Origin of the sequence: Methyloversatilis sp. (assembly GCF_030698125.1) — a bacterium.
In the GTDB taxonomy this organism is placed as follows: Bacteria; Pseudomonadota; Gammaproteobacteria; order Burkholderiales; family Rhodocyclaceae; genus Methyloversatilis.
Genome location: NZ_JAUYNV010000019.1, coordinates 115,344 through 170,908, shown reverse-complemented (window position 1 = coordinate 170,908; position 55,565 = coordinate 115,344). Strand labels below are relative to the sequence as shown.

Sequence of the window (55,565 nt, the reverse complement as noted above, 5' to 3'; positions counted from 1 at the left end):
AGCTGCCCGGCGTTGCCGCCGAGCGCGTACTGCTGGTCGGTCTGGGCAAGGAGAAGGAATTCGGCGCCCGCGAGTACCGCGACGCAGTGGCTTCGGCCGTGCGTGCGCTGCGCGACACGGGTGCTTCCGACGCGGTGTGCACGCTGGCCGACGAAGCACCGCGCAAGTCCGGCGGCGCGTGTGCGCTGCGCCTGGCGGCAAGCACCGTGCTTGACGTGCTGTACCGCTACGACACGCACGCCCGCCACAAGAAGGATGAATCGCGTGCGCTGGCAAAGATGGCCTTCACGCTGCCTAAGAAGTGCAGCGCCAGTGCGGCGGAAGAAGCGCTGGTGCAGGGTGCGGCCATCGGCCACGGCCTCGCCTTCACGAAAACCCTGGGCAACCTTCCGCCCAACGTCTGCACGCCGACCTATCTGGCCGAGCAGGCGCTGGAACTGGGCCGCAAGAGCGGCATCGCGGTGACCGTGCTGGAACGCGCCGACATGCAGAAACTGGGCATGGGTTCGTTGCTGTCGGTGTCAGCCGGTACCCGCCAGCCGCCGAAATTCATCGCCATGGAGTATCGCGCCGGCAAGAAGGCCGATGCGCCGGTGGTGCTGGTCGGCAAGGGCGTCACCTTCGACTCCGGCGGCATTTCGCTGAAGCCCGGCGAAGGCATGGACGAAATGAAATACGACATGTGTGGCGCCGCCAGCGTGCTCGGCACGCTGCAGGCCATCGCGGCGATGAAGCTGCCGATCAATGTGGTCGGTCTGATCCCGACGGTCGAAAACATGCCGGGCGGCGCGGCAACGCGGCCGGGCGACGTGGTCAAGTCGATGTCCGGCCAGACCATCGAAATCCTGAACACCGACGCCGAAGGCCGGCTCATCCTGTGCGATGCGCTGACCTACGCCGAACGCTTCGAGCCGGCCTGCGTGGTTGACATCGCGACGCTGACCGGCGCCTGCATCATCGCGCTCGGCCACGTGACCAGCGGCCTGATGGCGAACGACGACGCGCTGGCCGACGAATTGCTGGCCGCCGGCCAGAGTGCGCTCGACCGCGCCTGGCGGTTGCCGATCTGGGAGGACTACCAGGAGCAGCTGAAGAGCAACTTCGCCGACATGGGCAATATCGGCGGTCGCCCGGCCGGCTCCATCACCGCCGCCTGCTTCCTGTCCCGATTCACGAAGAAGTACAAGTGGGCGCATCTGGACATCGCCGGTACCGCCTGGAAGAGCGGCAAGGACAAGGGCGCGACCGGCCGGCCGGTGCCGCTTTTGGTGAATTTCCTGCTCGAACGCGCCGGCAAGCTCTGAGCCCATGCCCCGGGTCGACTTCCACCACGACGCGCCCGACAAGCTGCGCCACGCCTGCGAACTGGTCGCAGGCTGGCACGCTGCCGGGCGCCGGGTGTGGATCCATTGCGCCGATGACCTGCTCGCGGCGCGCGTCGATCAGATGTTGTGGACCTTCGAGCACCTCGCCTTCGTGCCGCATGTGCGCGACGGCCACCCGCTGGCCGACGCCAGTCCCGTGCGCATCGGTCGCGATCCCGCGCTGGCGCCGGCCGACGCGGTGCTGCTGAACCTGTCGGCCCAGGTGCCGGAAGGCTTCGAGCAGCGCGAGCACATCGTCGAAATCGTCGGCCGCGACGCCGAAGACCGCGAAGCCGCCCGTGCGCGCTTCGTGTTCTACCGGCAGCAAGGCTGTGACCTGCACACCCGACACGCCACGGCGGAGACCGCATGAGTGACGACCTGCTTGGCCGGGCGGACAGCCTGATGCGGCGCAGCCGCAGCTTCGTCGCCGGCCATGTCGCGCCGGCCCCGGTCGACGACGGCATTCCGCTGCTGACCGAAGCCATCGATCTCGACGCGCTGATCGCCGTCCCGGAACCGGAAGACCGTACGGCGGAAATCACCGCACAGGTCACGGCAGAGGTCACGGAGCGCGTGACTGCCGACGTGACCGCTGCAGTGACGGAGAGGGTGACCGCCGAGGTGACGGCACGGGTCTCTGCCGAGGTCACGGCTGCGGTGACGGCAGACGTGACGCGGCAGGTCACGCAGCAGGTGACGACGGAAGTCACCGAGCAGGTCACGCGCGACGTCACCGAGCGCGTCACACAGGAGGTCGCTGCGCAGACACGGCTGGATCTGCTGGACGAAGCCCGCCATACGGTCCGGGCGGAAGTCAGCGCTGAACTCCGGGACGCGCTGCAGCAGAACACCTCACATGCCCTGACGCAGCAGTTCGGCGATCTGGCGCCGCTGATCCAGAGTCTCATCGATGACTGGAGCCGCACCACCTTGCCGGCGCTGGTCGGGCTTGAACTGCGCGCCGCGCTCGAAGCCGCGATGGGTGCCGCAGTCGACAACGCCACGGCGCGCATCCGCGAGCAGGCGGTGCTCGACCTGCGCGACACCATCGCCGGCGAAATCGAGGCGCGCAGCGTGGCAGTGGTCACCGCCGCGCTGTCCCGCGACCCGTCGGAAGCACCGGACCAGCCTCTATAATCGACGGTTTGCTTTTACGCGAACCCGTCATGACGCTGGCCAAGAGCTTCGAACCGGCCGACATCGAGCGCCGCTGGTACCCCGAGTGGGAATCGCGCGGCTACTTCGCTGCCGGTCTGGACACAGACACCCCGAACAAGCCCAACTTCTGCATCCTGCTGCCGCCGCCCAACGTCACCGGCACGCTGCACATGGGTCACGGCTTCAACCAGACCCTGATGGATGCGCTGACGCGCTACCACCGCATGCGCGGCGACAACACGCTGTGGCAGCCGGGCACCGACCACGCGGGCATCGCGACCCAGATCGTCGTCGAGCGCCAGCTCGACGCCCAGGGCATTTCGCGCCACGACCTCGGCCGCGAGGCCTTCGTCAAAAAGGTGTGGGAGTGGAAGGAATTCTCCGGCTCGACCATCACGCGCCAGATGCGCCGTCTGGGCACCTCGCCCGACTGGACGCGCGAACGCTTCACGATGGACGAAGGCCTGTCGAAGATCGTCACCGAAACCTTCGTCCGCCTGCATGAAGAAGGCCTGATCTACCGCGGCAAGCGCCTCGTGAACTGGGACCCGGTTCTGGGCACGGCCGTGTCGGACCTCGAAGTGGTGCAGGAGGAAGAAGCCGGCTCGCTGTGGCACATCCGCTATCCGCTGGCCGACGGTTCGGGGCATCTGACCGTCGCCACGACCCGTCCGGAAACCATGCTGGGCGACGTCGCCGTCATGGTCCATCCGGAAGACGAGCGCTACGCCGCGCTGATCGGCAAGACCGTGAAGCTGCCGCTGACCGACCGGGAAATTCCGGTCATCGCCGACGACTATGTCGACCGCGAATTCGGTACAGGCGTGGTCAAGGTGACACCGGCGCACGACTTCAACGACTACGCGGTCGGCCAGCGCCATGGTCTGCCGATGATTTCCATCCTCACGCTGGACGCGAAGATCAACGAGCACGCCCCCGCGAAGTATCAGGGCATGGACCGCTTCGCCGCGCGCAAGGCCATCGTCGCCGATCTCGAAGCGGTCGGTCTGCTCGACAAGACCGACAAGCACACGCTGAAGGTGCCGCGTGGTGACCGTACCAATGCGGTCATCGAGCCCATGCTGACCGACCAGTGGTTCGTCGCGATGAGCAAGCCGGGCGCCGACGGCAAGAGCATCACGCAGAAAGCGCTCGACGTGGTGGCCAGCGGCGAAATCCGCTTCCACCCGGAAAACTGGGTGAATACCTACAACCAGTGGCTCAACAACATCCAGGACTGGTGCATTTCGCGCCAGCTGTGGTGGGGCCACCAGATCCCGGCCTGGTACGACGAGAACGGCAACGTATTCGTCGCGCACTCGGAAGCCGAGGCCTACCAGAAGTACTTCGAGCTTCTGGCGCAGGCGAATCCGGACCTGAAGCGCCTCGCCGTCGCCACCGCGATGGCGCGCGAAATGTCCGGCGACACCTTGCCCGAGGTCGGCCGCAACTACGCCATCAAGGAAAACCTGCCGCTTCTGAAGCGCGACGAAGACGTACTCGACACCTGGTACTCGTCCGCGCTGTGGCCGTTCTCGACGCTGGACTGGACCCCCGACTGGGAGCCCGGCAATCCGGACAAGAACAATCCGGCGCTCGACCTCTACCTGCCGTCGTCTGTGCTGGTCACCGGCTTCGACATCATTTTCTTCTGGGTGGCGCGCATGGTCATGATGACCACGCACATCACCGGCCGCATTCCGTTCCGCGACGTCTATGTGCACGGCCTGATCCGCGACGCCGAAGGCCAGAAGATGTCGAAATCGAAGGGCAATGTGCTGGACCCGATCGACCTGATCGACGGCATCGCGCTCGACGACCTGGTGAAGAAGCGCACCACCGGCCTGATGAACCCGAAGCAGGCGGAACAGATCGAGAAACGCACGCGCCGCGAATTCCCGGACGGCATTCCGGCCTTCGGCACCGACGCGCTGCGCTTCACCTTCGCCTCGCTGGCCAGCCCGGGCCGCGACATCAAGTTCGACATGCAGCGCTGCGAGGGTTACCGCAACTTCTGCAACAAGCTGTGGAACGCGACCCGCTTCGTGCTGATGAACTGCGAAGGCCAGGACTGCGGGCTGGCGCCGTGCAATGAAGACTGCGGCCCTGAAGGCGCACTGCACTTCCAGGCGCCCGACCTGTGGGTCGTCAGCGAATTGCAGCGCGTCGAGGCCGAAGTTGAAAAGCAGTTCGGCGAGTACCGCTTCGACCTGGTGGCGCAGGCCATCTACCGTTTCGTGTGGGACGAGTACTGCGACTGGTATCTCGAACTGGCCAAGGTGCAGATCCAGAACGGCACGCCGGCGCAGCAGCGCGCCACGCGCCGCACCCTGCTGCGCGTGCTCGAAACCGTGCTGCGCCTGGCCCACCCGCTGATTCCGTTCATCACCGAAGAGCTGTGGCAGACGGTCGCGCCGCTGGCGGCGCGCAAGGAGGGGGACTCAATCCAGATCGTGCGCTATCCGCAGGCGGTGCCGAGCCGGATCGACGCGACAGCGGATGCCTGGGTGACCGAACTGAAGTCCATGGTCGACGCCTGCCGCAGCCTGCGCGGTGAGATGAGCGTGTCGCCAGCGCAGAAGGTACCGCTGCTGGCCTCCGGCAATGTCGAGGCGATCACGGGCTATGCGCCCTACCTCGCGGCCCTGGCCAGGCTGAGCGAAGTGCAGGCGGTCGGCGATGAACTGCCGGCCTCGCCGGCTCCGGTACAGGTGGTCGGCGACTTCCGCCTGCTGTTGAAGATCGAGATTGACGTGGCTGCCGAGCGCGAGCGGATCGGCAAGGAAATCGCACGGGTCACTGGCGAGATCGCCAAGTGTGAAGCCAAGCTGGGCAACGAAAGCTTCGTCGGCCGCGCACCGGCCAATGTGGTCGAACAGGAGCGCAAGCGCATGACCGATTTTGGTGATCTGCTTGGCAAACTGAAGGAACAGCTCGGCCGGCTGGGCTGACAGGCAGCGTCAGGGCGCACGGTGCATGCCGTGGCCCTGGCCGCCTTGTAACAGCAGGCACGTGCCCGCAGGCGATCCGGTCTCCGAAATGCGGCAGCGCCTGATTGATGCGCAGATCGCGGACAGGGTCCGCTCCTACGAAAGGCAGGCAGCACAGCGGTTTTCGCAGGAGCCGTCCCACGGTCGGCCCTGCATGGCCGACCGGCTCCACGGGCGGCGAGCCGTGCTCGCCGAAACCCCCGCTTCGCCCCCGAAGGCGATTCCCGTCTCCGAAATGCGGCAGCGCGTGATCAACGTACGCATCGCGGACAGGGTCCGCTCCTACGAAGGGCAGCACCGTCGCGGTTTTCGTAGGAGCCTGCCCTGCAGGCGATGCGGTCTTCTAAATGCGGCAGCGCATGATCGACGTGCAGATCGCGGACAGGGTCCGCTCCTACGAAGGGCAACAGCGTCTCGGTTTTCGCAGGAGCCGTCCCACGGTCGGCCCTGCATGGCCGACCGGCTCCACGGGCGACGAGCCGTGCTCGCCGAAACCTCCGTTCCGCCCCCGCAGGCGATTCCGGTCGCCGAGCTTAAGAAATGTCTTCGTCCGGCGGCACCTCGGGCGACGCATCGGGCACACGGTATTCCTCGTTCGCCCAGGCAACGAAATCGGAATTCTTGCAGCGCGGGCTGCAGAACGGCCGTGCCGGGTTCGACGGCGCGTAGACGGCGGGCTGGCCGCAGCGCGGACAGGTGACGATGCGACCGCCGGTGCCCGGAGTGCTCACAGATTGCAGAAGGTCAGTTCGAAGCCGACGTCGGTTTCGGTCACGCGCGGGCGGGCGTGGCCGCCGGGCGCGACGAAGCGGATATTGAGCGCGTACTTGTTGGCACTGATTTCCGGCGTGACCGCTTCTTCCATCGACACGCGCAGACGCAGCATCTGGGCCGACTTGCCGCCCATCATCTGCTGGAACGCGCCGCTGCCTGCAATGTGACGTTCCGGTCGGCCGCTGGCGCGCAGCAGGCGCAGCACGATGGTCAGCCCGTCGCGGATCGGCAGCATCGGCGTCAGCCAGCCGACCAGATCGGCCTGGCGCAGCGACGGATCGCGGTGACACCAGTAGTGATACGACGGCAGGTCGAATTCGCACAGACCGCCCGGGATCGCGGTGCGGCTCTTGATGCTCATGAGCCAGTCGTTCTCGCGCAGGTACTGGCCTATCTTGCCGGCCATCGACAGCAGCGCCGTACTGGCCTGTTCGATCTCGTACAGCGCGCCGGACAGGGCTTCTTCGGAAATATCGGGGTTATTGCGGAAGGACATCAGCGTCTGGCGCTGGCGCTCCAGTTCCTGCACCAGATCGACCTTCAGGTCGGCACGCGAAGCGACTTCGAGAATCTCGAACAGGCCGACCAGTGCAACGTGATGTTCATGCGCGCCTTCGGCACGCATGAAATGCTGCGTGCGTTCGAACAGGTCCTCCAGGCGCAGCAGCGTGCGGATGCGCTCGTTCAGAGGATATTCGTATGTAATCACAGGGGCTTGTCCGGGACTTGTTCAAGCAAATTCTCATGATTCTGACGGAAAAGCCCCTGAGTCACAACGCCGACGCGGGTTTTTCACGTTCCGCGAGCGCCATGTAGCGCGCATGGAGCACATCGACCTGTGGTGCGAGCGCCGCGCGCGCGCCCGCGTTGTCGATGACATCGTCGGCCACTGCAAGGCGGGCGTCGCGCGACGCCTGCGCGGCGATGATGCGGTCGATTTCGTCAGCCGGAAGGGCGCTGCGGGCGCGCACCCGGTCGCGCTGCAAGTCCACCGGGCAATCGACCACCAGCACCCGGTCACAGCGGGCCTTCCAGTCGCCCGATTCGATCAGTAACGGCACCGCCAGTACCACATAGGGCGCGGCGCTGGCGGCCACCGCGTCGCGCGCCCGGGTGCGGATCAACGGGTGCAGCAGGGCTTCAAGCCGGGAACGGGCCGCCGGTTCGGCGAACACGCGGGCACGCATGCGGGCACGATCCAGCGCGCCGTCGGTCGTGATGAAGGCATCGCCGAACGCCTCGCGCAGCGGCGCGATGGCGTCGCCGTGCGGGCCGGTGAGCTGGTGTGCGATGGCGTCGGTGTCGACCAGCGCGGCACCGCGCTGCACGAACAACTCGGCCACGGCCGACTTGCCGCTGCCGATGCCGCCGGTCAGCCCGACCACGAAGGTCATTGGCAGTCGGTCCGCTGGGTCGTTTCGTCGAGCGCCGGGAAACTGTCGAACAAGGCCGCGAGCTCCGGTCCGGCGCCGCGCACTTCGACCCGGTAGCGGCCGGCACGGCCCTCGCGCGGTGCGATGCGCGCGCTGCGCACGCCCTGCCCGTTCAATGTGGCCAGCAGTTCCGTCGCAGCCGCCTCGGTCTTGAACAGGCCGAGCGACACGGCCAGCTTCTGCGGATCGACCGGATCCGCCATGACGATCATTTCGCGTACGCCGAGCGCGCGCAGTTCAGCCTGTTTGCGCTCGGCGAGCTGACGCGTCTGCATGTCGGGAATGTGCACCCACCAGGCGGTGGTTTCGGTCTGTTCGACTTCCGACAGCTGCAGCGCAAGCTGCTGCGCGCCGATGCGTGCGGTCAGTGCATCGACCTGTTCGCGCGACAGGCCGTCCAACGCCCGGCACACCGCCGGCGCATCGGCGTCGGCCGCCACCACCGTTTCAACATCCGGTGCAGCCACGGCCTCAGCGATCGGCGCCTCGCCCCCGGACGGCAGGATGCGGATGCTGTCAGGCTTCATCTGGCTGGTTATGCGCAGCGGTTCGCTGCCGTCGCCCTTGCCGGCGATCAGGCCGGACACGAAGGGATAGAGCGCGACATTGACCAGCAGCAGCAGAAAAAAAGCGAGACGCATCGTCAATGTCCGTGGCGCGGCGCAATGCCGTCGAGAGGATGGTTCATCCGGAAAATGTCATTCGGGACACTTCAGTCCGGGCCTTCATTCACGCCGTCCCGTCCCGAACAGCATTTCATCACATCCGGGCCGTTGTCCGCAGCCGCCAGCCGGGCCAGCCCGTGCAGCACCAGATCGTCCACCCGCCGGTGGGCGCAGCGCAGTCGGGGCGCAATCGCGCTCGCCGCGCCGCCGGACAGCAGCACGGTCGCCTGCGGACCCAGCTGTTCGCGCACGCGTTCGATCAGTGCCGCCTGGGCATCGGTGCACGCGTTGTGGATGGCATCGTCGGTGTTGCGCGGCCAGTCGGCGGCATGACCGGCGGCGTGCGGCAGACCGGCGGTGTGACGCGCCAGCGATTCGAGCATCAGGCGCAGTCCGGGCAGGATGTAGCCGCCAATGAAGCGATCGTCGGCGTCGAGTGCATCGATGGTGGTGGCGGTGCCGGCGGTGGCGACGACGAGCGGCCCGGGCTGCAGCGCGCGTGCGCCGATCAGGGCGGCCCAGCGGTCGGCGCCCAGCTGGGCCGGCTGGTCGTACAGGTTCGCGATGCCGCAGGCCGTCGGCCCGGCGAACACGCGCTGTGCCACGCAGTCCGGCGGCAACGCGCGCCGGATGGCGGCGTCGACGGCGTCGCCCGCCACGCAGGTGTAGTGCGCAGCTGTCGCCGCCTGCCACGCATGCGCCAGCGCCGCCACCTCAAGCGTGGCTACATCGAGGGCAGATACCGCGCCCGGGCGGCCGTTGTCGCACCAGGCCCACTTGATGCGGCTGTTGCCGGCGTCGATCAGCAAGCGCATGTCAGGGCGCCGCACGCAGCGACACGTCACCGGCGAGCACACGCTCGACCCGGCCGTCGCAGTCGAGCCGCAGCGCGCCGTCGCGATCGGCCCCCAGACAGCGTCCGCACAGTTGCGTGCGGTCGCCGGTCACCGAGACCACCCGGCCGGCATGCAGGTTGTAGCGGTTCCAGTGATCGACGAAGGGCGCGAATCCCTGTGCCGCGAACTGCGGCAGCATGCGGGCCAGCGCGTCGGCCAGGGCTGCACCGACGTCCAGCCAGACTTCGCGATCAGGCGCATCGGGATAGAGCGCCGCCGGAGCATGGGCGTAGTCGCCTGCCGGCGGCAGCGCGAGATTGATGCCGATGCCGATGACGGCGGTCGTGTCGCCGGCCGGCGGCGATGACAGTTCGATCAGCACGCCCCCCAGCTTGCGGTCAGCCCGCATCAGGTCGTTCGGCCACTTGAGGGCGATGTCCGTGATGCCGCGCGCGAGCAGCGCGTCGGCCAGCACAACGCCGACCGCCAGGCTCAATCCGGACAGCGCGTCGGCACGCAGCGCAAAAGTGTGGCGCAGTGAAAAGGTGAGGCTGTCGCCCGGGCGGGCCGTCCATGCGCGACCCCGCCGCCCGCGGCCGGCCGTCTGTTCGAGCGCGAACAGCAAGCGGGTGTCGCGCCCCGTCTGATCGAGCAACACGCTGTTGGTGCTGGTGCAGGCGGCGCACACCTCGACTGTCCAGTCTTCGGGAACGGCGCGGGCGCGCTGGCGCAGCGCGTCGGCAAGGGCGGTGTCCGCAACGGCGGTTTCGGCGTGGGCAGTCATGCGGCGGATTGTAGCCGGGCGGCTGCATGCAGCCAGCCGCCGTCATGCAGGTCGGACTACTCGAGGTCCGTTTCGACTTCGCGCCCGCCTTCGATGTTCAGTTCCTGGATCTTGCGCGTGATCGTGTTGCGGCCGATGCCCAGCAACTGCGCGGATTCGATGCGCCGCCCGCCGGTGCTGGCGAGCGCACGCCGGATCAGCGTGCGTTCGAATTCCTGCATCAGATGGTCGAACAGCGCCGGCTGCTTGAGCGCGATCAGGCGATCGACTTCGGACGCCAGCGCCGCACCCCAGTCACCCGCGGCTTCGCGCGCCGGCTGGCTGCGCAGTTCGGCCGGCAGATCCTTCACGTCGACCACCTGCCCGGGCGCCATCACGGTCAGCCAGTGGCAGAGGTTTTCCAGCTGACGCACATTGCCCGGAAATTCCAGGCCCTGCAGGTAGCGGGTCGCCGGCTCGGACAGGCGCTTGGCATCGACGCCCAGTTCCTGCGCGCTCTTGGTCATGAAGTGCTGCGCCAGCAGCACGATGTCTTCGCGCCGCTCGCGCAGCGGCGGAATGCGCAGCCGGATCACGTTCAGCCGGTGAAACAGGTCTTCGCGGAACAGCCCCTGCTTCACCCGGTCTTCCAGATTCTGGTGGGTGGCGGCGATCACGCGCACGTTCGACTTGATCGGCGAATGCCCGCCGACCCGGTAGAAGTGGCCGTCGGACAGTACGCGCAGCAGGCGCGTCTGCAGCTCCGACGGCATGTCGCCGATTTCGTCGAGGAACAAGGTGCCACCGTCGGCCTGTTCGAAGCGGCCGCGGCGCATCGCGGTGGCGCCGGTGAAGGCGCCGCGCTCGTGGCCGAACAGCTCGGATTCGAGCAGGTCACGCGGGATGGCGGCGGTGTTGATCGCAATGAAAGGGGCGTCGCGGCGCGGACTGTGGCGGTGCAGCGCGCGCGCCACCAGTTCCTTGCCGGTGCCCGATTCGCCGTTGATGAGCACGGTGGCGTGGCTCTGCGCCAGGCGGCCGATGGCGCGGAACACGTCCTGCATCGACGCCGCCTTGCCGAGAATTTCCGGTGCCATGTCGGCTTCGGCCGGCGCGCTGGCCTGGTGCATGCTCTCTTCGATGGCCCGGCGCACCAGTTCGATCGCGTGATCGACATCGAACGGTTTGGGCAGGTATTCGAAGGCGCCGCCCTGGAAGGCGGCGACCGCGCTGTCCAGGTCAGAGTAGGCGGTCATGATGATGACCGGCAGGCTGGGGTGGCGCGCCTTGACCTTTTCCAGCAGCGACAGGCCGGATTCGCCCGGCATGCGGATGTCGGACACCAGCACCTGCGGCTGGCCGCCGGCATCGAGCGCGTCGAGCGCTTCCTGTGCGGTGGAAAAGGCGGAATACGGGATCGACTCGCGCGCCAGCGCCTTTTCGAGCACCCAGCGTATCGAGCGGTCATCATCGACTATCCAGACCGGATTCATGGTTTCTCCGAAGTGCCTTGCTTGAACGGCAGCAGTATTGTGAAAACGGTGTAGCCCGGCCGGCTCTGCACCTCGATGGTGCCGTGGTGTTGATGCACGAAGCTCTGCGCCAGCGTGAGCCCGAGTCCGGTGCCGTCGTCGCGGCCGGAAACGAGCGGATAGAAGATGCGGTCGACCAGGTCTTCCGGAATGCCCGGGCCGTTGTCGATCACTTGCAATTCGAGTGCCAGCTTGTGCCGGCGCTTCACCAGCGTCGCCTGCCGGTGGGCACGGGTGCGCAGCCGGATGCTGCCATGGCCCTTCATCGCCTGCGCGGCATTGCGCGCAATGTTCAGCACGACCTGGATCAGCTGTTCGCGATCGGCCGTCAGGTCCGGCAGGCTGGTGTCGTAGTCACGCTCGACCTCGACGTCCGGAAATTCCGAGGCGATCAGCAGGCGGACGCGCTCGAGCACTTCGTGGATGCTGACCGTGGTCACCTGCATCGCGCGATGCGAATGCAGCAGACGGTTCATCAGGTCCTGCAGCCGGTCCGATTCGTTGATGATGACCTGCGTGTATTCACGCAGTTCGGGCCGGTCAAGTTCGCGTTCCAGCAGCTGGGCGGCACCACGGATGCCGCCGAGCGGATTCTTGATTTCGTGCGCGAGGTTGCGGATCAGCTCGCGGTTGGCCTGTTGCTGCTGCAGCACCTGCTCTTCGCGCGCGATGCGCAACTGCTGGTCGATCGGGCGGAATTCCAGCAGGATGCGCGCGTCTTCCGTATGCACCGGCGACACCGTGCAGTCGAGCTGCAGCGATCCGCCGATCTGCCGGTCGACCGACAGGTTGTGACCGGTATAGCTCCAGTTGTTGGCGAGCGCATTGTCGAGTGCGCTATCGAGGCCGTGCATCGGGCCGATCAGCCGGTCGAAGTGCTTGCCGTGCAGTTTGGCGAGGCTGGCGGCGAACAGGTTTTCGGCCGCCGGATTCAGGTAGACGATGTGCCGCTCGGCATCGAGCAGCGCCACCGCGCTCGCAAGCAGTTCCAGCCCGCTGAAGCGTTCGGACCATTCGCGGGATGGGTGGCGGGACGACCTGCCGGGCTTGGATGCAGTCATGACCGCATTCCACGCAAGAAGCGCGCCAGTATTGCCTGCCGATCCATCGGCAGGCCGGTGCGCGCACTGCGCTCAGGGCAGCTTGGACAGCTCCTTGCGCAGCGCATCGACATTGCGTTCATGCAGAGCCACATTGTCCTTGAGCCCCTGTATCCGGTCGAGATACTTCTGATAGTTGCGCTCGTTGCCCAGACGCACCGCTTCACCTTCGGTCAGCGCCTTGCGCGCCTCTTCGAGACTGCCGGTTTCGGTCGCAAGCTCGGTCTCGAGGATGCGCCTGCGTTCGGAATCGCGCGCCTTCTGCTGGTCGTTGCTGACGCTCGGGAAACCACCGCCCGCATTGGCGGCCGGCTTGGGCGTGGCAGCGGCCGGACCAGGCACCGAACTGACCGGCATGTCGCTGGCCAGCACCTTGCATCCGCTGGCGCGCGACTTTTCGTTCGTGTAGGTCGTGTGGCCTTCAGCGTCGACGCACTTGTAGATTTCTGCCGTGGCGGGCGCTGCAACAAGCAGGCTTGCCACGGCAATCAGGATACGGTTCAGACCTTGTAGCATGTGGATCACCTGGGCGTTTCGGGTCGAAGCAGCGCGAGTGTAGGGCGCACACTTGCGCAGTGACAATGAAAAAGGACGGCTAAATGCCGTCCTTTTCCCTAACGCTTCACATGCCGCGCGGGCTGACGCCACGCCGGCATATGCTGACCGATGGCGATCAGAGGCTGTAATACATCTCGAATTCGACCGGGTGGGTCGTCATGCGGATGCGATTCACTTCGGTCATCTTCAGTTCGATGTAGGCCGCGATGAAGTCTTCCGAGAACACGCCGCCCTTGGTCAGGAAGGCATGGTCTGCGGCGAGCGCATCGAGGGCTTCGTCGAGGCTGGCACACACGGTCGGGATGAGCTTGTCCTCTTCCGGCGGCAGGTCGTACAGGTTCTTGTCGGCCGGCTCGCCCGGGTGGATCTTGTTCTGCACGCCATCCAGGCCCGCCATCATCAGCGCGGCGAAGCACAGGTAAGGATTGGCCAGCGGATCCGGGAAGCGCGTTTCGATGCGGCGTGCCTTGTCCGACGCGACGTGCGGAATGCGGATCGACGCCGAGCGGTTGCGCGCCGAATAGGCCAGCTTGACCGGGGCTTCGTAATGCGGCACCAGACGCTTGTACGAATTCGTACCCGGGTTGGTGATCGCATTCAGCGCCTTGGCGTGCTTGATGATGCCGCCGATGTAGTACAGCGCGAACTCGGACAGGCCGGCGTAGCCGTTGCCGGCGAACAGGTTCTTGCCGTCCTTCCAGATCGACTGGTGCACGTGCATGCCGGAACCGTTGTCGCCGACGATGGGCTTGGGCATGAAGGTGGCGGTCTTGCCGTAGCTGTGGGCGACGTTGTGCACGATGTACTTCAGCGTCTGCGTCCAGTCGGCGCGGCGCACCAGCGTGTTGAACCTGGTGCCGATTTCATTCTGGCCGGCGGTCGCGACTTCGTGGTGATGCACTTCGACCGGGATGCCGACGGCTTCCAGTGCCAGCACCATGGCAGCACGGATGTCATTGTGCGAATCGACCGGCGGGACCGGGAAGTAACCGCCCTTGACGCCCGGGCGGTGACCGGTGTTGCCGCTTTCGAACTTCTCGCCCGATGCCCAGGCAGCCTCTTCGGAGAAGATCTGCACGCGGCAGCCGGACATGTCGACCGTCCACTCGACGCTGTCGAAGATGAAGAATTCGGGTTCCGGGCCGAAGTAGGCGGTATCGCCCAGGCCGGACGACTTCAGGAAGGCTTCGGCGCGCTTGGCGATCGAGCGCGGATCGCGGTCGTAGCCCTTGCCATCCGACGGCTCGACGACGTCACAGCTGATGACCAGCGTGGTTTCGTCGAAGAACGGGTCGATGAAGGCGGTTTCCGGATCCGGCATCAGCAGCATGTCCGAAGCCTGGATACCCTTCCAGCCGGCAATCGACGAACCATCAAAAGCGTGGCCTTCGGTGAACTTGTCGGCGTCGAAGGCGCTGACCGGCACACCCACGTGCTGCTCCTTGCCACGGGTGTCGGTGAAACGGAAATCAACGAACTTGACTTCCTTCTCCTTGATGATGTCGAGTACCTTCTTCGCGGTCGTCATGATTTCTCCTACGATGGATGTATGGATGTTGCTCGGTCAGCTTTTAACGGGGTAATTCCTGTTTTGGGCGAGTCTTTGGCGCGCTGCAACCGTTCAGGCGCGGCGGCTGTCGCAGCGCTGACTAAAGCAGTTCGCGTGCCACGCACCGGATTTCGCCCCGGGATTGTGCCACAGGCCGCATTGTCGCCGCCCGGGCAGCCGAACGCCACCGAATACGCACCGACTTGATGCACAGGCATTTTCGTGCGCACCACTTCGGTGCGACGAGGTGTCGGGGGCGCCGAACGATATACTTCGACCACTTTTATTCGCCTGAACATCAGCCATGGCTACACTCGGACAGATACTCGGTCTCGCACGGGAACGTGCGCAGCAGCTCCAACTGCCTTACGCCGGTGCCGTGACGCCGGCCGAAGCCCACGAATTGCTCAGGCTCGCGCCCGGGGCACGCATCGTCGATGTGCGCACGGCGGCCGAATGGCAGTGGGTCGGCGAGGTGCCGGATTCGGTACAGATCGAATGGAACCAGTCATCCGGCCAGCGCAACCCGGATTTCCTCACCCAGCTCAAGCATCAGGTCGATCCCGAAGCACTGGTGATGTTCCTGTGCCGCAGCGGCGGACGTTCGCACGGCGCTGCGGCCGTCGCGGCCGAAGCGGGTTACAGCAACGCCTACAACATCCTCGAAGGATTCGAGGGAGACCTGGACGCCAACGGCCATCGCAACACCGCGGGTGGCTGGCGCAAGGCCGGCCTGCCATGGAGCCAGACCTGAAGGACACCCGATGCAAGTCGCCAACATCACCTTTGACCGTTTCAACGCGCTGGCCGACGACCAGGCGCAGTCGCGCATTCTTGCGGCGCGCGAAAAGCTCGGCCAGCGCGCGGTCATCCTCGGTCACCACTATCAGCGGGCAGATGTCTATCGCCACGCCGACCTGACCGGCGATTCGCTGAAGCTGGCGCGCCTCGCCAGCCAGACGGACGCGAAATTCATCGTGTTCTGCGGCGTGCACTTCATGGCCGAAGTGGCCGACATCATGTCGCGCCCGGAACAGATCGCCATCCTGCCCGACCTGGCCGCCGGCTGTTCGATGGCCGACATGGCCAGCCTGGCCAAGGTGGAACGCTGCTGGCGCGAACTGCGCGACATGACCGGCGACCCGGATGCGCTCATTACGCCGGTCACCTACATCAACTCGGCAGCCGACCTGAAGGCCTTCTGCGGCGAGCACGGCGGCATCGTGTGCACCTCGTCGAACGCCGCCAGCATTCTCGAGTGGTCGCTGGCACGCCGCGAAAAGGTGCTGTTCTTCCCCGACCAGCACCTCGGGCGCTGGACCGGCTACAAGATGGGCATTCCGCTCGACGACATGGTGGTGTGGGACCCGGATCTGGAAAACGGCGGCCTGACCCGCGAGCAGGTGGCAAAGGCGAAAATCCTGCTTTGGAAGGGTCACTGTTCGGTACACCAGATGTTCCAGCCGGCGCACATCCTGCGCTGGCGCAACCAGCATCCGGATGGCCTCGTCATTTCGCATCCGGAAAGCGCCCTCGAAGTGTGTCGCCAGTCGGATTACGTCGGTTCGACCGAATACATCCTGAAGACGGTGAAGGCCGGCGCGCCGGGCACGAAGTGGCTGGTGGGTACAGAGCTGAATCTGGTGAATCGCCTCGCCGAAGAGGTGAAGCACGAAGGCAAGACCGTGCAGTTCATGGCGCCCACCGTGTGCATGTGCTCGACCATGCAGCGCATCGATCCGCAGCATCTCGCCTGGTGTCTCGAGAATCTTGCCGAAGGCCAGGTGGTGAACCGGATCAGCGTGCCGGAACATGAAGCGGTGCCGGCCAAACTCGCGCTCGACCGCATGCTGGCCGCCTCGCCCTGAGGACGTCTGCCACATGGACTGGATGCAGCGCTGGGAACTGGCCAGTTACGTGGTGACCGCGCTGGGCCTGCCACTCGCCGTCATCACCTTCATCTACCAGCAGCGGCGCGAGCGCGACAACGAAGATGAAGAGGCGTACCAGATGCTGTCGGACGCCTACATCGACTTCCTGAAGATCGTGCTGGCCAATCCGGACCTGCCGCTGCGCGAGACCGCCGCGCCGCAGCACCTCAGCGACGAGCAGGAACGGCGCATGCACATCATCTACCAGATGCTCATTTCGCTGTTCGAGCGCGCCTACCTGGTCGCCTGGACCGACGAAACCGAAGGTCTGGCAGCGCGCCGCTGGGCGTCGTGGGACGACTACATGCGCGAGTGGCTGGCCTGCGACGCCTTCCGCAACCAGCTGATGACCCTGCTGCGCGGCGAAGACCCGGCGTTTGCGCGCCACATGATGAAGCTCGCCGAAGCCGGGCGCGGCCACCCGCTCGATCCATGACGACAGACCTCCGCATCTGCACCTGGAATATCCACAAGGGCTTTTCGCAGTTCAACCGCCGCATGGTGATCCACGAACTGCGCGACCGCTTGCGTTACCTGTCGTCGGATCTGGTGTTCCTGCAGGAGGTGCAGGGTCAGCACCACGGACACGCGCTGCGCCACGCCGACTGGCCGATCGAGCCGCAGTACGAGTTCCTGGCCGATGAAATGTGGCCGGCGACCGCCTATGGCCGCAACGCGGTGTACGACCACGGTCACCATGGCAACGCCATCCTGTCGCGCCACCCGATTTCACAGACCGACAACCACGACATGTCGGCACACCGCTTCGAACAGCGCGGCCTGCTGCATTGCGTGATCGAGCCGGTGCCCGGCCGGCGCGTGCATGCGCTGTGCGTGCATCTGGGCCTGACCGCACGCGGCCGGGCCCAGCAGTACGCCATGCTGGCCGAGCACGTATCTTCAACCATACCCGCCACCGAGGCGCTGATCGTGGCCGGCGACTTCAATGACTGGCACAACCGCGCCGAAGGTCAGTGGGCCGACGCACTCGGCCTACAGGAGGCGCACAGCCTGTTCCACGGCCATCCTGCGCGCAGCTATCCGGCGGCCTTTCCGATGCTGCGGCTCGATCGCATCTATGTGCGCGGCCTCGACGTGGGCGAGGTGAAGCTGCATGCCGGCCGCCCCTGGTCGCGCATTTCCGATCATGCGGCGCTGACCGCGCGATTGTCGCTGCCTGTAGCGTGACGACGCCGTGAGCCCGCAATGAGTCCGCGATGAGTCGATTCCTGCCCGGCAACGACATCCGCCTGCTGGTGTGCGGCGAACAGTACTTTCCAGCGCTGGAAGCGGCGATCGAGGGGGCACGCCAGGAAATCTTTCTGGAAACCTACATCTTTGCCAATGACCACATCGGCGAGCGCATCTCGGCGGCCCTGGCTCGGGCCGCGCAACGCGGCGTGCGCGTGCGCGTGCTGGTCGACGGCTTCGGCGCGAGCGAATTCGAAACCACGCACCGCGCAGCCCTGGAGGCCGCCGGCGCGCACACGCTCATCTTCCGCCCCGATATCAGCTGGGTCACCCTGCGCCGCAACCGGCTGCGCCGCATGCACCGCAAGCTGGCCGTCATCGACGCCAGCACCGGCTTTGCCGGCGGCATCAACATCATCGACGACATGCACACGCCCGGTCACACGCCACCGCGCTTCGACTTCGCGGTCCAGGTGCGCGGGCCGCTGGTGGCCCGCATGCATGCCGAATGCCAGAAACTGTGGGAACGCGTGGCGTGGGCGACGCTTCAGTTCCGACCGCGCCTGCCGCGTGTGCGTGAATATGCCAGCCGCCAGGCCGGACAGATCCGCGCCGCGCTGCTGGTGCGCGACAACCTGCGCCACCGGCGCGACATCGAGGACGCCTATCTCGAGGCGATCAACCGGGCGTGCAGCGACATCATCATCGCCAACGCCTACTTCCTGCCGGGCCGGCGCTTCCGTCAGGCGCTCGTGCGGGCTGCGGAACGCGGCGTGACGGTAACGCTCATCCTGCAGGGGCGGGTCGAGTACCTGCTGATGCACTACGCCTCGCAGGCGCTCTACGGTGCGCTGCTGTCGAAAGGCGTGCGCATCGTCGAGTACCGTCGCAGCTTCATGCACGCCAAGGCGGCCGTGGTGGACGACGACTGGGCCACGGTCGGCTCCAGTAACATCGATCCGTTCAGCCTGATGCTGGCGCGCGAAGCCAATGTGGTGGTGAGCGACGCGGGTTTCGCCGGGGAGTTGCGGCAGAAGTTGCTGCAGGCGGCCAACCATGGCGGCCGCGAACTGCGCCATCGACAGTGGAAAAACCGCCCGATCCACGAACGCGTGCTGCGCTGGATGGCCTACGGCGTCGTGCGCCTGATGATCGGTCTGGCCGGTGACCTGCTGGCGCGGCGCCGCGCCGGACGCGACACCCGGCACAACCTCTGATCGCAGGCGTCACTGCGCTTTCAGGCTGGTTTCAGCTTCGGCGCCTACACTGCAGGCATGACAACCCGACGCCTCCTGCTCTTCCTGGCCGTTCCGCTGCTCGCCCTCGGTGCACTCGCCGCCGGCGTGTTCTACATGCCGATGGGCTTCGCCGACGATGATCACATCCGGGCGCGCGAACTGAGCCAGCGCGGTGAAATCCTGTCACTGGAGAAAATTTCGGAGCTGGCGAAGGCGGTGCGCCCGGGCAAGCTGATCGACATCGACCTGGAGCGCAAGCGCGAGCTGTGGATCTATGAAGTCGAACTGCTCGACGATCAGGGTCGCGTGTGGGAAATGAAGCTCGACGCACGCAATGGCGAACTGCTGAAGCTGGAACAGGACGACTGACGTGAGACTGCTGCTCGCCGAAGACGACGAAGCGCTGGTCGCCGGACTCAAGCCGGCGCTGGAGCGGGCGGGCTACGCGGTCGATCTGGCGACCGACGGCGTGTTTGCGCAGTTGTGTGCCGACGCGATCGACTACGACCTCGTGCTGCTCGACCTCGGTCTGCCGCGGCGCAGCGGCGTCGAGGTGCTGCAGCACTGGCGCAGTTCGCACAAGTCGATGCCGGTGGTGGTGCTGACCGCGCGCGACACCTGGCAGGAAAAGGTCGCGGTGCTGACCGCCGGCGCCGACGACTATGTGTGCAAGCCCTTCCACACCGAAGAGCTGCTGGCGCGGCTGGCGGCGGTACTCAAGCGCAGCACACCCGACAAGCGCACACCCGGGCCACTGTCGGTCGCCGGCCTGTCGCTCGATGAGGGCGGGCAGAGCGCGACCCTGTGTGACGGCGTACGCATCGAACTGAGCCAGATCGAATTCCGCCTGCTGCGCTGCTTCATGCTGCATCCGGGCCGCGTGCTGTCGCAGCAGCGACTGAACGAACACCTCTATGACCACGCCACCGACCACGAAAGCAATGTGATCGAAGCGCACATCACGCGCCTGCGTCGCAAGATCGGCCGCGACTGGATACAGACACGGCGCGGCCAGGGCTATGTGTTCGACGCGCCCGCCGGATCATGAACGGCTCGCTGCACCGGCGTCTTGCCGTGGGCCTGGCGGTCAGCCTGGTGCTGCTGGCCGGCCTGCAGTGGCTGCTGGCCGGCATCGCGATCGAGCGGCTGCTGAAGGCGCAGCTCGCACAGCGACTGGAGCGCGACGCGGAAAACCTGCTCGCCGCACTCCACACCGGCGCCGACGGCCGACTGGCGCTCGACGCAACGCGCGTCGGCGGCGAATACCAGCGCCCGTTCTCGGGCCATTACTACCGCATCGTTGTCACGCAAGACGGTCAGACGCATGACATCACGTCGCGCTCGCTGTGGGACGGCGGACTTGCGCTGCCGCCGACCGTCGATGAGCGGCAACGCGAGACCGCGGCGCGCGGACCGCAGGGACAGTCGCTGTGGGTGGTGTCGGTGCAGTACGAGAAGCGCGCCCGGCGCGTCGTGATTGCGGTGGCCGAAGACCTTGCGCCGCTGCAGTCCGGGCTGCGTCAGTGGCATCTGCTGTACGGCCTGCTGTCGCTGGCGGTGGTGCTGCTCGTACTGGCCGTTCAGCGCTGGGTCGTGCAGCGCTCGCTGCGCCCGCTGGCCGAACTTCAAGGTCAGTTGCAGGCACTGGAACGCGGCGAACGTACAGAACTCGATGCCCCGGTGCCGGACGAAATTGCGCCGCTGGTGGCGCAGCTCAACAGCATGCTGGGCATGCTGTTGCGCCGTTCGCAACGCTCGCGCGAGGCACTCGGCAACCTGGCCCACGCCCTGAAGACGCGCCTGGCCGTACTCGTGCAAGCGACCGAGTCCCCCGAACTGGCGGCACACCCGGCGCTCATGCAGCGCCTCGTCGACAGCAACACACTGATGCGCCATGCCATCGAACGCGAGCTGCGGCGGGCCCGGCTGATGGGGGGTGCGCATCCGGCCCAGCGCAGCAGCGTCGCCGCGGTGATCGATCAGCTCGGGCGCACGCTGGGCATCCTGTACGCGGACAAGAAGCCGGATATCCGCATCGACGTGCCGTCCGGTCTGGCGCTGGCCATGGACCCGGAAGACCTGCTCGAACTGCTGGGCAACCTGATGGACAACGCCTGCGCCTGGTGCACCGGCGTGGTCGGCATTTCCATCCGGCACGCCGACGACATCGGCATCACGATCGAGGACGACGGCCCGGGATGCCCGGCCACACAGCTTGAAGCGCTGGCTGAACGCGGCTTTCGCGCCGACGAATCACGCCCCGGCCACGGTCTCGGTCTGGCCATCGTGCGCGATCTGGTCGACAGCTACGGCGGCACACTGGAATTCGGTCATTCGACCGCACTGGGCGGACTGCGCGTCACCGCACACCTGCCCGGCCATCTGGGGCACACCGTCCCGAACACCCGAGGAGACTGACATGAAGACACCTGCCATCCGCACGGCCCTGATCGCCGTGCTGACCGCGTGCGCCACCCTGCCCGCACTGGCCGACGATGACGACCTGCCGAAGATGCGTGCCATCGCGGCCGGCGCCAAGCTGATATCGCTCGAGGACGCGCAGGCGAAAGCACTCGCCGCCAAACCCGGCACCATCGTCGATGTCGACCTCGAACGCCGCTTCATGGGGCGTAATTACGACTATGAATTCGAAGTGATCGACGCCGAGGGCAAGGAGTGGGAGGTCAACATCAACGCCCGCGATGGCTCCGTGCGATCGGTGCGTCAGGACTGGTTCGACTAAGGCCGGGCGACACCCTGCACCGATGCGGCAAGTCTGCTGCACAATCAGGCCTGACCTTCCCGTACCGGACCGACCATGAGCACCGAACACGCCCTGCCCCACTGGATCAACAACGCGCGCGACGTGCTGCACAGCGAACGTCAGGCGGACGTGTTCGATCCGGCCCACGGACGGGTAGCGCGGCGCGTGCTGCTGGCGTCCGACAGCGACGTGTCGGCTGCGGTGGCCAGCGCTTCCGCCGCACAACCCGCCTGGGGCGCACTGCCGCCGCTGCGCCGTGCGCGCGTGCTGTTCCGCATGCAGGAACTGGTCGGACGCTACAGCACCGATCTTGCGCGGCTGATCACGCGCGAGCATGGCAAGACGCTGCCCGACGCCCAGGGCGAGGTGCAGCGCGGGCTTGAGGTGATCGAGTTCGCCTGCGGCATTCCGCAACTGCTCAAGGGCCAGTATTCGGACAACGTCGGCGGCGGCATCGCCAACTGGAGCCAGCGCATGCCGCTGGGTGTCACGGCCGGCATCACGCCGTTCAACTTCCCGTTCATGGTGCCGATGTGGATGGCCCCGGTGGCCATCGCCTGCGGCAACAGCTTCATCCTGAAGCCGTCGGAACGCGATCCGTCACCGTCACTGCTGACCGCCGAACTGTTCCGCGATGCGGGGCTGCCGGATGGCGTATTCAACGTCGTGCAGGGTGACCGCGAGGCGGTCGACGCGCTGCTGGTGCATCCGGACGTGCGTGCCGTGAGCTTCGTCGGCTCGACGCCGATCGCGCGCCACATCTACGAAACCGCGGCACGTCACGGCAAGCGTGCTCAGGCACTGGGTGGCGCGAAGAACCACATGGTGGTGATGCCGGACGCCGACATCGCCCAGGCGGCCGATGCGTTGATCGGCGCTGCCTACGGCTCGGCCGGCGAGCGCTGCATGGCGATATCGGTCGCGGTGGTGGTGGGCGACATCGCCGATGCGCTGGTCGAGGCGGTCAAGGTGCGCGCGCAGAAGCTCAATATCGGCGACGGCGAAAGCCCGGGCGCCGACATGGGGCCGGTGGTCACCGCCGCGCACCGCGAACGCATCGTGTCGCTGATCGACAGCGGCATCGCGGAAGGTGCGACGCTGGTGCTCGACGGGCGGCGACACACGGTGGCCGGCCGGGAGAACGGCTACTTCCTCGGCGCGACGCTGTTCGACCATGTAACGCCGGACATGCGCATCTGGCAGGAAGAAATCTTCGGCCCGGTGCTGTGCGTGGTGCGGGCGGCAAGCTTCGGCGAAGCCGTTGCGCTGGTGAACAGCCACGAATACGGCAATGGCGTGTCGCTTTACACGCGCGACGGGCGCACCGCACAGGAATTCGCGCAACGCATTGAAGCCGGCATGGTGGGCATCAACGTGCCGATTCCGGTGCCGATGGCCTGGCACTCGTTCGGCGGCTGGAAACAGAGCCTGTTCGGCGACCTGCACGCCTACGGCGAAGAAGGCGTGCGCTTCTACACGCGCTACAAAAGCATCATGCAGCGCTGGCCGGACAGCGGCTCGAAGGGGCCGGAGTTCGGCATGCCGGTCAACCAGTAGGCGGCGCGGCACCGCTCACTCGATGGTGAGCTGCGGCAGCCAGTGCGAACGTTCGTCGGCGATGGTCAGATCCTCGTCGCGCAGCGGCCGCTTGCGGCGTTCGAGCGGCACCGTGGTCGGCGCGATGAACGGATCCATGTCGACATCGTGCTGCCGCCCCTCGATGCGCTCGCCATCGATCTTCATGCGGTAGTACGCACCGTTGAACGGATTCACATGCAGCGCGGCGGGCAGCGTATGCATGAACATCAGCGCGTATTCAAGTGGCGTCAGATCGGCGCTGCTGACCAGTGGCGGCTCATTTTCGACCGGGAAATTGCACAGGCGCTGCTTCGGGCCGGTCAGGCAGCGGAACGGCCGCATCGCCAGAAAATACTCGCCGAGCTTTTCGTCCAGCACGATCCTGAAGCGCGACTTGCCGTCGGCTTGCGGCGTGAAGGTGACCTGACCGATGACGATCCGCTCGCCCTGTGCATTGCCCAGCGTGATGGTGCGCGCGCCCGACAGTACATCGGCGTGCGCTGCAGTGCTGACGAGCAGACTGCACAAGACTGCGTTCATCCATCTCTTCATGCTGCGCTCCCCGTGCGTTCGCTGTTTTACACCACGCCATTCATGGAACCTGAGCGATATGACCGGTCGAAGTAGCCGTACCTTACGCCTGAACGGGTCACGATACCGCCATGAACCGTCGTCGTTTCACATTCGCTGCCGGCGCGGCGCTGCTGGCCCCCGGACGAGTACACCCGGACGCACCGGACCCGGCACGGGTCGCACTGCGCGCCAGCGGCTGCGCCTTGCTGATGCGCCACGCTGCGACCGAACCGGGCATCGGCGATCCGCCCGGCTACCGGCTCGACACCTGCAGTTCGCAGCGCAACCTGTCACCAGCCGGACGCGAACAGGCCCGACGTGCCGGCGCGTGGCTCAAGCAGAAGGACTTCGTATTCGATGCGGTATTCAGCAGCCGCTGGTGCCGCTGCGTCGATACGGCTGCGCTGATGTTTCCGGGCCAGGCGGTCGAAGTTCTGGAAGCACTCAATTCGTTCTTCGAGGACGGCAGCGCTCGCGAACGCCAGACCGCTGCGCTGCGCAGCTGGTTCGGAACGCTCGACGGATCGCGCCGGGTGGCGCTGGTAACGCACCAGGTCAACATCCTGGCGCTGACCGGTGACGACCTCGCCATGGGCGGAGCGGTAGTGGTGCAACCCGACCGGCACGGCGGTGTGCGCAGCGTCGGCCGGATCGACCCGGGCGGCTGAGCGCCTTCCTACTTCACGGCGAAGTGCTCGTCATAGCGGAACACATAGTCCTTGTCCTTTAGCGGCGTGTGACAGGTGCGACAGCTGTCGTACGTCGCCTCGCCATTCAGTTCGCCGGTACCCTTGAACGCGCTGTAGATCCAGTCGCCGTTCTTCTGCACCGCGGGCCCGCCGGCGCCCCAGCCCGGGTTCTTGCCCATGACGAAGGTCGATCCCTGCGGGAAAGCCTGGCCCGGCGTGGCTTTCCTTGCCTGCGGATTCATGTAGATGTCGCGGATCTGCTTCACGATGAGGCCCGGTCCGGCACCCCGCATGCGTTCACTACCCGCCCGTTGCTGATCCGGATGCAGCCGGCGCCGAAATCAGTGCGCCCGGCCGCGACGCCATGCCTCGGCCGAAAGCAGCAGCAGGCCGATGCCGATCAGCAGCATGCCGACCAGTTCGCCGGTACCCGGCCGCTCGCCGAGCTGCCAGGCGGCCGACAGCACGCCGATGACCGGCGTGACCAGCGACACCATGCTGGTGGTACCGGCCGACAGCCGGCGCAGCGCATACAACCACAGCAGCCACGCGACCACCGTGCCCGGCACGATGTTGTAGAGCAGCGCGCCGATCAGTGAAGGCGTCCAGTTGATCGGCTCGGCCGGCCACCACAGCGCCACGATGACCAGCGGCACGGCACCGATCAGCGACTGCCAGGCAGCGATGGCCACCATGTCGAGGTCCGGCTCTCGCGCCTGAAGGCGCTTTGCGACGATCACCGCCAGCGCCCAGCACACGCCCGCCAGCGTCGCCAGCACGCTGCTCAGCAGGTCACCGGCCAGATGCAGCGGATCGAGAATGCACAGCAGACCGACCAGCGTGGCGGCAGCCGATGGCCATTGCCAGCCGCGCAGGCGATCGCCGAGCAGCGGCCAGGCCAGCAGCATCACCCAGAACGGCATGGTGTACGCCAGCACCGCGGTCTTGCCGGCGCCACCGCTGACCAGCGCGAGAATGATCAGACCGGTGAAACCGGTTGTCTGCAGCAGACCCATCAGCGCCACCGCGCGCATTTCGATGATGCGCACCGGCCGGCGCAGCGCGATCACCAGTCCGAACAGCACCAGCGCACCAAACAGCGTGCGCAGCGCGCCGAACTGGAAGGGGCCGATGTCTGCCAGGGCGATCTTCATGACCACCCAGTTGTAGCCCCAGATCACGGCCAGCAGCATCAGGGCTGCCAGCGCGCGCGCGGACGGGCTGTGCGGCACGGGCGTGTCAGTTCCAGATGTGGGTGATGAGGCGCCAACTGCGGTCAGGCTGGCGACGGTAGACCATCGTCAGGTGCCCGCTGAAAGTCTGCAGGCCGCCCTCGCCGTTGGCCTGCGCGCTCCAGCGGCCACGTTGCGTGGCGACTTCGCTGTCACCGATCACCGCATGCAGTTCGATGCGGTGGTTGTGCAGCCCCTGATCAATCGCGCCGGCGAACAGCGCCTCGATCTGCGCTGCACCGAGCGCAGCGTTGCCGCCGGCCGGCAGCACGGCACCCTGTTCGTCGTACAGCGCAGCCAGTGCAGCGGCGTCGCCTCGGTTGAAGGCGGCATCCCAGCGCTGGTTGAGGTCGGCAACGGCGGTTTGAAGGGCTTGCAGTGTCATGTGAATCTCCTCGGGAAAAGCTGAAAAATGAGTGGGAAAAATGAGCGGGGAAAATGAGTAGCCAACTCATTTGAACGACAAAACAATCAGGCAAAGGCGCCTGAGCCGGACTGCACGACGCCGAGCATGGTCTGCAGCGCAGCACGCTGATCTTCGTCGAGCCCGGCCATCAATGTGCGCACGCGGCGGTAGTAATCGGGCATGACGGCGTCAAGCACGGCCTGCCCGGCCGGCAGCAGGCGCACGGTGAGGCGGCGCCGGTCTGCGGTGTCGAACACACGCTGCACCAGACCGTCGCGCTCCAGCCCGTCAAGCAGGCCGGTCATCGTGGCGCGCGTAACGCCCGCCTTCTGCGCCAGCGCCGAAGGCGACGATTCGAGCGCCTCCTCGCGCATCAGCAGGACAAGTACCCACCAGCGCCCCTGCAGCAACCCGTGGCGGGCGAGAAAGCCGTCGAGAGCCTGTGACAGTTCGGTCGCCACGCGCAGCAGCGTCAAGAACGATGCGACCGCGCTGACGTCCGCTTCGGGATAGCGGGCGGCAAACTTGCGCAGTACATCGGAGGTCGGAAGATCGCGGAGTTGAAGCATGATTAGCTGCATTATAGTAAGGAACCTTACTTTGTCAACGACAAGCTGGAGCACGGCCCCGATCTTGGGCTAGGATTAAAGGAAACACATGCCGTGCACGTTGATCGTCTTTTACGCGCAGCTGCATGGCGACCCGGAAAGCGACCGCATGGACACCATCGACACGATTGCCGCCGCTGCCGGCCTGGCTTGGGCCAGCGGCCTGCGCCTGTATGCGGTCATCTTTCTTGCGGGACTGGCTGGTCGCCTGGGCTGGGTCGAGCTGCCCGGCGACCTCGACACGCTCGAACATCCGCTTGTGCTCGCAGCGGCCGGCCTCATGCTGTGCGTCGAGTTCTTCGCCGACAAGATTCCGGCGCTCGACAGCCTGTGGGACGGCGTGCACACCTTCATCCGCATTCCGGCGGGTGCATTGCTCGCCGCGTGGGCACTGGCCGACCAGAGCGCACCGGTCGTGCTGGCGGGCGCCCTGCTCGGCGGCTCGCTGACGGCCGGCACGCATCTGACCAAGGCGGGCAGCCGCATCGCCATCAACACCTCGCCCGAGCCGGTCAGCAATCTGATCGCGTCGACCAGCGAAGACGGCGCTGCGGTCGGGGGCCTGTGGCTGGCATTCACGTATCCAATCGTGTTTCTCGGCTTCCTCGGCGTATTCCTGCTGTGCATGCTGTGGCTGCTGCCACGCGTCTGGCGCTTCCTGAGCGACCTGCTGTCCTGGGTAGCCGGCAAACAGGCGCCCGGTTGACCTGAATCAGCCCGCCTCGCTCGGCCCGGCAGTTCAATGATGCCAACCATCCACCGAGGTTTGCGTCATGAAAGCCCTGACTGATCTGCTGTCCACCGACTACGGACTGATGAGCCTGCTGGTCATCGGCTTCACGATCTTCATGAGCATCTGGTTCGGCCGTTTCTTCAAGCGGCACATGGACGAGGATGAGGCACGCGCCAGACAGGCCGATCAGTCGGCGAAGCTGTAGGGGCCGCCCCGCTCGCGTGCGCGCTGCCATGCAGGGCGGCTGTGGATGCGGGCGAGAAAGTCCGCCAGCTGCGGATGCGTGTCGCCGAGGCCGGCGCCCCGGGCCGCCGCCTCGACCGGAAAGCTCATCTGGATGTCGGCCGCGGTGAACGCGTTGCCGGCAAACCACGGGCGGGTCGCCAGTTCGTCTTCCATGAAACGCAACTGGTCATCGATGTTCGGCTGCACGAAGGTTTTCAGCACGTGGTCGGCGAGACCGCGCGCCACCGGCTTGATGAAAAACGGCACCGGCGCATTACGCACCTTCTGGAATACCAGATGCATCAGCTGGTACGGCATGGCTGAGCCTTCGGCAAAATGCAGCCAGTAGGTGTAACGGCGAGCGCCCGCGCTGCCGGGCGCGGGCTTGAGCCGCCCAGCGCCGTACGCACCCACCAGATATTCGATGATGGCGCCCGATTCGGCGATCACCTGATCGCCGTCGGTGATGACCGGTGACTTGCCCAGCGGGTGCACGGCGCGCAGTTCAGGTGGTGCATACGACGTTTCCGGATCACGCTCGTAGCGCTTCACCTCATAGTCCATCGCGAGCTCTTCGAGCAGCCACAGCACGCGCTGCGAACGTGAATCCGCAAGATGGTGGACGGTAATCACGTGAGGATTTTCCAGACCAGTGCAACGCCAGCCATCACCAGATCGCCGACATCGAGCGATGTGGCGTCCAGCGCCGGGTTGCCGCGTGACGAACGTGCCGGGCGGCGCGCCTGCTGTTCGCGCCTTTCGGTTTCGATCAGCGCGTCGGCGATCGCATCCGGATCACGGTTGGTGCGCTTTTCTTCTGCCGCACGATAACCGTTGAGTGCACTTTTCACCGCATCCGGATCTATCAGCGAGAAGGCGGACCGGCAATGCGGGCAGGCGTGGTCCTTGCGGATGTCGACCGGCGCACCACAGCCGGTGCAGTAGATGGCACCGACCCGCTTGCTCAGATCGTGGATTTCCGGCCCGGTGAGCTGCCTCACAAACCCCTTTTCGATCATGAACGATGCAAAAGTGCTGAAACGACCATGGCGATGCGCACAGCGGCTGGTGGCGTAGCGGCCGCTGCGCACGATGTCGTAGCCATGTTCGAGCTTGCTGCTGCAGCGTGGGCAGGCCATCACCGGCGCTACCGGATTGCGCGGCACGTCGCGGTGCTCGTGCAACTGCTTGAACAGCTCATTCACCGATGCCGGCGACAGCTGCTGGTTTTCGTGCGTATCGAACCAGATGCCCTGGCAGCCGTAGCAGATGTCCAGTTCGAGCGGCCCGCCGCCGTGATTCGAAAAGGTGTATTGGTCCATGGAAACACGGCAGGAGGGGCAATTCGGTTTCGGGCTCATGTTCGAATCGAAAGGCGGGCGGTTGAACGGTCGACATGCCTTCGCGCGGCGAGCCGCACGGCATCCATCGTCTTCAGCGGCATCCGCGGCTGAAACTTCAGCGCGCGCTGCGCGTCACCTTGACGCCGGCAGGCGCACTGCGATGGAAGGTGACCGGTATCGCCGGGGCCTGCGGCACTGATTTTCTCAGGCTGCCGACCACATGCATTTCGCACTTCTTGCAGTCGAAGCGCAAGGTGAGCCGGTCATTGCCGTTCATCAACGTCATCGGCTCCGCCTTCACCATGCCGCGCAGGTCGTAGTCCTTCAGTTCCTTCGGGCACAGGTTGTGGCTGTAGCGCAGGCAGTGCTTGGTGATCATCAGCGACACCTCGCCCGGCTCGTGGTTGAGTTCGTAGGCGTCGGCGATCAGCTGCACGCCGTGCCGGCGATAGAAGGTGCGCGCCTTTTCGTTGTACACATTGGCGAGGTAGCTCAGCTCGGTGTCGGTGAACGGCACGGGCGGTTCGACTGGTGCAAGCGGCTGTGGCCGGGCATGTGCCGTGACTCGCGCCGCTTCCAGTCTTTCGCAGGCATCGCGGCGCAGGCCGTTCAGCACCGAAGCCGGCAGGAACCACGCCTGCTGCGTATCCAGCGTCACCGTGCGCGCTTCGAAAATCGTGTTGCCGAGCTTGGCGATGGCTTCGCGGATGCCACTCAGCGCGCGTTCCGCGTCACGTGCCGGCTGCTTGTCGTGGGCGATGTCAGACCGTACCGCACAGCCGTCCTCGTCGGTCAGCGTCAGCGCAAAACCCTCCGGCGTGTCGCAAAACCGAAGATCGACCGCGACGCGGCGCTCGCTCGATTTCTTCTCGAGCGCGCGCTCGAACGCCTGGTCGCGATTGCGGAACAGCGTCAGCCCCGGCTTCAGGTCATCCGGCATGACGTTGGGGAACAATTGCTTCCCGTGCACGGTATTGATGCGCAGGCCCTGCAGTTCGCGGTGGCTGTCGAAATAGCTCAGACCGTCGCCGTTGTGGATGTCGACCTGCGACTCGACTTCGATGTGGTCGGGCGCCACCCGGATCACGCTGGCCGCTTCCTCGCCGACAAAGCCCGGCGCTTCGAACGCTTCGATGCCGTGCTGGCGGCCATTGACGAAGTAGTCGGTCGCACCGCGGTTGAACGACTTTTCCGGCTGCGGCGTGAAGAAGAAGGTGCAGCGGCCGCTGGACGCGCGCCGATGCGCCGGCAGGTCGTCCAGGATGTCGTCGATCAGCGTGCGGTAGTGGGCGGTGATGTTCTTCACGTAAGCCAGATCCTTCAGCCGCCCTTCGATCTTGAACGAGCTGATGCCGGCGTCGATCAACGCGCGCAGGTTGGTGCTCTGGTCGTTGTCCTTCATCGACAAGAGGTGCTTGTCGTGCGCCACCACGGCGCCACTGGCATCGGTCAGCGTGTAGGGCAGCCGGCAGGCCTGCGAACATTCGCCGCGGTTGGCGCTGCGCGCGGTATGCGCATGGCTGATGAAGCACTGACCGCTGAACGCCACGCACAGCGCGCCGTGCACGAAGAACTCAAGCGAACAGGCCGTGTTCGATGCGATGTCGCGGATCTGCTCCAGCGTCAGTTCGCGGGCCAGCACGATCTGCGAAAAGCCGACGTCCTGCAGGAAGCGTGCCTTGGCCGCGTCGCGGATGTCGGTCTGCGTGCTCGCATGCAGCTGGATCGGCGGCAGATCCATTTCCAGCAGGCCCATGTCCTGCACGATCAGCGCATCGACGCCGGCGTCGTACAGCTGGTGAATGGTCTGCCGCGCCGGCTCCAGTTCGTCGTCACGCAGGATGGTGTTGAAGGCGACGAATACCTTCGCGTGGAAACGGTGCGCGTGCGCCGTCAGACGCGCGATGTCGGCAACCTCGTTGTCGGCGCCCTTGCGCGCGCCGAAGGACGGGCCGCCGACATACACCGCATCGGCGCCGTGGTTGATCGCCTCGATGCCGAAATCGGCATTTTTCGCGGGCGCGAGCAGTTCGAGGATGCGGCGGTCTGAGGTCATCGGGAAACGCGACGGGGCGTGAGCCGTAAAGGCGCGATTATCCGCGAGCGCGCCACAAATGAAAAACCGGCCGAAGCCGGTTCGTGTCGCAGCCGATGCGGAATCAGGCGTGACGGCGCGACATCATGCCGATCAGCAATACGCCGCCGAGCATCATCGCCCAGGTGCGCGGCTCGGGTATCGGTGCCGGCACCGCAGCCTGCAGGCTGGCGACTTCCCATCCGATGTCGTCAAGTGCCGCCCAGTCGAGGTCGGTCATGTAACGCCGCTGGCCTGACGGAATGAAGGGCGACAGCAGCGGAACCTGCGGGTTGCCATTGGCGACGCCGCGCAGCGTGGTCGCGAAATGGGCATCGGTGCCGTCGCTCTGCAGCGCAATCGCGGCACCGCCGTTCGTCGCGGTGGTGACTGCGCCGGTGAAGGTACCGCCGACCACTGCGTCGAACCAGCTGTCTGCGGTGCCGAAACCGAATACATGCGCGGTTTCGTGCATCGCCACGGTATAGAAATCAAAGCCGGAAAAGCCCTCGACGGTCGACACATCGCTGTCGAAGTACCAGTTGATGTTGGCACCGAAGGTGATCGATCCGCCCCACGGCCCGAAATCGGTTTCGACCGGGGTCAGCGCACCCGGCTCGCCGCGCGACAGCGCGTTGTTGATGAAAGCCGTGCTGCCACTGACGGCCTGGAAGCCCGGGCCGCCGACGCCCAGCGTCTGGCCGCTGAAAGCGTGTGAGCCGACGAAAATACGGATCTCGTTTTCGGGGATGCTGAAGTTGTTGATCTGGAGCGGCGTGCCGAACGGATCCTGGGGGTTGTAGAGGCGCGCCGTGAAGGAGTTGCCGCCCGAGGGCGTGATCGCGGTCAGCGTGTCGAGCAGGTTCAGGCTGAACACCTGTGCCACCTGATCGAGCACCACCCGCTTGTCGCTGGTGAAGAAGCCGGCACTGTCGTAGGTGTAATCGAACACCACATCGATGGCGTGAGCCGGTATGGACAGCGTGGCAATCACCACGGCACTCGCTGCAAACAGGGGCTTTTTCAACGCAATCTCCTCAAGGTTGCCGCAGGGTATCGCAGTCCGGCGACAACGCCGCGTGCAATTGTGCACGGCCCTCGTCGCCCGTTTCAGGCAACTCTCGAGCAGTTGCGTCCGTCGTGCTTGGCGGCATACAGCGCCTGATCGGCACGCTCCACCAGCGTCTCCGGCGTATCTTCCGCCCGCCAGGTGGTGACGCCGGCACTGACGGTGACCGCCAGTGCTTCACCGATCGTCGGCAGCGGGCAATCGGCAATCCGGCGCCGGATGGTGTCCGCCAGTACCAGTGCGTCGGCTTCGCGGCAATCGCGCAGCACCAGCAGGAATTCTTCCCCACCCCAGCGGCACGCCAGGTCCGATTCGCGCAGGCTGGCGCGGATCAGGCCACTGACGTGCTCGATCATGCGATCCCCGGCCAGATGGCCATGGCGGTCGTTCAGCGCCTTGAAGTGGTCAATGTCGAACATGATTGCCGACAGCGACTGACGCGCGCGCCGGGCTTCCGCCAGCGTCTGCACCATCATGATTTCGAACGCGTGCCGGTTCAGCAAACCCGTCAGGCGATCCGTGGTGGCCATCTTTTCCAGGCGGAGCTGGTAACGGTCCAGCGTCAGACTTGCCAGATACACCGTCGCCAGCGTGATCAGCACGCACAGGCAGAGATTGATGTAGAGGGTGCGCCGGATATCGGCCAGGGCATCGTCCTCGACCTTTTCGACCACCAGAAACCACTTCATTTCCGGCACATAGCGCACATTGAGCAGGTACTCGCGTCCATTGCTGCGGTACTGGAACGAACCGGACTCCGCTGCCAGCATGGCGGGCGCGATGTCACGCAGGCCTTCGACCTCGTCCAGACGGCCCGCGCCATGCCACGGAGCTTCGCCGAACAGCACGACCTTCCCCTGTTGATCGACGAAATAGACGCTGCGCTGATAGCGCTGCTGGTAGCCGGCCAGCAGCTTGCGCACGGTATCGACCGTCAAACCGACGCCGGTCACGCCCATCAGGCCGCCGTCGTAGTCATACACGCGATAGTTGATGAACACGGTCAGCGTATCGCGGCTGCGCGTGTCGGTATCGACGTTGATTTCGTAAGGTTCGTCCAGCCGGCGTACCCGGAAGTACCAGCTGTCCTGCGGGTTGTCTTCGCTCACCTTGCGCAGCAATCCGTCCGGGTGATAGTAGTTTCGCGTGCGCTCCGATACGAAGAAGCTGGTGAAGGTGCCGTAGCGACTGCGCACTTCGCCGAGGAACTTGGTCAGCGCCGGCACATCGCGTTCGCTGCGCAGCACCCAGTCGCGCAGAAAGGTGTCGCCGGCCATCATCGATGCGATGAACACCGGGCGGATCAGGTCTTTCTGGATTTCCGAGTAGATGTTGTCCGACGTCAGCGGCAGTTCGCTTTCGACGATGGCGCGGTGGATCCCGTTTTTCGACACGTAGTAACTGACCAGCGTCGTCAGCACGAATCCGAGCGAAAGCAGCAGCCCGAGCAGCAGCAGCAGCCGGTGCTTGCCGGTCACGCGGCCGCGCGTGTGACGGCTCACAGCCTGTGCGGGTAACGGCGTCGAGGCCGCAGACGCATCGGCATCGTTGCGCTGCAATGGAGTCCGCCGGGTAGTCATGAGGATCTAAGAGAAAGAAGACGCTGCAGCATTAACGGCAGTTCGTCGGACGACTGCAACATGCGTGTCGGCCGGTACCGCTACCGGCCGACACCGGCTCAGCGGGCGATCGGCTTGTAGCGGATGCGGTGCGGTCTGGCGCCGTCTTCGCCGAGGCGCTTCTTCTTGTCGGCTTCGTACTCCTGGTAGTTGCCGTTGAAGAAGGTCCATTGCGAGTCGCCCTCGGCAGCGAGGATGTGCGTGGCGATGCGGTCGAGGAACCAGCGGTCGTGCGAGGTGACGAGCACGCAACCGGAAAACTCGAGCAGGGCATCTTCCAGCGCTCGAAGTGTTTCCACGTCGAGGTCGTTCGACGGCTCGTCGAGCAGCAGCACGTTGCCGCCGGCGATCAGCGTTTTCGCCAGATGCAGGCGACCGCGTTCGCCGCCGGACAGGTTGCCGACGATCTTCTGCTGGTCGCCGCCCTTGAAGTTGAAGCGGCCGATGTAGGCACGGCTGGGCATTTCGAAGCGGCCCACGGTCAGGATGTCGGCGCCGTCGGCGACCGCCTCGAAAACCGTCTTCGTGCCATCCAGACCTTCGCGTGTCTGATTGACCGCAGCGATCTTCACCGTCGGCCCGACCACGATTTCACCGGAATCCGGCTTGTCCAGCCCCTGGATCATGCGGAACAGCGTCGATTTGCCGGCGCCGTTCGGGCCGATCACGCCGACGATGGCGCCCGGCGGAACGCTGAAACTGAGGTTGTCGATCAGCAGGCGATCGCCGAAACCCTTCGATACGCCATTGAATTCGATCACCTTGTCGCCCAGGCGCTCGCCCGGCGGAATGAAGATTTCGTGCGTTTCGTTGCGCTTCTGGTACTCGACGCTGCTCATTTCCTCGTAGCGTGCCAGACGCGCCTTCGATTTGGCCTGGCGCGCCTTCGGGTTGCCGCGCACCCATTCCAGTTCGGTGGCGAGTGCCTTCTGGCGCGCCGATTCGGTGTTCTCTTCCTGCTTCAGGCGCGCACCCTTCTGGTCCAGCCAGCTCGAATAGTTGCCCTTCCACGGAATGCCGTGGCCGCGGTCGAGTTCCAGAATCCACTCGGCTGCGTTGTCGAGGAAGTAGCGATCGTGCGTCACCGCCACCACGGTGCCCGGAAAACGCACCAGGAACTGTTCCAGCCATTCGACCGATTCGGCATCGAGGTGGTTGGTCGGTTCGTCCAGCAGCAGCATGTCCGGCTTGGACAACAGCAGCTTGCACAGCGCCACGCGGCGCTTTTCACCACCGGACAGCGGCGCGATCTTCGCGTCCCACGGCGGCAGGCGCAGCGCGTCGGCGGCGATTTCCATCTGGGTTTCGATGTCGGCACCGGCCGTCGCGAGCACGTTCTCGTACTTCGCCTGCTCTTCGGCCAGTTTGTCGAAATCGGCGTCCGGCTCCGCATAGGCGGCGTAGATCGCGTCCAGTTTCGTGCGCGCTTCCATGATGTCGCCGAGGCCCGATTCCACTTCTTCCTTCACCGTCTTCGCCGGATCGAGCTCGGGTTCCTGCGGCAGATAGCCGATGCGGATGCCCGGCAGGTGCTGCACCTCGCCCTCGAATTCCTTGTCGGCGCCGGCCATGATGCGCAGCACGGTCGATTTGCCCGAGCCGTTCAGGCCGAGCAGGCCGATCTTTGCGCCGGGGAAGAAGGAAAGCGATATGTCCTTGATGATCGTGCGCTTGGGCGGAACTACCTTGCTCACGCGGAGCATCGACATCACGTATTGGGCCATGGTGTGCAGCAGGGATGACTGGAGAAGGCGGAAGTATGCCGCAAGCCGCACGGCTGCAGCCGCAGTCGCCTCAAACGCGCCGACTCGCACTACCATCCGGCGTCGGCATGTCGTTCGGACGCCGCCTTCAGACTACCCAGACCGCACACAGGACACCCCATGATCGGTTCGATCGGCCTCATTCTCATCGGCGCGCTGTTGCTGGCGTCGAATCTGGAGCTCTTTTCGCTGCGTGACCTGGGCGAAATTCTCGGCACCTGGTGGCCGGCCGTGCTGATCGCCATCGGCGCCGCCGGGCTGATCAAGCGGAAGTAGACGTCGGAACATCCGCGGGCAGGCGTCGCGCCTGCCCGCGCGGCTCATTTGCGGCCGTAGGTGTCCTCGAAGCGCACGATGTCGTCTTCGCCGAGATAGCTGCCTGACTGCACCTCGATCATTTCCAGCGGCAGCTTGCCCGGGTTTTCCAGCCGGTGCGTCGTGCCCAGCGGGATGTAGGTGGACTGGTTTTCCGACAGCAGCAGGATGTTCTCGCCGCAGGTGACGCGTGCGGTACCGCTGACGACGATCCAGTGTTCCGCGCGGTGGTGGTGCATCTGCAGCGACAGCGATGCACCCGGATTGACGACGATGCGCTTCACCTGGAAACGCGGGCCGGCGTCGATCGAATCGTAATAGCCCCACGGGCGATACACCTTGCGGTGATTTTCCGCCTCCGGCCGCTTGTTCGCCTTCAGATGGGCGACGATGCGCTTCACGTCCTGCGTGCGGTCCTTCGCCACCACCATCACCGCATCGCTGGTTTCCACCACCACCACATCCTTCATGCCGAGGCAGCTCACCATGCGGGTTTCGGCAAATACCAGACTGTCCTGCGTGTCCTGCAGCAGCACGTCGCCGCGCGACACGTTGCCGTCGGCGTCCTTGGCGGCCACCTGCCACAGCGCGTCCCAGGCGCCGACATCGGACCAGCCGGCATCAAGCGGCACGACGACGGCCGGTGCCACCCGCGGCTCGCCTGCGGCCAGCGGTTCCATGATGGCGTAGTCGATCGAGTCTGACGGGCAGGCCGCGAATGCGGCCTTGTCGATGCGGTAGAAGTCATGGTCTGCGGCGCCGCGCTCGAAGGCGGTACGGCTGGCCGCTTCGATGTCCGGCCGGAAACGCTTCAGCAGGGCCAGCGCCACGCTCGCCTTCATCATGAAGATGCCGGCGTTCCACAGATAGTCACCGCTGGCCAGATAGGCCTCGGCGGTTGCCGCGTCGGGCTTTTCGACGAAGCGGTCGAGCGTGCGTGCCGGGCCGCCGGCCAGCGCCGCGCCAGTCCTGATGTAGCCATAGCCCGTTTCAGGCTTGTCCGGCGTGATGCCGAACGTGACCACCGCACCGGTTTCGGCATGTGCCGCGCCCAGCGCCACCGCGTCGCGGAAGGCTGCGGTATCGCGGATCACATGGTCTGACGGCATGACCAGCAGCACCGGGTCGGCCGCGCCGGCTGCGAGTGCCGCCAGCGCCAGCGCCGGTGCCGTGTTGCGCCCCATCGGTTCGAGCAACAGCGACGCCGGCTGCACGTCGATCTGGCGCAGCTGCTCGGCGGTCAGGAAACGGTATTCCTCATTGCACACGATGAGCGGTGCGGCAATCGTCAGTCCGGGCGCACCGGCGCGCAGCGCGGTGTCCTGCAGCAATGTGCGCTCGCCATCCAGCGGCAGCAACTGCTTCGGATAGCGTTCGCGCGACAGCGGCCAGAGACGGGTGCCGGAGCCACCGCACAGGATGACGGGTTGCAGGATCATGACGGAAACCTGAGTGAAGATCGGAGCCGCGAAGTCTACGTCATGCCCTGCGGCGCTTCGCGATAAATGCGTTACAGCACAACGTGTTCAGAGGAGGCAGGCAAAGGCGTTACGGCTCGCGCTGCGAGGCTGGAGCCGCCCGGCAGGGGCAGCGGGCGACGCGGACACGAAGGGCCGTGCCGTCGGGCGCTGCCGGCATCACCCGATTCGCACGCGGAGCAGGCCGTCGCAGGGAATTCATATGCGGCATCCACTTCGTGCCGGGCACGGCGGCGGCAGCTTTGCCTACGCGTTACCCGGATCGAGGTCGGCCGGCACCGGCAGGTCGTCGGGCGGACGGGGTTTTTCGACGCCCTTGGCGAAGGCGTCGTTCAGCTGATAGACATAGGCGAGCACTTCGGCGACGGCACGGAACAGCCGTGCCGGCACTTCCTGCTCCAGCTCCACATGCTTGTGCAAGGCACGCGCCAGCGGCGGCGCCTCGACCAGCGGCACGCCGGCTTCGGCGGCCAGCGTGCGGATGCGCAGCGCCACTTCGCCGGCACCCTTGGCCACGACACGCGGTGCGCCGCCCTTGGCCACGTCGTATTTCAGCGCCACTGAAAAGTGGGTCGGGTTGGTCACCACGACGTCGGCCTTGGGCACATTCGCCATCATGCGGCTGCGCGCCATTTCGCGCTGTTGCTGGCGGATGCGCCCCTTCACCTGCGGGTCACCTTCCTGCTCCTTGAATTCCTGCCGCGTCTCTTCCTTGGTCATCTTCAGCTCCGACTGGTAATGCCAGAGCTGGAACGGCACGTCGATCGCGACAATCAGCGCCATGCCGGCCACCAGGATCAGCGTGGCGGTCATGATCAGGTCGCCGGTCGCTGCCAGCGCCACATCGACCGGCGCGCTGAACATGGCGAACAGCATTTCCTGGTCGCGCAGCACCACCCAGGCGGCCACGCTGCCGACCAGCGTGGCCTTGCCGACGCCCTTGCCCAGCTCGACCAGCGCGGTTTTCGACACCATGCGCTTGAGGCCGGCCAGCGGATTGAGTTTGGAGAATTTCGGGCCGAGCGCCTTGGGCGCGAACACGACGCCGCCCATCAGGAAAGGCGCGATCAGCGCAGCGACCAGCAGGGCGAGCATCAGCGGCGCCAGCACCAGCAGGCCATCAATGATGCGGTCGATCAGGATGGCAAACATCGCTGACGGATCAAAAATGGCACGCCGGTCAATCGTCAGCCCGTCGCGCAGCAATTGCGCACTGCGCGGCCACATCCAGCCGGCCAGACCGTACATGCCGGCCACACCGGTCATGGTGACCAGAAAGGTCGCCAGCTCGCGCGAGCTCGGTACCTGCCCCTCCTCGCGCGCTTTCTCAAGCTTGCGTGGCGACGCAGGTTCGGTTTTTTCGAGATCGCTTTCTTCTGCCACGTTCGCAGATCAGCCGGGAAATGAACAGGAAGCCGATTGTGCGATCGCCCCGCGCCGGGCAATCGGCGGAAAAGACGGGAAAAAGCCGGGCGAAGCGCACCCGCAGAGGGTGGCATGGAAGCGCTACGCGTCTGCTCGCCAGCCAGACCTTCGCAGTTAATTCAAAAACGGACTAAGCAATTCACTTCTTATTATTTCCAGATATGAATGCCGCTTCGTAAGCTCCCGCATCACATTCCGGATCAACCTTCATTTCCGAGACCACCATGCACATCACTTCCCACACATCGGGGCGACGACCGTGAGCCGGAGCACCCGGCGCGTGCTGCCCGGCTTCAATCTCACGCTCGGTTACACGCTGTTCTATCTGTCGGTGATCGTGCTGATCCCGCTGTCTGCCGTATTCATCAAGACGACCGAACTCGGACTGGCTGAATTCCGGGCCGTCGTGACCGCGCCCCGCGTGGTCGCCACCTACAAGCTCACTTTCGGTGCGTCGCTGCTGGCTGCCGCCATCAATGCGCTGTTCGGCCTGATGCTCGCCTGGTCGCTGGTGCGCTACAGCTTTCCGGGCAAGAAGCTGGTCGACGCCCTGATCGACCTGCCGTTCGCATTGCCGACCGCGGTGGCCGGCATCGCGCTGACTGCGCTGTATGCCAGGAACGGCTGGCTGGGCCAGTGGATCGAAGGTGAATTCGGCATCAAGGTCGCATTCGGCCCGCTCGGTGTGCTGGTCGCGCTGATCTTCATCGGCCTGCCCTTCGTCGTGCGCACGGTACAGCCCATCCTCGAGGACCTCGATACCGAACTGGAAGAAGCGGCCGCCAGTCTGGGCGCACGCCGCTGGCAAACCTTCCGCTACGTGACGCTGCCCATCCTGCTGCCGGCACTGCTGACCGGTTTCGCGCTGGCCTTCGCCCGCGCCGTGGGTGAATACGGCTCGGTCATCTTCATCGCCGGCAACATTCCCATGGTGTCCGAAATCACCCCGCTGATCATCATCACCAAGCTGGAACAGTACGACTACGCCGGTGCGACCGCGATCGCGGTGGTGATGCTGGTGCTGTCCTTCATCCTGCTGCTGACCATCAACGGTCTGCAGGCCTGGACCAACAAGGTAACCGGGAGGGACCGCTGATGGCTGCCGTCACGTCGCTGCACGCCGCGGTCGATCATGCCGCCAGATTCGAAACGCGCTCGGCCACCCGCGAGCCGACCTGGATCAAATGGACGATCGTCGGCATTTCGCTGACCTTCTTCACGCTGTTCCTGCTGATGCCGCTGATTGCGGTGTTCGTCGAGGCATTCCGCAAGGGCTGGGACACCTATCTTGCTGCGCTGATCGAGCCGGATGCGCTGTCGGCCATCAAGCTCACGCTGATTGCGGCGGCCATTGCGGTACCGCTGAACCTGAGTTTCGGCGTGGCCGCCGCGTGGGCCATCACCAAGTTCGAGTTTCCGGGCAAGCAGGTGCTGATCACGCTGATCGACCTGCCGTTCTCGGTATCGCCGGTGGTGGCCGGCCTGATCTACGTGCTGGTGTTCGGCGCCCAGGGCTGGTTCGGCTCCTCGCTGGCCGACAACGACATCAGGATCATCTTCGCGGTACCGGGCATCGTGCTGGCGACGGTCTTCGTCACTTTTCCCTTCGTGGCGCGCGAACTCATTCCGCTGATGCAGGCGCAGGGCAAGGAAGAGGAAGAAGCCGCGGTAGTGCTGGGGGCGAACGGATGGCAGACCTTCTGGCATGTCACCCTGCCCAACATCAAATGGGGCCTGCTGTACGGCGTCATCCTGTGCAATGCGCGGGCGATGGGCGAGTTCGGCGCCGTGTCGGTGGTGTCGGGCCACATCCGCGGGCTGACCAACACCATGCCGTTGCACGTCGAAATTCTTTACAACGAATACCAGTTTGCCGCCGCCTTCGCTGTGGCATCGCTGCTGGCGCTGCTGGCCCTGGTGACCCTGGGCATCAAGACGTGGATCGAACATCAAGCGGCAATGACCGGGGAAAAATCATGAGCATCCAGGTACAGAACATCCACAAGGGCTTCGGCGACTTCGTGGCGCTGGGCGACGTGTCGCTCGACTTTCCGACCGGCGAACTGGTCGCGTTGCTCGGCCCGTCCGGCTGCGGCAAGACCACGCTGCTGCGCATCATCGCCGGCCTGGAGTTCGCCGACAGCGGCCGCGTGCTGCTCGACGGCGAAGACGCCTCGGACACCCACGTGCGCGAGCGCCATGTCGGCTTCGTGTTCCAGCACTACGCACTGTTCCGACACATGAATGTGTTCGACAACGTCGCCTTCGGCCTGCGCATGAAGCCGCGTGCCGAGCGCCCCAGCGAAAAGGTGATCCGCACCAAGGTGCATGACCTGCTCAAGCTGGTGCAGCTCGACTGGCTGGCCGACCGCTTTCCGTCGCAGCTGTCCGGCGGCCAGCGTCAACGCATCGCACTGGCCCGCGCTCTGGCGGTCGAACCGCGCGTGCTGCTGCTCGACGAGCCGTTCGGCGCACTCGACGCCAAGGTGCGCAAGGAATTGCGCCGCTGGCTGCGCCGCCTGCACGACGAACTGCACATCACGTCGATCTTCGTCACGCACGACCAGGAAGAGGCGCTCGAAGTCGCCGACCGCGTCGTGCTGATGGACCACGGCAAGGTCGAGCAGATCGGCACGCCCGAAGAAGTTTACCGTCACCCGGCGACGCCCTTCGTCTACGGCTTCCTCGGTGCGGTGAATCCGTTCCATGGGCGCATCGACGGCAGTACGGTACGCATCGGCGACGATATCCTGCCGCATCGTGTCAACGACTTCAGTCAGGGCGACGAGGTCGTTGCCTTCGCCCGCCCACACGAGCTGGACATCGTCATCGACCCGGCATCGACCGCCGGCGTGTCGGCACGCATCGCCCGCGTGCTGTCGTTCGGCGTGACGGCGTGGGTCGAGCTCGACGGCCTGAACGGCATGTCGGGCCAGCACTTCGAAGTCGAAATGACGCGCACTCGAGTCGAGGAGCTGGGACTGCAGGAGGGCCAGCCGGTGCGGCTGCTGCCGTCGCAACTGCGCGTCTTTGCGCGCTGACTCCGAATTTCAGGAAAGACACGCATCATGAATTTTCAGCAGCTTCGCATCATCCGCGAAACGGTCAGGCGGCAATTCAACCTGACCGAAGTCGCCAACGCGCTGTTCACCTCGCAGTCGGGCGTGAGCAAGCACATCAAGGACCTTGAAGACGAACTGGGCATCGAGCTTTTCGTGCGCAAGGGCAAGCGCCTGCTTGGCCTGACCGACCCGGGCAGCGAACTGGTCGAGATCGTCGAACGCATGCTGCTCGACGCCGGCAACATCAAGCGGCTGGCGGAACAATTCGCCCGCCGCGACGAGGGCCAGTTGCGTATCGCCACCACGCATACCCAGGCACGCTATGCGCTGCCGCGCGTGGTGACCGAGTTCAAGCGGCTGTTCCCCAAGGTACACCTGGTGCTGCTGCAGGCGAGCCCGGGTGAAATCGTCGAACTGCTCAACGACGGCGAGGCGGACATCGGCATCGCCACCGAAACGCTGGCCGGCGCGCCCGAACTGGTGGCTTTCCCGTTCTATTCATGGCATCACGCGGCGATCGTGCCGGCCGGCCATCCACTCGAAAGTGTGTCGCCGCTGACGCTGGAAGCCATCGCCGAACATCCGGTGGTGACCTATCACGAAGGCTTCACCGGCCGATCGAGCATCGACGCCACCTTTGCGCGCGCCGGCCTGCTGCCCGACATCGTCATGTCGGCACTCGACGCCGACGTGATCAAGACCTATGTGGAACTCGGGCTGGGCGTCGGCATCGTCGCCTCGGTCGCCTTCACTCCGGACCGTGACACCGGGCTGCGCCTGCTCGACAGCGACCATCTGTTCGCCGCCAACACCAGCCTGATCGCACTGCGCCGCAAGCACTACCTGCGTGGCTACGCCTACCGCTTCATCGAACTGTGCGAGCCGTCGCTGAACGAAGTGACCGTCAAGGCCGCCCTCAAACCCGGGGCAGCGGAAGACTGACCCTACGGCGCACGTCAGCGCGGAACCAGCCCCCTTCAGCACCTGCTGCAGGGGGCTTCTTTCATTGCGCAGCTGCCACGCAGATACCCAATCCTGCGTGCGGACCGGTCGCCCTGCGGTGCATAAGCTTTGCATGGAATGCGCGCAAAGCAATGCAGATCTAATTGGTTCGCACCGCCCGAAGCGCCGCCTAAAGTGCGATCCGTCACTACCCCTACGGAGTTCAGAAAAATGCGCCACACCCTGAGAAACATCGCCGCCAGCCTGCTGCTCGGCAGCACGCTCGCCAGCTCGGCCATCGCGGCCGACATCACGCTGCTCAACGTGTCCTACGATCCGACGCGCGAGCTGTATCAGGACTACAACGCCGCCTTCGCCAAGCACTGGAAGGCGAAGACCGGCGACACCGTCACCGTCAGGCAGTCGCACGGCGGATCGGGCAAGCAGGCCCGCGCTGTCATCGACGGTCTGGAAGCCGATGTGGTCACGCTGGCACTCGCCTATGACGTGGGTGCGCTGCATGAGAAGGGCAAGCTGATTCCGGCCGACTGGCAGAAGCGCCTCAAGCACAACGCCTCGCCCTACACATCGACCATCGTGTTCCTGGTGCGCAAGGGCAACCCCAAGGGCATCAAGGACTGGAACGACCTGACCAAGCCGGGCGTAGAGGTGGTGACGCCGAACCCGAAGACCTCGGGCGGCGCACGCTGGAACTACCTCGCGGCGTGGGGTTACGCACTGAAGCAGCCGGGCGGTTCGGATGCCACGGCCAAGGAGTTCGTCAGGAAGTTGTTCGCCAACGTGAAGGTGCTCGATTCCGGTGCCCGCGGTTCGCTGACCACCTTTGCCGAGCGCGGCATCGGCGACGTGTTCATTTCGTGGGAGAACGAAGCCTATCTGGCCGTGAAGGAACTGGGCCCGGAGAAGTTCGATCTGGTCACGCCGTCGATTTCCATCTTCGCCGAACCGCCGGTCAGCGTGGTTGACAAGGTGGTCGACAAGCGCGGCACCCGTGCCGTGGCAACCGCCTACCTGGAATACCTGTACAGACCGGAAGGCCAGGACCTTGCCGGCAAGCACTACTACCGGCCGATCGACCCGACCGTTGCAGCAAAGTATTCGGGGCAGTACGCCAGGGTGTCGCTGTTCAGCATCGACGACGTGTTCGGCGGCTGGGACAAGGCGCAGAAGGAACACTTCTCCGACGGCGGCGTGTTCGACCAGATCACCGTCAAGTGATCCACCTTCATGTCCATCCTGTTCATCCAGGGCAGTCCCGTCGAGCCTCCCGCCCGGCGGCTCTCCAAGGCCCATGGCCGCACCGCGCAAGCGCGTCCGGATGGCTGAAGAACGCGCAGGGCAATCCGCCGCCCGGGCGCATGATGGGAGCGGCAGGCAACAGACAGACGCAGCGATTCTGGCCAGGCTGCGCCGGCGATCCTGCGCCACCCTGAAATGAACTGCAAAGGAGATAGACCATGACCATCAGACTGGGCGACATCGCCCCCGATTTCGAACAGGCATCCAGCGCCGGCACCATCCGCTTCCACGAATGGCTGGGCTCAAACTGGGGTGTGCTGTTCTCTCACCCAGCCGATTTCACGCCGGTGTGCACCACCGAGCTGGGCCTCACCGCCAAGCTCAAGGGCGAATTCGACAAGCGCGGCGTCAAGGCCATCGCGCTGTCGGTCGATCCGGTGGAGTCGCACACGCGCTGGATCGCCGACATCAACGACACGCAGAACACCACCGTCAACTTCCCGATCCTCGCCGACGGCGACCGCAAGGTCAGCGAGCTGTACGACATGATCCATCCGAATGCCAACGCCACGCTGACCGTGCGTTCGCTGTTCATCATCGATCCGGCCAAGAAGGTGCGCCTCATCATCACCTACCCGGCCAGCACGGGTCGAAATTTCGACGAAGTGCTGCGTGTCATCGACTCGCTGCAGCTCACCGACAAGCATTCGGTGGCGACACCGGGCAACTGGAAGCACGGTGACGACGTGGTCATCGTGCCCTCGCTGCAGGACCCTGAAGAAATCGCGCGCCGCTTCCCGGCCGGCTACAAGGCAGTGCGCCCCTACCTGAGGCTGACGCCACAGCCGAAATAGGCGCAAGGAAGGCGGAATGCAGCGGCAGGAAGGCCCGGTGCAGACCGGGCGTTTTTCCTTGCACGCCCTGCACAAGACACCTGGAACAACGCTTGTCACCAGCGCTCTCGGCGCGCCGGGATGGCGGGGGTTTCACCGATGCCGCGGCGACACATGTCTTTCACCCGGCAAAGTGGCAGATGAGGCATCTGCCCGCCCCGTAAGGCCGTAGCCGTGGGTAACATGGGAATGCAGGGTTCGGGGGCGGCTTCAAGCCTATTTCCGAACGATTTGCCCTGAACAGGGGTCTGTACGTGACGTCCGCAGACATTGTTCGATCTTCGCCCCGGAGTACGCCTGATGAAACTGAAAACCTTCTGGATAGTATTTGCACTGGCCACATCGGCGCAGGCTGCCAGCACCGCCACCATGGCCCCGCCACTGCGGCCGGTCGAGGCGCACGCGCTGGCGGCACAGGCCAGCGCGGAGTTGCTGTCGCGTTTTCACTATCAGAACGTACCGCTCGATGACGCACTGTCGGTCAAGATTTTCGATCGTTACCTGAAGACGCTCGATCCGGAGCGCATCTATTTCCTGCAGTCGGACATCGACACCTTCGGCGCGGTGCGCACGCTGCTCGACGACGCCATCCTGCAGCAACGGCTGGAAGCCCCGTTCGCCATATTCACCCGTTATTCGCAACGGGTGCGCGAACGTCTGGCCGATGCGCGCGTGCTGCTGGCCGGCGGTTTCGATTTCAGCAAGCCGGACAGCTATCGTTATGTGCGTACCGACGTGCCGTGGGCGAGTTCGGAGGCGGAACTGAAGGAAATCTGGCGCAAGCGGGTCAAGAACGACTGGCTGCGCCTGAAACTGGCCGGCAAGGACGATGCGGCGATCCGCGACACGCTGACCAAGCGTTACGACCTTGCGATGGCCCATACCGCGCGCTCGAAAAGCGACGACGTGTTCCAGTTGTTCATGAATGCCTACGCCGAATCGATCGAACCGCACACCAGCTACCTCGGCCCGCGCGCATCGGCCGACTTCGCCATCACGATGAAGCTGTCGCTGGTCGGCATCGGCGCCGTGCTGCAGGAACGCGACGAGTACGTGACCATCCGCGAACTGGTGCCGGGCGGCCCGGCGGCGCGTTCCGAGCAGCTCGCGATCGGTGACCGCATCGCCGGCGTGGCCAAGGACGAGAACGCCCCGATGGCCGATGTGCTCGGCTGGCGGGTGGATGACGTCGTGCAGCTGATCCGTGGCAACAAGGACACCAAGGTGGTGCTCGATGTCCTGCCGGCGGATGCCGGCCCGGACGGCAAGCACAAGCGGATCACGCTGGTGCGCGACACGATCAGGCTGGAAAAGCAGGCAGCCGCCAAATCGGTGATCGAAGTCGGTGGCGACGTAAAGCAGAAGGTCGGCGTGATCACGCTGCCCACCTTCTACCAGGACGTCGACGCCCGTCACAAGAACGATGAGAACTATCGCAGCGCGAGCCGCGATGTGGCGAAGCTGCTGGCCGAACTGAAGGCGGAGAATGTCGGCGCCGTGCTGATCGATCTGCGCAACAACGGCGGTGGTTCGCTCGACGAATCGGTGCGGCTGACCGGCCTGTTCATCGATCGCGGCCCGGTGGTGCAGCAGCGCAACCCGAAGGGACAGGTGCGCATCGAGCAGGACCGCGACCCCGGCGTGGCGTGGGACGGTCCGGTTGGCGTGCTGATCAATCGCGCGTCGGCGTCGGCGTCCGAAATTTTCGCCTCGGCGATCCAGGACTACGGTCGCGGCATCGTCATCGGCGAACAGAGCTTCGGCAAGGGCACGGTGCAGACCTTGCTCGACATGGATGAAATGGCGAAAAGCGAAAAGCCGACCTATGGCGAACTGAAGCTGACCGTCGCCCAGTTCTTCCGCGTGTCAGGCGGCACGACGCAGCTGCGCGGCGTGACGCCGGACATCCCGCTGGCGTCGTTTGCCGACCGCGAGCGCTTCGGCGAATCGAGCTACGACAACGCGCTGCCCTGGACGCAGATCGAACCGGCCGACTTCAAGCCGGTGGGCAGCACGCGCGAATTGCTGCCGGCCCTGACCACGCGACACAGCGTCCGGGTGGCCAACGACGCCGGCTACCGGGAGTTGCTGGAAGACATCGCCGAAGTCGAAGCCATCCGCAAGCGCACCGAAATCTCGCTCAATGAAAAAGAGCGGCGCAAGGAACGCGAAGCACAGGAAGCCCGGCTGAAAGCGCGTTCGCTTTCCAAGGCTGCCGTCGATGGTGACACCGACGGGCCGGCGCTGCCGCGCGATGACGGACTGCAGGCCGGCGAGCGCAGCCTGAGCGCGGAGCTGGCTGCTGAAAAGTCACGCAAGGCAGCGCGCGACGTGCTGCTCGAGGAAGCGGCACACATCATGGGCGACATGGCGAGCCTGACGAAATCGGGAACGGAACTCGCGCGCAACGGCAAGGCCACAGCCGGCGTCGCACCCGCGCAGTGACCTGAAATGACATGACCGGCCCGATCCGCGGGCCACGTGTCACAGCGAGGAAGATGGAAATGAGTGGAATGGTGAGCCCGGTGCTTGTCGTGCCGGGACTCAACGGCAGCGGGCCGTCGCACTGGCAGACATGGGTCGAGGCGTTGATCGGCGCACAGCGCGTCGAACAGGACGACTGGACCCAGCCTGACATCGACGTGTGGTCAGGGCGGGTCGAACACGCCATCGTCTCGCAGGCCAGGCCGGTGTGGCTGGTGGCGCACAGCTTCGGATGCCTCGCGTCAGTGGTCGCCGCCCGCCGCGTCGCCGACCGGATTGCCGGCGCGCTGCTGGTTGCACCGGCCAGTCCGGACAGGTTCGGCATCACGGCGCGCATTCCGGACACGCCTTTGCCCTTCCCGACGGTGCTGGCGGCGAGTCGCAACGATCCGTGGATGAAGTTCCTGTCGGCGGCTCACTGGGCCGACAGATGGGGCGCGCGCCTCGTCGACCTGGGCGAGGCGGGGCACGTCAATACCGAATCCGGCCACGGCGCGTGGCCGGAAGGACTCGAACTGTTCCGCCAGCTTCAGGCGAGCGCGCCGGTCATGACCGGATCGCTGCAGGACTGACGCCGGCAGACGGTCCGGCTCACATGCCTGCCCTTTGAGGCACCTGCCTGGACGTGATGCCCCCGGATTCCTTCCCTCAGGTGCGTTCCATCAGGTGCCTTCCAACTCCTTCTGCAGTTCGCCGGACTGGAACATTTCCTTGACGATGTCGCAGCCGCCGATGAATTCGCCGCGCACGTAGAGCTGCGGAACGGTCGGCCAGTTGGCGTATTCCTTGATGCCCTGACGGATTTCCGGATCTTCCAGCACGTTGATCGTGTGCAGGTTCTGCACGCCGACGTGCTTCAGTATCTGGATCACCGTGGCCGAAAAGCCGCACTGCGGAAACTGCGGCGTGCCCTTCATGTAGAGCACCACCGGGTGGCTCGTGACGGTTTCCTTGATCTGTTCCTGGACGCTCATGGTGTTTTCCTTTCAAAGGGTCAAGTCAAAATCCCTGCTGCGCATGACGCAGACCGGGCGAAATCGGGCCGGACGAGGCGACACATTCATCTGCCGCATGAATCGATCCACTCAGCTGCGCGAATCATCGGCACATCACCCCGCCGGTGACACGTTCGATGCCGGCGAGGTCGCGCCAGGAGCTTACATCGGTCAGCCCGGCGCAGCGCATCAGCGCACGTACAGCGGGCGCCTGATCGTACCCATGCTCGCACAGCAACCAGCCCCCTGGCGCGATTCTTTCAGGCGCGCTGCCGCACAGACGGCGCAGGTCGTCCAGCCCGTCGGCGCCGCCGACCAGCGCCGCTTCAGGTTCAAAGCGCAGATCGCCTTGCGCAAGGTGCTCGTCGCCAACCCGAATGTACGGCGGATTCGACACGATGCAATGAAATTCGTGACCGTTCACGGCTTCGAGCCAGTTCGAGGCGAAGAATCCGATTTCAAGCCCCAATCGCTGCGCGTTGCCGCGCGCAACCCGCAGCGCGACGTCCGAACGGTCGAGTGCCGAAACCTGCGCTTGCGGGCAATGCGCCTTGATGGCCAGCGCGATGGCGCCAGAGCCGGTTCCGGCGTCGAGCACACGCGGCGCGTCGAGATCACGGATGCGCGCCAGCGCCAGTTCGACCAGCAATTCGGTGTCCGGTCGCGGGATCAGCACGCCGGGTGCAACCGCGAGGTCGAGCCCGAAGAACTCGCGTCGCCCGACCAGATAGGCCACCGGCTCACCCGACGCGCGCCGTTCGAGCAGCGCATCAAGCGCCGCGACCGATGCCGCGGCCAGCACCATGCGGCCGCCCGCGATCAGCCCGGCACGGTCGCAGCCCAGTGCATGCGCCGCGAGCACCTGCGCATCCCGGCTGTCGATGCGGGTACGGGCGCTGCGTAACCAGTCGTCCAGCGTCATCGCAATCCTCTACCCGGCACCACGCGGCGAAAACCGCTTCACACGCCTTCCTCCGCCAGTTGCGCGAGCTGTTCGGCCTGGTGTTCATGCGCCAGCGCGTCGAGCAGTTCGGTCAGGTCGCCGTCCATGATGGCGTCGATCTTGTACAGCGTCAGGTTGATGCGGTGGTCGGTGATGCGGCCCTGCGGAAAATTGTAGGTACGGATGCGCTCCGAGCGGTCACCGCTGCCAACCAGGCTCTTGCGGGTCGAGGCGATCTGGCTGTCGCGCGCACGCACCTGCGCGTCGCGGATGCGCGCTGCCAGCACGGCCATCGCCTGCGCCTTGTTGCGGTGCTGGCTGCGGTCGTCCTGACATTCGACGACGATGCCGGTCGGCACGTGGGTGATGCGGACCGCCGAATCGGTCTTGTTGATGTGCTGACCGCCGGCACCCGACGCGCGGAAGGTATCGATGCGCAGGTCGGCCGGGTTGATGTCGACCTCGGCCACTTCATCCACCTCGGCCATCACGGCAACCGTGCACGCGGAGGTGTGGATGCGGCCCTGCGTTTCGGTGACCGGCACGCGCTGCACACGGTGGCCGCCGGATTCGAACTTGAGCCGCGAATAGACGCCCTCGCCGGCCACGCGCGCGATGATTTCGCGGTAGCCGCCCAGGTCCGATTCGCTCGCGGATACGATCTCGACCTTCCAGCGGCAGCGTTCGGCGTGGCGCGAATACATCCGGAACAGGTCGGCTGCAAACAGCGCCGATTCGTCGCCGCCGGTGCCGGCGCGGATTTCAAGGAACACGTTGCGACCGTCGTCCGGATCTTTCGGCAACAGGGCGCGCTGCAGATCGGCCTCGAGCCGTGCCATGTCGCTGGCCGACTGGTCGATTTCCGCCTGGGCCAGTTCCTTCATGTCGGGATCGGTCAGCATCGCGCGCGCGCCGTCGGCGTCGTCGCGCGCCTTGCACCACGCCTGATACAGCGCGATCACCGGCGTCAGCTCCGCGTGTTCGCAGGTGAAGCGGCGGTAGCGGTCGATGTCTGACGTCACGTCAGGATCGGACAGCGCGGCATCGAGGTCGGCCAGACGTTGCGACAGGTGTTCGAGCTTGTCGGCGATGCGCGGTTTCATGCGGGACGTTCGGAAAAGGATGGAGACGCCGGGTATAGCCGGGGCAAGACGGGCGGGCGGCCGCCGCCGCTAACCTTCGCGGTCGTGCAGCGGATACAGGCGCTGCACCAGGTCCTCGATCTGGCCGCGCGCTTCCGAAGGGGCTTCGTTGAGCAGACGGGTCGGGCCATGCATCAGCTTGTTCGTGAGGTTGCGCGACAGCGTGTCGAGCACGCGGTCAGGCGCCTCACCGCGGGTCAGGGCGCGCAGTGCGCGCTCCAGCTCCAGCATGCGCATGTCTTCGGCGTGACCGCGCAGCGCGCGGATGGCCGGCACCGCTTCGCGTGCCTGTACCCACTGCAGGAAGTTGGCAACCCGCGCATCGATGATGCCCTGCGCCTCGACCACGGCCGCCTGCCGCGATTCCAGACCTGAATCGACGATCTGCGCCAGATCATCGACCGTGTAGAGGAACACGTCGTTGAGCTTGCCGACCTCGCCTTCGATATCGCGCGGCACCGCCAGGTCGACCATGACGATGGGGCGGTACCGGCGCGCCTTCAGCGCACGTTCCACCAGACCAAGCCCGATGATGGGCAGCGGACTGGCCGTACAGGACAGCACGACGTCGAATTCGGACAGCCGTTCGCCGATCTCGTCGAGCTTCACCGCCTCCACCTTCAGGTCAGCCCGGGTGAAGCGCTGCGCCAGTGCCTGCGCGCGCTCGATCGTGCGGTTGGCGATCACCATGCTGCGCGGCGTACAGCCGGCGAAGTGGGCGGCACACAGTTCCATCATTTCGCCGGCGCCGATGCACAGCACGCGCTGCGACGACAGGCTGCCGAAAATGCGTTCCGACAGATGCACGGCGGCGGCGGCCATCGATACGATGTTGGCGCCGATCGCGGTCGTCGAGCGCACTTCCTTGGCCACTGCAAAGCTGCGCTGGAACAGCTTGTGCAGCAGCGCACCCAGCGTGCCGGCGTCTTCGGCGACGCGCACCGCCTGCTTCATCTGGCCGAGAATCTGCGGCTCGCCGAGCACCATGGAGTCGAGACCGCTCGCCACGCGAAAGGCGTGGCGCACCGCCTGGGGTTGCTCCAGCCTGTATACATAGGGCGCGATGTCGGATGGCGCGATGCGGTGGTATTCCGCCATCCAGTCGAGCGCACAGTCCGGATCGTTGGTCGCGCAGTACAGTTCGGTGCGATTGCAGGTCGACAGGATGGCGGCTTCCTGCACCGGACGGCCACGGGTCAGCTCACCCAGTGCGTCCGGCAGCGCTTCCGGCAGAAAGGTCATGCGTTCGCGCACCGCAAGGGGAGCGGTGTGGTGATTCAGACCAAACGCAAACAGGGACATGTACGGGGAACGACGCCTGCGTGAACGCCGACGGGTCGGGACGACACCATCAGGCGCGCAGATTATAACAGTGGCCGTCGCCGCACCAGACCGGCCGCAGCTCAGCGTTGCGCGGCAATCATGGCAGCGAGGTGCGACGCCGGGATGGCGTAGGTGATTCCGCTCGGTTGCGCCAGCACGCTTTCCTTGCCGGCCTTGACCAGCACCATGTTGATGATGCCGATCACCTCGCCGGTGTCCGGGTCGAATACCGGGCTGCCGCTATTGCCCGGGTAGGCCGTGGCATCGAGCTGGAACACCGGAAAGCTGCCGCGCGCAAGCCGGTTGCGGTTGGGCGCGTTGAGCTGGCTTACGTTGTCGACCGGAATCACGATGGGGGTGATGGCCGACACGATGCCGCGATGGGTGACCGGGGTGAAGCCCAGCACGCTGCCGATGGGGAAACCGGTGAACGCGATCGACTGGCCTTCGCCCACCCGGGACGAATCGCCCAACGCAAGCGCCGGCAACGGCGCGCCCTGGATCAGCAGCAGCGCGAGGTCATGTTCGGGGCTGGAGGCCACGATGCGCGCTTCGCGTATCTGCGGTTTGCCATCGACCTGCGCCAGCACCGACAGGATTTCGAACTTTTCGTCGTCGAGCTTCACGCTCGCCACATGCGCATTGGTCGCGATCAGCGTGCCGTTGCCGACGGCAAAACCTGTGCCTTTCAACTCGAAGGCAGGCGCACGCGAGCGCATCAGCGTACCGACGACGACGATGGACGGCTTGATGCGGACAATGGCGTCGGGCAGTGCAGCACGCACCAGCAGCGGCGCCGACAGCAGCGCCGCGCAGGCGAGACGACGCCCGGCGTCAGCCACGGCGCGACACGATCTTCGGCAACACCGGCGACGGCGTGGTGACGCGATGATCGTAGGGATGGTCCGGCTTGTTGAACAGGCTGCGGATGCGCTTCACGTATTCGCGGGTTTCGCGGTACGGCGGCACGCCCTTGTAGCGGTCGACCGCGCCCTCGCCCGCGTTGTAGCCGGCGGTGGCCAGTTCGACATCACCTTCGAAGTAGGCCAGCAGCCAGCGCAGATAGGCCAGCCCGCCGCGGATGTTCTGCACCGGATCGTAGGCATCGCGCACATTGAAGCGCTGCGCCGTTTCCGGGATGAGCTGCATCAGGCCCTGGGCGTTCTTCGGCGATTTCGCCTTCGGGTTGAAATTCGACTCGGTGCCGATGACCGCCAGCACCAGATGCGGATCGATGTCGAAAGTCGGCGCCAGTTCGCGCACGATTTCGATCACCTTGCGCCGGTCCGGCGTGGTGCCGAAGGCGGCTTCGAGATCGGGGGCGATGCCGGCCACCGCAACCGGCTCGGGCTCCGGCGGGTCGCGCATGCAGTCCGGCAGCTCGCGCGTCGGCTCACCGGTGAAACGCAGCATGCGCTGCGCGTGCTCGTGGCCCTGCCGCGCGGCCAGGTCGAAGAAGGTGGCGGCCAGCGCATCGTCGCGCTCGACCCCGCGACCATTGGCGTACATCCAGGCCAGGTTGAACTGCGCTTCGGCTTCGCCAAGCTTGGACGCCTGACAGTACAGCGCCGCCGCACGCGCCGGGTCACGACTGACGCCCTCTCCGTGTTCGAACAGGCGTGCTTCGGCGAGCAACGAGCGGGCGACCGCCTCCGGTTCGAGTGCGAACGCAGGCGCCGCGGCGCACAACGCGATGGCAAACCGAACACTGCGACGCAGCCAGGCGCTCATGATCAGGCCGCCGCAACCGGTGCAAAGCGCGCGATGTACCAGTCCATCGCCTCGGCCAGACCGCGACTGACATCGTGACTCGGTACGTAACCCAGCAGCGTCTGCGCGCGGCCGATGTCGGCCAGCGAATGACGCACGTCGCCGGCGCGGAAGTCCTGGTGCTGCGCCTGCGCCTTTGCGATGTCGGGAAAGCGAACGACGAGTTCGGCGCGCATGGCGTCGAACAGCTGGTTCAGCGTCGTCTGGCGGTGCGCCGCCACGTTGTAGACGGTGTTCACGGCGTCGGCGCGCGTCGTCAGCGCGGCGAGCAGATTGGCCTGCACCGTGTTGTCGATGTAGCAGAAATCACGACTGGTTTCGCCGTCGCCGTTGATGCGCACGGTGTCACCCAGCAGCAGCGCGCGCGCCCATTTCGGAATCACCGCCGCGTAGGCGCCTTCCGGATCCTGGCGCGCACCGAACACGTTGAAGTAGCGCAGACCGACGCACTGCAGTCCGTAGCAGCGACCGAACACATCGGCATACAGTTCGTTGACGTATTTGGTGACGGCGTACGGCGACAGCGGCCGGCCGATGACGTCTTCCACCTTCGGCAGCGTCGGCGAATCGCCATAGGTGGAACTGGACGCCGCATAGACGAAGCGCGACACGCCGGCATCGCGCGCCGCCACCAGCATGTTCAGGAAGCCATTGACATTCGAATCGTGCGTCGCCAGCGGATCGGCCAGCGATCGCGGCACCGAGCCGAGCGCGGCCTGATGCAGCACCACATCGACGCCGGCACAGACCGGCGCACAGGTGGCCAGATCACGGATGTCGCCGCGCACGAACTCGAGCCGGGCACGTTGCGCAGCCGTTACGCCGGCCAGCACCTCGTCGAGGTTGCGCTGGTGACCGGTCGAGAAGTTGTCGAGCGCCACCACCTGCTGATCCGCCTGCAACAGCACTTCGACCAGATGGGAGCCGATGAAGCCGGCGGCACCGGTCACCAGCCAGCGGCGCGGTTGCGCCGACAGCGCTGCGACGACGCCTTGGGGGAGTGCGGACAACTGCGTCACGCCGGACTCACAGACGCCATACCGCGACGCCCTGCGCACGCAGCGCCTCGGCATCGAACTGGCACTTGATGTCGGCGACGACGCCACCCGGCTTCAGCTTGGACACGAAATCGCTCAGCGGGCGGGCAGAAAATTCCTTGTGCGACACGGCGGCCACGATGGCTTCGACCTTCGGCAGCTCGTCCCACGCCTTCAGCGTCACGCCGTATTCGTGCTCGGCTTCCTTCGTTTCGGCAACCGGGTCATGCACCAGCACTTCGATACCGTAGGTTTCGAGCTCGCGGATCACGTCGATCACGCGCGAATTGCGCAGATCGGGACAGTTCTCCTTGAAGGTGAGGCCGAGTACCAGCGCCCTGGCGCCCTTGACCGACGCGCCGCTGCGGATGAGCTGTTTGACCGTCTGCTCGGCAACATACTTGCCCATGCCGTCGTTGATGCGCCGGCCGGCCAGGATGACCTGCGGGTGGTAGCCCAGCATGTCGGCCTTGTGCGTCAGGTAGTACGGATCGACGCCGATGCAGTGACCGCCGACCAGACCCGGACGGAAGGGCAGGAAATTCCACTTGGTGCCGGCGGCACGCAGCACTTCTTCGGTATCGATGCCCATCTTGCCGAAAATGATGGCCAGCTCGTTCACGAAGGCGATGTTGAGGTCGCGCTGCGTGTTTTCGATCACCTTGGCGGCTTCGGCCACCTTGATGCTGGACGCTTCATACACGCCGGCGGTGATGACGCTCTTGTACAGATCCG

At 65.5% G+C, this 55,565-nt stretch carries 57 protein-coding genes (2 of these 57 cut by a window edge); 26 read left to right on the top strand and 31 right to left on the bottom strand.

Annotated features, from left to right (window positions below; translation table 11 throughout):
• The 4 genes in view from Q8Q80_RS08785 to Q8Q80_RS08770 are tightly spaced (at most 29 nt apart) and all read left to right on the top strand, a layout consistent with a single transcriptional unit that may run on beyond the window.
• Positions 1–1,304, top strand: partial view of a leucyl aminopeptidase gene (locus Q8Q80_RS08785; protein WP_305632552.1) — the 3' portion only. The gene continues 190 nt to the left of window position 1, outside the view; only the last 1,304 of its 1,494 coding nucleotides appear in the window; its start codon lies off the left edge, out of view; it ends in the stop codon at positions 1,302–1,304.
• A 4-nt stretch (positions 1,305–1,308) separates the two neighbouring features.
• Positions 1,309–1,737, top strand: coding sequence for a DNA polymerase III subunit chi (locus Q8Q80_RS08780; protein ID WP_305632551.1), 429 nt, complete (start codon positions 1,309–1,311; stop codon positions 1,735–1,737).
• The gene (locus Q8Q80_RS08775; protein ID WP_305632550.1) at positions 1,734–2,504 is read left to right on the top strand and encodes a hypothetical protein; all 771 of its coding nucleotides are present in this window, start codon (positions 1,734–1,736) and stop codon (positions 2,502–2,504) included. The genes Q8Q80_RS08780 and Q8Q80_RS08775 overlap by 4 nt, the downstream gene beginning before the upstream one ends.
• A 29-nt stretch (positions 2,505–2,533) precedes the next feature.
• Positions 2,534–5,476, top strand: coding sequence for a valine--tRNA ligase (locus Q8Q80_RS08770; RefSeq protein WP_305632549.1), 2,943 nt, complete (start codon positions 2,534–2,536; stop codon positions 5,474–5,476).
• A 572-nt stretch (positions 5,477–6,048) separates the two neighbouring features.
• On the opposite strand, the gene Q8Q80_RS08765 is transcribed toward Q8Q80_RS08770, so the two are convergent.
• The 10 genes from Q8Q80_RS08765 to glnA form a co-directional block, all read right to left on the bottom strand.
• Entirely contained in the window at positions 6,049–6,219 is a 171-nt protein-coding gene (locus tag Q8Q80_RS08765; protein ID WP_305632569.1) for a DNA gyrase inhibitor YacG, read from the bottom strand.
• A 23-nt stretch (positions 6,220–6,242) separates the two neighbouring features.
• The gene (zapD, locus tag Q8Q80_RS08760) at positions 6,243–6,998 is read right to left on the bottom strand and encodes a cell division protein ZapD (RefSeq protein ID WP_305632548.1); all 756 of its coding nucleotides are present in this window, start codon (positions 6,996–6,998) and stop codon (positions 6,243–6,245) included.
• Between the two features lie 61 nt (positions 6,999–7,059).
• Positions 7,060–7,683, bottom strand: a complete 624-nt coding sequence (coaE, locus tag Q8Q80_RS08755; protein WP_305632547.1) for a dephospho-CoA kinase — start codon at positions 7,681–7,683, stop codon at positions 7,060–7,062.
• Positions 7,680–8,363, bottom strand: a complete 684-nt coding sequence (locus tag Q8Q80_RS08750) for an SPOR domain-containing protein (protein ID WP_305632546.1) — start codon at positions 8,361–8,363, stop codon at positions 7,680–7,682. Before Q8Q80_RS08750 ends, coaE begins: the two co-directional genes overlap by 4 nt.
• 71 nt (positions 8,364–8,434) lie before the next feature.
• The gene (locus Q8Q80_RS08745) at positions 8,435–9,202 is read right to left on the bottom strand and encodes a type III pantothenate kinase (protein WP_305632545.1); all 768 of its coding nucleotides are present in this window, start codon (positions 9,200–9,202) and stop codon (positions 8,435–8,437) included.
• Between the two features lies 1 nt (position 9,203).
• Positions 9,204–10,007 (bottom strand): biotin--[acetyl-CoA-carboxylase] ligase, encoded by an 804-nt coding sequence (locus Q8Q80_RS08740; protein ID WP_305632544.1) that lies wholly within the window; start codon positions 10,005–10,007, stop codon positions 9,204–9,206.
• A gap of 56 nt (positions 10,008–10,063) precedes the next feature.
• Positions 10,064–11,479: a nitrogen regulation protein NR(I) gene (ntrC, locus tag Q8Q80_RS08735; protein WP_305632543.1), complete on the bottom strand. Its 1,416-nt coding sequence runs from the start codon at positions 11,477–11,479 to the stop codon at positions 10,064–10,066.
• Entirely contained in the window at positions 11,476–12,579 is a 1,104-nt protein-coding gene (gene glnL / locus Q8Q80_RS08730) for a nitrogen regulation protein NR(II) (RefSeq protein ID WP_305632542.1), read from the bottom strand. The genes ntrC and glnL overlap by 4 nt, the downstream gene beginning before the upstream one ends.
• A gap of 72 nt (positions 12,580–12,651) precedes the next feature.
• The gene (locus tag Q8Q80_RS08725; protein ID WP_305632541.1) at positions 12,652–13,134 is read right to left on the bottom strand and encodes a DUF4124 domain-containing protein; all 483 of its coding nucleotides are present in this window, start codon (positions 13,132–13,134) and stop codon (positions 12,652–12,654) included.
• A 157-nt stretch (positions 13,135–13,291) separates the two neighbouring features.
• Entirely contained in the window at positions 13,292–14,704 is a 1,413-nt protein-coding gene (gene glnA, locus Q8Q80_RS08720; RefSeq protein ID WP_305632540.1) for a type I glutamate--ammonia ligase, read from the bottom strand.
• Between the two features lie 325 nt (positions 14,705–15,029).
• Here glnA and Q8Q80_RS08715 point away from each other — a divergent pair, with 325 nt between their 5' ends.
• The 10 genes from Q8Q80_RS08715 (at position 15,030) to Q8Q80_RS08670 (ending at position 23,406) form a co-directional block, all read left to right on the top strand.
• Positions 15,030–15,479 carry a rhodanese-like domain-containing protein gene (locus Q8Q80_RS08715; protein ID WP_305632539.1) on the top strand — a complete coding sequence of 150 codons (450 nt, stop codon included), beginning with the start codon at positions 15,030–15,032 and terminating at the stop codon, positions 15,477–15,479.
• Positions 15,480–15,489: 10 nt separating this feature from the next.
• Positions 15,490–16,593, top strand: coding sequence for a quinolinate synthase NadA (gene nadA / locus Q8Q80_RS08710; RefSeq protein WP_305632538.1), 1,104 nt, complete (start codon positions 15,490–15,492; stop codon positions 16,591–16,593).
• 13 nt (positions 16,594–16,606) lie between these two features.
• Positions 16,607–17,092 (top strand): hypothetical protein, encoded by a 486-nt coding sequence (locus Q8Q80_RS08705; protein WP_305632537.1) that lies wholly within the window; start codon positions 16,607–16,609, stop codon positions 17,090–17,092.
• Entirely contained in the window at positions 17,089–17,844 is a 756-nt protein-coding gene (locus Q8Q80_RS08700; protein ID WP_305632536.1) for an endonuclease/exonuclease/phosphatase family protein, read from the top strand. Before Q8Q80_RS08705 ends, Q8Q80_RS08700 begins: the two co-directional genes overlap by 4 nt.
• A 29-nt stretch (positions 17,845–17,873) precedes the next feature.
• Entirely contained in the window at positions 17,874–19,064 is a 1,191-nt protein-coding gene (gene clsB, locus Q8Q80_RS08695; protein ID WP_305632535.1) for a cardiolipin synthase ClsB, read from the top strand.
• 57 nt (positions 19,065–19,121) lie between these two features.
• Complete coding sequence (locus tag Q8Q80_RS08690) at positions 19,122–19,454, top strand: PepSY domain-containing protein (RefSeq protein WP_305632534.1); 333 nt, start codon at positions 19,122–19,124, stop codon at positions 19,452–19,454.
• Between the two features lies 1 nt (position 19,455).
• Entirely contained in the window at positions 19,456–20,133 is a 678-nt protein-coding gene (locus Q8Q80_RS08685; protein WP_305632533.1) for a response regulator transcription factor, read from the top strand.
• On the top strand, positions 20,130–21,503 hold the full coding sequence (locus Q8Q80_RS08680; RefSeq protein WP_305632532.1) for an ATP-binding protein: 1,374 nt from the start codon (positions 20,130–20,132) through the stop codon (positions 21,501–21,503). Before Q8Q80_RS08685 ends, Q8Q80_RS08680 begins: the two co-directional genes overlap by 4 nt.
• A 1-nt stretch (position 21,504) precedes the next feature.
• Positions 21,505–21,828 carry a PepSY domain-containing protein gene (locus Q8Q80_RS08675; protein ID WP_305632530.1) on the top strand — a complete coding sequence of 108 codons (324 nt, stop codon included), beginning with the start codon at positions 21,505–21,507 and terminating at the stop codon, positions 21,826–21,828.
• A gap of 75 nt (positions 21,829–21,903) precedes the next feature.
• Entirely contained in the window at positions 21,904–23,406 is a 1,503-nt protein-coding gene (locus tag Q8Q80_RS08670) for a CoA-acylating methylmalonate-semialdehyde dehydrogenase (RefSeq protein ID WP_305632529.1), read from the top strand.
• A 15-nt stretch (positions 23,407–23,421) separates the two neighbouring features.
• Here the strand turns inward: Q8Q80_RS08670 and Q8Q80_RS08665 are convergent, their stop codons facing one another.
• Complete coding sequence (locus tag Q8Q80_RS08665; protein ID WP_305632528.1) at positions 23,422–23,967, bottom strand: hypothetical protein; 546 nt, start codon at positions 23,965–23,967, stop codon at positions 23,422–23,424.
• A gap of 122 nt (positions 23,968–24,089) precedes the next feature.
• Between Q8Q80_RS08665 and Q8Q80_RS08660 the strand changes: the two genes are divergently transcribed.
• Positions 24,090–24,668 carry a histidine phosphatase family protein gene (locus Q8Q80_RS08660; RefSeq protein ID WP_305632527.1) on the top strand — a complete coding sequence of 193 codons (579 nt, stop codon included), beginning with the start codon at positions 24,090–24,092 and terminating at the stop codon, positions 24,666–24,668.
• A gap of 8 nt (positions 24,669–24,676) precedes the next feature.
• On the opposite strand, the gene Q8Q80_RS08655 is transcribed toward Q8Q80_RS08660, so the two are convergent.
• From Q8Q80_RS08655 to Q8Q80_RS08640, 4 genes are all read right to left on the bottom strand, one after another.
• Positions 24,677–24,982 carry a cytochrome P460 family protein gene (locus Q8Q80_RS08655; RefSeq protein ID WP_305632526.1) on the bottom strand — a complete coding sequence of 102 codons (306 nt, stop codon included), beginning with the start codon at positions 24,980–24,982 and terminating at the stop codon, positions 24,677–24,679.
• A 48-nt stretch (positions 24,983–25,030) separates the two neighbouring features.
• The gene (locus Q8Q80_RS08650; RefSeq protein WP_305632568.1) at positions 25,031–25,882 is read right to left on the bottom strand and encodes a DMT family transporter; all 852 of its coding nucleotides are present in this window, start codon (positions 25,880–25,882) and stop codon (positions 25,031–25,033) included.
• 46 nt (positions 25,883–25,928) lie between these two features.
• On the bottom strand, positions 25,929–26,306 hold the full coding sequence (locus Q8Q80_RS08645) for an SgcJ/EcaC family oxidoreductase (RefSeq protein WP_305611671.1): 378 nt from the start codon (positions 26,304–26,306) through the stop codon (positions 25,929–25,931).
• An 86-nt stretch (positions 26,307–26,392) separates the two neighbouring features.
• Positions 26,393–26,896, bottom strand: a complete 504-nt coding sequence (locus tag Q8Q80_RS08640; RefSeq protein ID WP_305632525.1) for a MarR family winged helix-turn-helix transcriptional regulator — start codon at positions 26,894–26,896, stop codon at positions 26,393–26,395.
• Positions 26,897–26,984: 88 nt separating this feature from the next.
• Here Q8Q80_RS08640 and Q8Q80_RS08635 point away from each other — a divergent pair, with 88 nt between their 5' ends.
• Positions 26,985–27,641 carry a DUF4126 domain-containing protein gene (locus Q8Q80_RS08635; protein WP_305632524.1) on the top strand — a complete coding sequence of 219 codons (657 nt, stop codon included), beginning with the start codon at positions 26,985–26,987 and terminating at the stop codon, positions 27,639–27,641.
• A gap of 67 nt (positions 27,642–27,708) precedes the next feature.
• Positions 27,709–27,873 carry a DUF3149 domain-containing protein gene (locus Q8Q80_RS08630; RefSeq protein WP_305611674.1) on the top strand — a complete coding sequence of 55 codons (165 nt, stop codon included), beginning with the start codon at positions 27,709–27,711 and terminating at the stop codon, positions 27,871–27,873.
• Here the strand turns inward: Q8Q80_RS08630 and Q8Q80_RS08625 are convergent.
• The 6 genes from Q8Q80_RS08625 to ettA all read right to left on the bottom strand — a co-directional run bounded on the left by Q8Q80_RS08625 (position 27,855) and on the right by ettA (position 35,722).
• Positions 27,855–28,526, bottom strand: a complete 672-nt coding sequence (locus tag Q8Q80_RS08625; protein WP_305632523.1) for a glutathione S-transferase family protein — start codon at positions 28,524–28,526, stop codon at positions 27,855–27,857. The two genes, Q8Q80_RS08630 and Q8Q80_RS08625, sit on opposite strands and share 19 nt — an antisense overlap.
• Complete coding sequence (locus Q8Q80_RS08620) at positions 28,523–29,254, bottom strand: zf-TFIIB domain-containing protein (protein WP_305632522.1); 732 nt, start codon at positions 29,252–29,254, stop codon at positions 28,523–28,525. The genes Q8Q80_RS08625 and Q8Q80_RS08620 overlap by 4 nt, the downstream gene beginning before the upstream one ends.
• Before the next feature lie 97 nt (positions 29,255–29,351).
• Positions 29,352–31,292, bottom strand: a complete 1,941-nt coding sequence (locus Q8Q80_RS08615) for a U32 family peptidase (RefSeq protein ID WP_305632521.1) — start codon at positions 31,290–31,292, stop codon at positions 29,352–29,354.
• Positions 31,293–31,395: 103 nt separating this feature from the next.
• The gene (locus tag Q8Q80_RS08610; RefSeq protein WP_305632520.1) at positions 31,396–32,337 is read right to left on the bottom strand and encodes a PEP-CTERM sorting domain-containing protein; all 942 of its coding nucleotides are present in this window, start codon (positions 32,335–32,337) and stop codon (positions 31,396–31,398) included.
• Between the two features lie 83 nt (positions 32,338–32,420).
• Positions 32,421–33,881 carry a sensor domain-containing diguanylate cyclase gene (locus Q8Q80_RS08605; RefSeq protein ID WP_305632519.1) on the bottom strand — a complete coding sequence of 487 codons (1,461 nt, stop codon included), beginning with the start codon at positions 33,879–33,881 and terminating at the stop codon, positions 32,421–32,423.
• A gap of 176 nt (positions 33,882–34,057) precedes the next feature.
• Complete coding sequence (gene ettA / locus Q8Q80_RS08600) at positions 34,058–35,722, bottom strand: energy-dependent translational throttle protein EttA (protein WP_257079385.1); 1,665 nt, start codon at positions 35,720–35,722, stop codon at positions 34,058–34,060.
• Between the two features lie 159 nt (positions 35,723–35,881).
• On the opposite strand from ettA, the gene Q8Q80_RS08595 reads away from it, so the two are divergent.
• Entirely contained in the window at positions 35,882–36,037 is a 156-nt protein-coding gene (locus Q8Q80_RS08595) for a LiaI-LiaF-like domain-containing protein (protein ID WP_190295055.1), read from the top strand.
• 44 nt (positions 36,038–36,081) lie between these two features.
• Here the strand turns inward: Q8Q80_RS08595 and Q8Q80_RS08590 are convergent, their stop codons facing one another.
• Both Q8Q80_RS08590 and flhB read right to left on the bottom strand, forming a co-directional pair.
• Positions 36,082–37,515: a mannose-1-phosphate guanylyltransferase/mannose-6-phosphate isomerase gene (locus Q8Q80_RS08590; protein ID WP_305632518.1), complete on the bottom strand. Its 1,434-nt coding sequence runs from the start codon at positions 37,513–37,515 to the stop codon at positions 36,082–36,084.
• A 285-nt stretch (positions 37,516–37,800) separates the two neighbouring features.
• Entirely contained in the window at positions 37,801–38,937 is a 1,137-nt protein-coding gene (gene flhB, locus Q8Q80_RS08585; protein WP_305632517.1) for a flagellar biosynthesis protein FlhB, read from the bottom strand.
• A gap of 301 nt (positions 38,938–39,238) precedes the next feature.
• Between flhB and cysT the strand changes: the two genes are divergently transcribed.
• The 8 genes from cysT to Q8Q80_RS08545 all read left to right on the top strand — a co-directional run bounded on the left by cysT (position 39,239) and on the right by Q8Q80_RS08545 (position 48,192).
• A complete protein-coding gene (cysT, locus tag Q8Q80_RS08580) occupies positions 39,239–40,075 on the top strand; it encodes a sulfate ABC transporter permease subunit CysT (RefSeq protein WP_305632516.1) in 837 nt (278 codons plus the stop codon).
• On the top strand, positions 40,075–40,959 hold the full coding sequence (gene cysW, locus Q8Q80_RS08575) for a sulfate ABC transporter permease subunit CysW (protein WP_305632515.1): 885 nt from the start codon (positions 40,075–40,077) through the stop codon (positions 40,957–40,959). Before cysT ends, cysW begins: the two co-directional genes overlap by 1 nt.
• Positions 40,956–42,020 carry a sulfate/molybdate ABC transporter ATP-binding protein gene (locus Q8Q80_RS08570; RefSeq protein WP_305632514.1) on the top strand — a complete coding sequence of 355 codons (1,065 nt, stop codon included), beginning with the start codon at positions 40,956–40,958 and terminating at the stop codon, positions 42,018–42,020. The genes cysW and Q8Q80_RS08570 overlap by 4 nt, the downstream gene beginning before the upstream one ends.
• A gap of 27 nt (positions 42,021–42,047) precedes the next feature.
• On the top strand, positions 42,048–42,983 hold the full coding sequence (locus Q8Q80_RS08565; protein ID WP_305632513.1) for a CysB family HTH-type transcriptional regulator: 936 nt from the start codon (positions 42,048–42,050) through the stop codon (positions 42,981–42,983).
• Between the two features lie 231 nt (positions 42,984–43,214).
• On the top strand, positions 43,215–44,222 hold the full coding sequence (locus Q8Q80_RS08560) for a sulfate ABC transporter substrate-binding protein (RefSeq protein ID WP_305632512.1): 1,008 nt from the start codon (positions 43,215–43,217) through the stop codon (positions 44,220–44,222).
• Positions 44,223–44,461: 239 nt separating this feature from the next.
• Complete coding sequence (locus Q8Q80_RS08555; RefSeq protein ID WP_305632511.1) at positions 44,462–45,097, top strand: peroxiredoxin; 636 nt, start codon at positions 44,462–44,464, stop codon at positions 45,095–45,097.
• Between the two features lie 339 nt (positions 45,098–45,436).
• Positions 45,437–47,581 carry a carboxy terminal-processing peptidase gene (locus Q8Q80_RS08550; protein WP_305632510.1) on the top strand — a complete coding sequence of 715 codons (2,145 nt, stop codon included), beginning with the start codon at positions 45,437–45,439 and terminating at the stop codon, positions 47,579–47,581.
• Positions 47,582–47,640: 59 nt separating this feature from the next.
• Positions 47,641–48,192: an RBBP9/YdeN family alpha/beta hydrolase gene (locus Q8Q80_RS08545; protein ID WP_371132728.1), complete on the top strand. Its 552-nt coding sequence runs from the start codon at positions 47,641–47,643 to the stop codon at positions 48,190–48,192.
• Between the two features lie 90 nt (positions 48,193–48,282).
• Here Q8Q80_RS08545 and grxD read toward each other — a convergent pair whose 3' ends face one another.
• The 8 genes from grxD to Q8Q80_RS08505 form a co-directional block, all read right to left on the bottom strand.
• Entirely contained in the window at positions 48,283–48,594 is a 312-nt protein-coding gene (gene grxD, locus Q8Q80_RS08540) for a Grx4 family monothiol glutaredoxin (protein WP_305632509.1), read from the bottom strand.
• A 124-nt stretch (positions 48,595–48,718) separates the two neighbouring features.
• Positions 48,719–49,537 carry a peptide chain release factor N(5)-glutamine methyltransferase gene (prmC, locus tag Q8Q80_RS08535; protein ID WP_305632508.1) on the bottom strand — a complete coding sequence of 273 codons (819 nt, stop codon included), beginning with the start codon at positions 49,535–49,537 and terminating at the stop codon, positions 48,719–48,721.
• 38 nt (positions 49,538–49,575) lie between these two features.
• Positions 49,576–50,661 carry a peptide chain release factor 1 gene (prfA, locus tag Q8Q80_RS08530; RefSeq protein WP_305632507.1) on the bottom strand — a complete coding sequence of 362 codons (1,086 nt, stop codon included), beginning with the start codon at positions 50,659–50,661 and terminating at the stop codon, positions 49,576–49,578.
• Positions 50,662–50,730: 69 nt separating this feature from the next.
• A complete protein-coding gene (gene hemA, locus Q8Q80_RS08525; protein WP_305632506.1) occupies positions 50,731–52,002 on the bottom strand; it encodes a glutamyl-tRNA reductase in 1,272 nt (423 codons plus the stop codon).
• Between the two features lie 101 nt (positions 52,003–52,103).
• Positions 52,104–52,865, bottom strand: a complete 762-nt coding sequence (locus Q8Q80_RS08520; RefSeq protein WP_305632505.1) for a serine protease — start codon at positions 52,863–52,865, stop codon at positions 52,104–52,106.
• Positions 52,858–53,754 (bottom strand): lytic transglycosylase domain-containing protein, encoded by an 897-nt coding sequence (locus tag Q8Q80_RS08515; protein WP_305632504.1) that lies wholly within the window; start codon positions 53,752–53,754, stop codon positions 52,858–52,860. The genes Q8Q80_RS08520 and Q8Q80_RS08515 overlap by 8 nt, the downstream gene beginning before the upstream one ends.
• Before the next feature lie 2 nt (positions 53,755–53,756).
• Complete coding sequence (locus Q8Q80_RS08510; RefSeq protein ID WP_305632503.1) at positions 53,757–54,812, bottom strand: SDR family oxidoreductase; 1,056 nt, start codon at positions 54,810–54,812, stop codon at positions 53,757–53,759.
• Positions 54,813–54,819: 7 nt separating this feature from the next.
• Positions 54,820–55,565, bottom strand: the 3' portion of a protein-coding gene (locus Q8Q80_RS08505) for a nucleotide sugar dehydrogenase (RefSeq protein WP_305632502.1). 535 nt of this gene lie beyond the right edge of the window; 746 of the gene's 1,281 nt are visible here — the last part of the coding sequence; the start codon falls outside the window, past its right edge; its stop codon occupies positions 54,820–54,822.

What these genes read in the sequence shown, in the direction of transcription:
- Q8Q80_RS08780 (WP_305632551.1), top strand. Translation starts at nt 1,309, where the DNA reads ATGCCCCGGGTCGACTTCCACCACGACGCGCCCGACAAGCTGCGCCAC.
- Q8Q80_RS08775 (WP_305632550.1), top strand. Translation starts at nt 1,734, where the DNA reads ATGAGTGACGACCTGCTTGGCCGGGCGGACAGCCTGATGCGGCGCAGC.
- Q8Q80_RS08770 (WP_305632549.1), top strand. Translation starts at nt 2,534, where the DNA reads ATGACGCTGGCCAAGAGCTTCGAACCGGCCGACATCGAGCGCCGCTGG.
- coaE (WP_305632547.1), bottom strand. Translation starts at nt 7,683, where the DNA reads ATGACCTTCGTGGTCGGGCTGACCGGCGGCATCGGCAGCGGCAAGTCG.
- Q8Q80_RS08750 (WP_305632546.1), bottom strand. Translation starts at nt 8,363, where the DNA reads ATGCGTCTCGCTTTTTTTCTGCTGCTGCTGGTCAATGTCGCGCTCTAT.
- Q8Q80_RS08745 (WP_305632545.1), bottom strand. Translation starts at nt 9,202, where the DNA reads ATGCGCTTGCTGATCGACGCCGGCAACAGCCGCATCAAGTGGGCCTGG.
- Q8Q80_RS08740 (WP_305632544.1), bottom strand. Translation starts at nt 10,007, where the DNA reads ATGACTGCCCACGCCGAAACCGCCGTTGCGGACACCGCCCTTGCCGAC.
- ntrC (WP_305632543.1), bottom strand. Translation starts at nt 11,479, where the DNA reads ATGAATCCGGTCTGGATAGTCGATGATGACCGCTCGATACGCTGGGTG.
- glnL (WP_305632542.1), bottom strand. Translation starts at nt 12,579, where the DNA reads ATGACTGCATCCAAGCCCGGCAGGTCGTCCCGCCACCCATCCCGCGAA.
- Q8Q80_RS08725 (WP_305632541.1), bottom strand. Translation starts at nt 13,134, where the DNA reads ATGCTACAAGGTCTGAACCGTATCCTGATTGCCGTGGCAAGCCTGCTT.
- glnA (WP_305632540.1), bottom strand. Translation starts at nt 14,704, where the DNA reads ATGACGACCGCGAAGAAGGTACTCGACATCATCAAGGAGAAGGAAGTC.
- Q8Q80_RS08715 (WP_305632539.1), top strand. Translation starts at nt 15,030, where the DNA reads ATGGCTACACTCGGACAGATACTCGGTCTCGCACGGGAACGTGCGCAG.
- nadA (WP_305632538.1), top strand. Translation starts at nt 15,490, where the DNA reads ATGCAAGTCGCCAACATCACCTTTGACCGTTTCAACGCGCTGGCCGAC.
- Q8Q80_RS08705 (WP_305632537.1), top strand. Translation starts at nt 16,607, where the DNA reads ATGGACTGGATGCAGCGCTGGGAACTGGCCAGTTACGTGGTGACCGCG.
- Q8Q80_RS08700 (WP_305632536.1), top strand. Translation starts at nt 17,089, where the DNA reads ATGACGACAGACCTCCGCATCTGCACCTGGAATATCCACAAGGGCTTT.
- clsB (WP_305632535.1), top strand. Translation starts at nt 17,874, where the DNA reads ATGAGTCGATTCCTGCCCGGCAACGACATCCGCCTGCTGGTGTGCGGC.
- Q8Q80_RS08690 (WP_305632534.1), top strand. Translation starts at nt 19,122, where the DNA reads ATGACAACCCGACGCCTCCTGCTCTTCCTGGCCGTTCCGCTGCTCGCC.
- Q8Q80_RS08680 (WP_305632532.1), top strand. Translation starts at nt 20,130, where the DNA reads ATGAACGGCTCGCTGCACCGGCGTCTTGCCGTGGGCCTGGCGGTCAGC.
- Q8Q80_RS08675 (WP_305632530.1), top strand. Translation starts at nt 21,505, where the DNA reads ATGAAGACACCTGCCATCCGCACGGCCCTGATCGCCGTGCTGACCGCG.
- Q8Q80_RS08670 (WP_305632529.1), top strand. Translation starts at nt 21,904, where the DNA reads ATGAGCACCGAACACGCCCTGCCCCACTGGATCAACAACGCGCGCGAC.
- Q8Q80_RS08665 (WP_305632528.1), bottom strand. Translation starts at nt 23,967, where the DNA reads ATGAACGCAGTCTTGTGCAGTCTGCTCGTCAGCACTGCAGCGCACGCC.
- Q8Q80_RS08660 (WP_305632527.1), top strand. Translation starts at nt 24,090, where the DNA reads ATGAACCGTCGTCGTTTCACATTCGCTGCCGGCGCGGCGCTGCTGGCC.
- Q8Q80_RS08655 (WP_305632526.1), bottom strand. Translation starts at nt 24,982, where the DNA reads ATGCGGGGTGCCGGACCGGGCCTCATCGTGAAGCAGATCCGCGACATC.
- Q8Q80_RS08650 (WP_305632568.1), bottom strand. Translation starts at nt 25,882, where the DNA reads ATGCTGCTGGCCGTGATCTGGGGCTACAACTGGGTGGTCATGAAGATC.
- Q8Q80_RS08645 (WP_305611671.1), bottom strand. Translation starts at nt 26,306, where the DNA reads ATGACACTGCAAGCCCTTCAAACCGCCGTTGCCGACCTCAACCAGCGC.
- Q8Q80_RS08640 (WP_305632525.1), bottom strand. Translation starts at nt 26,896, where the DNA reads ATGCTTCAACTCCGCGATCTTCCGACCTCCGATGTACTGCGCAAGTTT.
- Q8Q80_RS08635 (WP_305632524.1), top strand. Translation starts at nt 26,985, where the DNA reads ATGCCGTGCACGTTGATCGTCTTTTACGCGCAGCTGCATGGCGACCCG.
- Q8Q80_RS08630 (WP_305611674.1), top strand. Translation starts at nt 27,709, where the DNA reads ATGAAAGCCCTGACTGATCTGCTGTCCACCGACTACGGACTGATGAGC.
- Q8Q80_RS08620 (WP_305632522.1), bottom strand. Translation starts at nt 29,254, where the DNA reads ATGAGCCCGAAACCGAATTGCCCCTCCTGCCGTGTTTCCATGGACCAA.
- Q8Q80_RS08615 (WP_305632521.1), bottom strand. Translation starts at nt 31,292, where the DNA reads ATGACCTCAGACCGCCGCATCCTCGAACTGCTCGCGCCCGCGAAAAAT.
- ettA (WP_257079385.1), bottom strand. Translation starts at nt 35,722, where the DNA reads ATGGCCCAATACGTGATGTCGATGCTCCGCGTGAGCAAGGTAGTTCCG.
- Q8Q80_RS08595 (WP_190295055.1), top strand. Translation starts at nt 35,882, where the DNA reads ATGATCGGTTCGATCGGCCTCATTCTCATCGGCGCGCTGTTGCTGGCG.
- Q8Q80_RS08590 (WP_305632518.1), bottom strand. Translation starts at nt 37,515, where the DNA reads ATGATCCTGCAACCCGTCATCCTGTGCGGTGGCTCCGGCACCCGTCTC.
- cysW (WP_305632515.1), top strand. Translation starts at nt 40,075, where the DNA reads ATGGCTGCCGTCACGTCGCTGCACGCCGCGGTCGATCATGCCGCCAGA.
- Q8Q80_RS08570 (WP_305632514.1), top strand. Translation starts at nt 40,956, where the DNA reads ATGAGCATCCAGGTACAGAACATCCACAAGGGCTTCGGCGACTTCGTG.
- Q8Q80_RS08565 (WP_305632513.1), top strand. Translation starts at nt 42,048, where the DNA reads ATGAATTTTCAGCAGCTTCGCATCATCCGCGAAACGGTCAGGCGGCAA.
- Q8Q80_RS08560 (WP_305632512.1), top strand. Translation starts at nt 43,215, where the DNA reads ATGCGCCACACCCTGAGAAACATCGCCGCCAGCCTGCTGCTCGGCAGC.
- Q8Q80_RS08555 (WP_305632511.1), top strand. Translation starts at nt 44,462, where the DNA reads ATGACCATCAGACTGGGCGACATCGCCCCCGATTTCGAACAGGCATCC.
- Q8Q80_RS08550 (WP_305632510.1), top strand. Translation starts at nt 45,437, where the DNA reads ATGAAACTGAAAACCTTCTGGATAGTATTTGCACTGGCCACATCGGCG.
- Q8Q80_RS08545 (WP_371132728.1), top strand. Translation starts at nt 47,641, where the DNA reads ATGAGTGGAATGGTGAGCCCGGTGCTTGTCGTGCCGGGACTCAACGGC.
- grxD (WP_305632509.1), bottom strand. Translation starts at nt 48,594, where the DNA reads ATGAGCGTCCAGGAACAGATCAAGGAAACCGTCACGAGCCACCCGGTG.
- prmC (WP_305632508.1), bottom strand. Translation starts at nt 49,537, where the DNA reads ATGACGCTGGACGACTGGTTACGCAGCGCCCGTACCCGCATCGACAGC.
- prfA (WP_305632507.1), bottom strand. Translation starts at nt 50,661, where the DNA reads ATGAAACCGCGCATCGCCGACAAGCTCGAACACCTGTCGCAACGTCTG.
- hemA (WP_305632506.1), bottom strand. Translation starts at nt 52,002, where the DNA reads ATGTCCCTGTTTGCGTTTGGTCTGAATCACCACACCGCTCCCCTTGCG.
- Q8Q80_RS08515 (WP_305632504.1), bottom strand. Translation starts at nt 53,754, where the DNA reads ATGAGCGCCTGGCTGCGTCGCAGTGTTCGGTTTGCCATCGCGTTGTGC.